Origin of the sequence: Aliidongia sp. (assembly GCF_035943795.1) — a bacterium.
In the GTDB taxonomy this organism is placed as follows: domain Bacteria; phylum Pseudomonadota; class Alphaproteobacteria; order ATCC43930; family CGMCC-115725; genus Aliidongia.
Window position 1 is genome coordinate 1 of record NZ_DASZBY010000066.1, and the last position, 55,995, is coordinate 55,995.

Annotated in this window: 54 protein-coding genes (1 of these 54 only partly in view); 30 read left to right on the forward strand and 24 right to left on the reverse strand. The window is 67.5% G+C overall.

Annotation, left to right across the window (positions count from 1 at the left end; all coding sequences use genetic code 11):
- A partial coding sequence (locus tag VGV37_RS11035; protein ID WP_326879720.1) for a hypothetical protein occupies positions 1–348 on the forward strand: 348 nt, incomplete at its 5' end.
- 13 nt (positions 349–361) lie between these two features.
- Positions 362–880: a GNAT family N-acetyltransferase gene (locus tag VGV37_RS11040; RefSeq protein WP_326879721.1), complete on the forward strand. Its 519-nt coding sequence runs from the start codon at positions 362–364 to the stop codon at positions 878–880.
- On the opposite strand, the gene VGV37_RS11045 is transcribed toward VGV37_RS11040, so the two are convergent.
- The 4 genes from VGV37_RS11045 to VGV37_RS11060 form a co-directional block, all read right to left on the reverse strand.
- Positions 877–2,421, reverse strand: coding sequence for an acetolactate synthase large subunit (locus tag VGV37_RS11045; protein WP_326879722.1), 1,545 nt, complete (start codon positions 2,419–2,421; stop codon positions 877–879). The two genes, VGV37_RS11040 and VGV37_RS11045, sit on opposite strands and share 4 nt — an antisense overlap.
- 69 nt (positions 2,422–2,490) lie before the next feature.
- On the reverse strand, positions 2,491–3,417 hold the full coding sequence (locus VGV37_RS11050) for a haloalkane dehalogenase (protein ID WP_326879723.1): 927 nt from the start codon (positions 3,415–3,417) through the stop codon (positions 2,491–2,493).
- Positions 3,414–4,007 carry a TetR/AcrR family transcriptional regulator gene (locus VGV37_RS11055; RefSeq protein ID WP_326879724.1) on the reverse strand — a complete coding sequence of 198 codons (594 nt, stop codon included), beginning with the start codon at positions 4,005–4,007 and terminating at the stop codon, positions 3,414–3,416. The genes VGV37_RS11050 and VGV37_RS11055 overlap by 4 nt, the downstream gene beginning before the upstream one ends.
- Positions 4,008–4,080: 73 nt before the next feature.
- Complete coding sequence (locus VGV37_RS11060; protein WP_326879725.1) at positions 4,081–4,371, reverse strand: cupin domain-containing protein; 291 nt, start codon at positions 4,369–4,371, stop codon at positions 4,081–4,083.
- 96 nt (positions 4,372–4,467) lie between these two features.
- On the opposite strand from VGV37_RS11060, the gene dctP reads away from it, so the two are divergent.
- From dctP to VGV37_RS11080, 4 genes are all read left to right on the forward strand, one after another.
- A complete protein-coding gene (gene dctP, locus VGV37_RS11065; RefSeq protein WP_326879726.1) occupies positions 4,468–5,493 on the forward strand; it encodes a TRAP transporter substrate-binding protein DctP in 1,026 nt (341 codons plus the stop codon).
- Positions 5,494–5,521: 28 nt separating this feature from the next.
- Positions 5,522–6,067: a TRAP transporter small permease gene (locus tag VGV37_RS11070; RefSeq protein WP_326879727.1), complete on the forward strand. Its 546-nt coding sequence runs from the start codon at positions 5,522–5,524 to the stop codon at positions 6,065–6,067.
- Positions 6,064–7,410, forward strand: coding sequence for a TRAP transporter large permease (locus VGV37_RS11075; protein ID WP_326879728.1), 1,347 nt, complete (start codon positions 6,064–6,066; stop codon positions 7,408–7,410). The genes VGV37_RS11070 and VGV37_RS11075 overlap by 4 nt, the downstream gene beginning before the upstream one ends.
- Before the next feature lie 125 nt (positions 7,411–7,535).
- Positions 7,536–8,024, forward strand: a complete 489-nt coding sequence (locus VGV37_RS11080; protein ID WP_326879729.1) for a PAS domain-containing protein — start codon at positions 7,536–7,538, stop codon at positions 8,022–8,024.
- A gap of 10 nt (positions 8,025–8,034) precedes the next feature.
- Here VGV37_RS11080 and VGV37_RS11085 read toward each other — a convergent pair whose 3' ends face one another.
- The 4 genes from VGV37_RS11085 to VGV37_RS11100 all read right to left on the reverse strand — a co-directional run bounded on the left by VGV37_RS11085 (position 8,035) and on the right by VGV37_RS11100 (position 11,186).
- Entirely contained in the window at positions 8,035–8,358 is a 324-nt protein-coding gene (locus VGV37_RS11085) for a hypothetical protein (RefSeq protein ID WP_326879730.1), read from the reverse strand.
- A gap of 71 nt (positions 8,359–8,429) precedes the next feature.
- Entirely contained in the window at positions 8,430–8,915 is a 486-nt protein-coding gene (soxR, locus tag VGV37_RS11090; RefSeq protein WP_326879731.1) for a redox-sensitive transcriptional activator SoxR, read from the reverse strand.
- Positions 8,878–9,819: an acetamidase/formamidase family protein gene (locus tag VGV37_RS11095; RefSeq protein WP_326879732.1), complete on the reverse strand. Its 942-nt coding sequence runs from the start codon at positions 9,817–9,819 to the stop codon at positions 8,878–8,880. The genes soxR and VGV37_RS11095 overlap by 38 nt, the downstream gene beginning before the upstream one ends.
- Positions 9,816–11,186, reverse strand: coding sequence for an amidase (locus VGV37_RS11100; RefSeq protein WP_326879733.1), 1,371 nt, complete (start codon positions 11,184–11,186; stop codon positions 9,816–9,818). The genes VGV37_RS11095 and VGV37_RS11100 overlap by 4 nt, the downstream gene beginning before the upstream one ends.
- A gap of 219 nt (positions 11,187–11,405) precedes the next feature.
- On the opposite strand from VGV37_RS11100, the gene VGV37_RS11105 reads away from it, so the two are divergent.
- Together VGV37_RS11105 and VGV37_RS11110 are read left to right on the forward strand one after the other, a co-directional pair.
- Complete coding sequence (locus VGV37_RS11105; RefSeq protein ID WP_326879734.1) at positions 11,406–11,603, forward strand: hypothetical protein; 198 nt, start codon at positions 11,406–11,408, stop codon at positions 11,601–11,603.
- Between the two features lie 23 nt (positions 11,604–11,626).
- A complete protein-coding gene (locus tag VGV37_RS11110) occupies positions 11,627–12,136 on the forward strand; it encodes an AAA family ATPase (RefSeq protein WP_326879735.1) in 510 nt (169 codons plus the stop codon).
- Positions 12,137–12,186: 50 nt separating this feature from the next.
- Here VGV37_RS11110 and VGV37_RS11115 read toward each other — a convergent pair whose 3' ends face one another.
- Positions 12,187–13,920, reverse strand: a complete 1,734-nt coding sequence (locus VGV37_RS11115) for an NADPH-dependent assimilatory sulfite reductase hemoprotein subunit (RefSeq protein WP_326879736.1) — start codon at positions 13,918–13,920, stop codon at positions 12,187–12,189.
- A 170-nt stretch (positions 13,921–14,090) separates the two neighbouring features.
- Between VGV37_RS11115 and VGV37_RS11120 the strand changes: the two genes are divergently transcribed.
- From VGV37_RS11120 to VGV37_RS11130, 3 genes are all read left to right on the forward strand, one after another.
- Positions 14,091–15,095, forward strand: coding sequence for an ABC transporter substrate-binding protein (locus tag VGV37_RS11120; RefSeq protein ID WP_326879737.1), 1,005 nt, complete (start codon positions 14,091–14,093; stop codon positions 15,093–15,095).
- 90 nt (positions 15,096–15,185) lie between these two features.
- Entirely contained in the window at positions 15,186–16,172 is a 987-nt protein-coding gene (locus tag VGV37_RS11125; RefSeq protein ID WP_326879738.1) for an aldo/keto reductase, read from the forward strand.
- Between the two features lie 58 nt (positions 16,173–16,230).
- On the forward strand, positions 16,231–16,815 hold the full coding sequence (locus tag VGV37_RS11130; protein WP_326879739.1) for a TetR/AcrR family transcriptional regulator: 585 nt from the start codon (positions 16,231–16,233) through the stop codon (positions 16,813–16,815).
- A gap of 3 nt (positions 16,816–16,818) precedes the next feature.
- On the opposite strand, the gene VGV37_RS11135 is transcribed toward VGV37_RS11130, so the two are convergent.
- From VGV37_RS11135 to pcaF, 5 genes are all read right to left on the reverse strand, one after another.
- Positions 16,819–17,904, reverse strand: coding sequence for a YeiH family protein (locus VGV37_RS11135; protein WP_326879740.1), 1,086 nt, complete (start codon positions 17,902–17,904; stop codon positions 16,819–16,821).
- A gap of 8 nt (positions 17,905–17,912) precedes the next feature.
- The gene (locus tag VGV37_RS11140; protein WP_326879741.1) at positions 17,913–18,035 is read right to left on the reverse strand and encodes a hypothetical protein; all 123 of its coding nucleotides are present in this window, start codon (positions 18,033–18,035) and stop codon (positions 17,913–17,915) included.
- Between the two features lie 96 nt (positions 18,036–18,131).
- Complete coding sequence (locus tag VGV37_RS11145; RefSeq protein ID WP_326879845.1) at positions 18,132–18,638, reverse strand: RrF2 family transcriptional regulator; 507 nt, start codon at positions 18,636–18,638, stop codon at positions 18,132–18,134.
- A gap of 67 nt (positions 18,639–18,705) precedes the next feature.
- Positions 18,706–21,540, reverse strand: a complete 2,835-nt coding sequence (locus VGV37_RS11150; protein ID WP_326879742.1) for a PAS domain S-box protein — start codon at positions 21,538–21,540, stop codon at positions 18,706–18,708.
- A 148-nt stretch (positions 21,541–21,688) separates the two neighbouring features.
- Entirely contained in the window at positions 21,689–22,891 is a 1,203-nt protein-coding gene (gene pcaF / locus VGV37_RS11155) for a 3-oxoadipyl-CoA thiolase (protein ID WP_326879743.1), read from the reverse strand.
- 171 nt (positions 22,892–23,062) lie between these two features.
- Here pcaF and VGV37_RS11160 point away from each other — a divergent pair, with 171 nt between their 5' ends.
- The 3 genes from VGV37_RS11160 (at position 23,063) to VGV37_RS11170 (ending at position 24,629) form a co-directional block, all read left to right on the forward strand.
- Positions 23,063–23,755 carry a YafY family protein gene (locus VGV37_RS11160; RefSeq protein ID WP_326879744.1) on the forward strand — a complete coding sequence of 231 codons (693 nt, stop codon included), beginning with the start codon at positions 23,063–23,065 and terminating at the stop codon, positions 23,753–23,755.
- A 65-nt stretch (positions 23,756–23,820) separates the two neighbouring features.
- Positions 23,821–24,207 (forward strand): VOC family protein, encoded by a 387-nt coding sequence (locus VGV37_RS11165; RefSeq protein WP_326879745.1) that lies wholly within the window; start codon positions 23,821–23,823, stop codon positions 24,205–24,207.
- The gene (locus VGV37_RS11170) at positions 24,204–24,629 is read left to right on the forward strand and encodes an EVE domain-containing protein (RefSeq protein ID WP_326879746.1); all 426 of its coding nucleotides are present in this window, start codon (positions 24,204–24,206) and stop codon (positions 24,627–24,629) included. The genes VGV37_RS11165 and VGV37_RS11170 overlap by 4 nt, the downstream gene beginning before the upstream one ends.
- A gap of 6 nt (positions 24,630–24,635) precedes the next feature.
- Here VGV37_RS11170 and VGV37_RS11175 read toward each other — a convergent pair whose 3' ends face one another.
- The gene (locus tag VGV37_RS11175) at positions 24,636–25,571 is read right to left on the reverse strand and encodes a LysR family transcriptional regulator (protein WP_326879747.1); all 936 of its coding nucleotides are present in this window, start codon (positions 25,569–25,571) and stop codon (positions 24,636–24,638) included.
- Between the two features lie 200 nt (positions 25,572–25,771).
- Here VGV37_RS11175 and VGV37_RS11180 point away from each other — a divergent pair, with 200 nt between their 5' ends.
- Together VGV37_RS11180 and VGV37_RS11185 are read left to right on the forward strand one after the other, a co-directional pair.
- Positions 25,772–26,938: an efflux RND transporter periplasmic adaptor subunit gene (locus VGV37_RS11180; protein WP_326879748.1), complete on the forward strand. Its 1,167-nt coding sequence runs from the start codon at positions 25,772–25,774 to the stop codon at positions 26,936–26,938.
- Positions 26,935–30,066 carry a multidrug efflux RND transporter permease subunit gene (locus VGV37_RS11185; protein ID WP_326879749.1) on the forward strand — a complete coding sequence of 1,044 codons (3,132 nt, stop codon included), beginning with the start codon at positions 26,935–26,937 and terminating at the stop codon, positions 30,064–30,066. Before VGV37_RS11180 ends, VGV37_RS11185 begins: the two co-directional genes overlap by 4 nt.
- A 9-nt stretch (positions 30,067–30,075) precedes the next feature.
- On the opposite strand, the gene VGV37_RS11190 is transcribed toward VGV37_RS11185, so the two are convergent.
- Positions 30,076–31,068 carry a lysylphosphatidylglycerol synthase domain-containing protein gene (locus VGV37_RS11190; RefSeq protein ID WP_326879750.1) on the reverse strand — a complete coding sequence of 331 codons (993 nt, stop codon included), beginning with the start codon at positions 31,066–31,068 and terminating at the stop codon, positions 30,076–30,078.
- 172 nt (positions 31,069–31,240) lie between these two features.
- Between VGV37_RS11190 and VGV37_RS11195 the strand changes: the two genes are divergently transcribed.
- From VGV37_RS11195 to VGV37_RS11225, 7 genes are all read left to right on the forward strand, one after another.
- The gene (locus VGV37_RS11195) at positions 31,241–32,482 is read left to right on the forward strand and encodes an MFS transporter (RefSeq protein ID WP_326879751.1); all 1,242 of its coding nucleotides are present in this window, start codon (positions 31,241–31,243) and stop codon (positions 32,480–32,482) included.
- A 65-nt stretch (positions 32,483–32,547) separates the two neighbouring features.
- Positions 32,548–33,444 carry a LysR family transcriptional regulator gene (locus tag VGV37_RS11200; RefSeq protein ID WP_326879752.1) on the forward strand — a complete coding sequence of 299 codons (897 nt, stop codon included), beginning with the start codon at positions 32,548–32,550 and terminating at the stop codon, positions 33,442–33,444.
- An 87-nt stretch (positions 33,445–33,531) separates the two neighbouring features.
- The gene (locus VGV37_RS11205) at positions 33,532–34,614 is read left to right on the forward strand and encodes a nitronate monooxygenase (protein ID WP_326879753.1); all 1,083 of its coding nucleotides are present in this window, start codon (positions 33,532–33,534) and stop codon (positions 34,612–34,614) included.
- A 114-nt stretch (positions 34,615–34,728) separates the two neighbouring features.
- Positions 34,729–35,994: an aconitase X catalytic domain-containing protein gene (locus VGV37_RS11210; protein ID WP_326879754.1), complete on the forward strand. Its 1,266-nt coding sequence runs from the start codon at positions 34,729–34,731 to the stop codon at positions 35,992–35,994.
- Entirely contained in the window at positions 35,991–36,395 is a 405-nt protein-coding gene (locus tag VGV37_RS11215) for an aconitase X swivel domain-containing protein (RefSeq protein WP_326879755.1), read from the forward strand. The genes VGV37_RS11210 and VGV37_RS11215 overlap by 4 nt, the downstream gene beginning before the upstream one ends.
- Positions 36,392–37,297: an aldose 1-epimerase family protein gene (locus VGV37_RS11220; protein ID WP_326879756.1), complete on the forward strand. Its 906-nt coding sequence runs from the start codon at positions 36,392–36,394 to the stop codon at positions 37,295–37,297. Before VGV37_RS11215 ends, VGV37_RS11220 begins: the two co-directional genes overlap by 4 nt.
- Positions 37,294–39,228, forward strand: coding sequence for a S9 family peptidase (locus VGV37_RS11225; protein WP_326879757.1), 1,935 nt, complete (start codon positions 37,294–37,296; stop codon positions 39,226–39,228). The genes VGV37_RS11220 and VGV37_RS11225 overlap by 4 nt, the downstream gene beginning before the upstream one ends.
- A gap of 11 nt (positions 39,229–39,239) precedes the next feature.
- On the opposite strand, the gene VGV37_RS11230 is transcribed toward VGV37_RS11225, so the two are convergent.
- From VGV37_RS11230 to VGV37_RS11245, 4 genes are all read right to left on the reverse strand, one after another.
- Positions 39,240–40,028 carry a glucose 1-dehydrogenase gene (locus tag VGV37_RS11230; RefSeq protein WP_326879759.1) on the reverse strand — a complete coding sequence of 263 codons (789 nt, stop codon included), beginning with the start codon at positions 40,026–40,028 and terminating at the stop codon, positions 39,240–39,242.
- A 176-nt stretch (positions 40,029–40,204) separates the two neighbouring features.
- A complete protein-coding gene (locus VGV37_RS11235; RefSeq protein WP_326879760.1) occupies positions 40,205–40,795 on the reverse strand; it encodes an invasion associated locus B family protein in 591 nt (196 codons plus the stop codon).
- Positions 40,796–40,940: 145 nt separating this feature from the next.
- Positions 40,941–42,806, reverse strand: a complete 1,866-nt coding sequence (locus VGV37_RS11240) for a glycoside hydrolase family 28 protein (RefSeq protein WP_326879761.1) — start codon at positions 42,804–42,806, stop codon at positions 40,941–40,943.
- A 95-nt stretch (positions 42,807–42,901) separates the two neighbouring features.
- Positions 42,902–43,813, reverse strand: coding sequence for a LysR family transcriptional regulator (locus VGV37_RS11245; RefSeq protein ID WP_326879762.1), 912 nt, complete (start codon positions 43,811–43,813; stop codon positions 42,902–42,904).
- 111 nt (positions 43,814–43,924) lie between these two features.
- Between VGV37_RS11245 and VGV37_RS11250 the strand changes: the two genes are divergently transcribed.
- Entirely contained in the window at positions 43,925–45,325 is a 1,401-nt protein-coding gene (locus VGV37_RS11250) for an MFS transporter (protein ID WP_326879763.1), read from the forward strand.
- 15 nt (positions 45,326–45,340) lie between these two features.
- Here VGV37_RS11250 and VGV37_RS11255 read toward each other — a convergent pair whose 3' ends face one another.
- Positions 45,341–46,144 (reverse strand): GntR family transcriptional regulator, encoded by an 804-nt coding sequence (locus VGV37_RS11255; protein WP_326879764.1) that lies wholly within the window; start codon positions 46,142–46,144, stop codon positions 45,341–45,343.
- A gap of 8 nt (positions 46,145–46,152) precedes the next feature.
- A complete protein-coding gene (locus tag VGV37_RS11260) occupies positions 46,153–46,935 on the reverse strand; it encodes a substrate-binding domain-containing protein (RefSeq protein WP_326879765.1) in 783 nt (260 codons plus the stop codon).
- Positions 46,936–47,121: 186 nt separating this feature from the next.
- Between VGV37_RS11260 and VGV37_RS11265 the strand changes: the two genes are divergently transcribed.
- A complete protein-coding gene (locus VGV37_RS11265; RefSeq protein ID WP_326879766.1) occupies positions 47,122–48,426 on the forward strand; it encodes an aminotransferase class I/II-fold pyridoxal phosphate-dependent enzyme in 1,305 nt (434 codons plus the stop codon).
- A gap of 205 nt (positions 48,427–48,631) precedes the next feature.
- Here VGV37_RS11265 and VGV37_RS11270 read toward each other — a convergent pair whose 3' ends face one another.
- Positions 48,632–49,087 carry a hypothetical protein gene (locus VGV37_RS11270; RefSeq protein ID WP_326879767.1) on the reverse strand — a complete coding sequence of 152 codons (456 nt, stop codon included), beginning with the start codon at positions 49,085–49,087 and terminating at the stop codon, positions 48,632–48,634.
- 16 nt (positions 49,088–49,103) lie between these two features.
- Between VGV37_RS11270 and VGV37_RS11275 the strand changes: the two genes are divergently transcribed.
- Positions 49,104–50,921 carry an autotransporter domain-containing protein gene (locus tag VGV37_RS11275; RefSeq protein WP_326879768.1) on the forward strand — a complete coding sequence of 606 codons (1,818 nt, stop codon included), beginning with the start codon at positions 49,104–49,106 and terminating at the stop codon, positions 50,919–50,921.
- Here the strand turns inward: VGV37_RS11275 and VGV37_RS11280 are convergent.
- A complete protein-coding gene (locus VGV37_RS11280; protein WP_326879769.1) occupies positions 50,918–51,847 on the reverse strand; it encodes an amidohydrolase family protein in 930 nt (309 codons plus the stop codon). The genes VGV37_RS11275 and VGV37_RS11280 overlap by 4 nt on opposite strands.
- A 91-nt stretch (positions 51,848–51,938) precedes the next feature.
- Between VGV37_RS11280 and VGV37_RS11285 the strand changes: the two genes are divergently transcribed.
- The 4 genes in view from VGV37_RS11285 to acnA are tightly spaced (each overlapping or abutting the next) and all read left to right on the forward strand, a layout consistent with a single transcriptional unit that may run on beyond the window.
- Positions 51,939–52,973, forward strand: a complete 1,035-nt coding sequence (locus tag VGV37_RS11285; protein ID WP_326879770.1) for an Ldh family oxidoreductase — start codon at positions 51,939–51,941, stop codon at positions 52,971–52,973.
- Positions 52,970–53,755: an MBL fold metallo-hydrolase gene (locus VGV37_RS11290; protein ID WP_326879771.1), complete on the forward strand. Its 786-nt coding sequence runs from the start codon at positions 52,970–52,972 to the stop codon at positions 53,753–53,755. Before VGV37_RS11285 ends, VGV37_RS11290 begins: the two co-directional genes overlap by 4 nt.
- Complete coding sequence (locus VGV37_RS11295) at positions 53,755–54,444, forward strand: GntR family transcriptional regulator (protein WP_326879772.1); 690 nt, start codon at positions 53,755–53,757, stop codon at positions 54,442–54,444. The genes VGV37_RS11290 and VGV37_RS11295 overlap by 1 nt, the downstream gene beginning before the upstream one ends.
- Positions 54,441–55,995, forward strand: the 5' portion of a protein-coding gene (gene acnA / locus VGV37_RS11300; protein ID WP_326879773.1) for an aconitate hydratase AcnA. It continues 1,055 nt past the right edge of the window; the window shows 1,555 of its 2,610 coding nt (coding positions 1–1,555); its start codon is at positions 54,441–54,443; its stop codon lies beyond the right edge, outside the window. The genes VGV37_RS11295 and acnA overlap by 4 nt, the downstream gene beginning before the upstream one ends.

A 55,995-nucleotide genomic window follows, 5' to 3' on the forward strand; every position in this document is an offset into this window, starting at 1 on the left:
GAGGCGTTGGCGCTCGCCACGAAAAACGATGCCGACATTCTGGTACCGATCGAGCAGGCCGCCCATCCGTTTCCAGGCGGGGAGGTCAGCCTCGTCGCCACCAGCCCCTATGAAGCGAGCCGGCTGCTGGCGCCGGAAAGCTGGGCCACAATTGCCGCGAAGAATGGCGGACAGCTGCTCGTGGCGGCCCCCGGCACCGATGTCATGATCTATATGGATGCACGCCGCCCGAATGCGGTGGACACCATGCGGCGTGCCGTAGGCGTGGTAGCAATGAAGGCAACCCGGCCGCTTTCATCACAGATCTTCAAATGGTCGCCCGCCGGCTGGGCGCTGGTCCAACAATGAAGAACCCCGTCCGATGAACGAGATCGCCCCACCGCTCCGCATCACCCGGCTTGCCCTCGATGCCGCGCCGGAGGCGATCGCGGCGGCGCGCCTGCTGCTCGGCGAATATCGCGACTATGCCCGCGCCACGGCCGGGCCCACTTTCGGCATGGCCAAGCTGGAACAGCAGATCGCCGGGCTGCCGGCGAGCCACGTCGGCCCGGACGAAGGGCTGCTGATCGCCTGGGTCGGCGACGCACCGGCGGGCAGCGTCGTCTATCGGCCGCTGCCGGAGGTCCTGCCGGAGCGGGCGTCGGAGTTGAAGCGGCTGTGGGTGCGCGACGCGTTTCGCGGCCAGCGCATTGCCGAGGCGCTGGTCGCGGCGGTCGCGACCCAGACCCGGTCGCTCGGCGGCACCGCGGTCTATCTCGATACCGAGCCCGAGCGGATGCCGGCCGCCGTTCGGCTCTACCGGCGTCTGGGCTTCGTCGAATGCCCGCTGTACCGGGCATCCGACGACGAGGTCACGGCGTTCCGGCTGTCGCTCGGCTAGAGCACCGCCTCCACCAAATAGGGTCCGGGTGTCGCCAAGCCTTCGGCAAAGGCGCGGTTGAAGGCCGCCATGTCGGTGACCCGCACCCCCGGCACGCCCATGCCGCGGGCGAGCGATACCCAGTCGAGGTCGGGCCGGCCGATGTCGAGCATGTCGAGCGCCTTGCGGCCGACATTCTGCGCGCCGACGTTGGCAAGTTCGCCCAGCAGAATGGCATAGGACCGGTTCGCGAACAGCACGATGGTCACGTCCAGGCTCTCGCGCGCCATGGTCCAGAGCGCCTGCAGCGTATACATGGCGCTGCCGTCGGCCTGCAGGCATACGGTCTTGCGATCGGGGGCGGCAAGCGCGGCACCCGTTCCCATCGGCAGGCCGAGCCCGATCGAGCCGCCCATGTTCTGCAGCCAGGTATGAGGGCGGGCCTGCCGCGTCGGCGGAAAGAACGCGCGGCCGGTCGACACGGCCTCGTCGATCACGATCGCATTCTCGGGCAGCAGCGCCGCGATCGACAGGCTGAGCGCCTCGGGCGTGATCGTTCCCGTCACTGGCGTCGGCAGGGCCAGGCCTGCGACCGGTGCGGCGTGCCGGCCGGCGCCGAGCGCATCGGCCAGGGCTTCGAGCGCGCCGACCAGATCTTCCTCCGGCCGTGCCAGCACATGCATCTGCGCATCGGGCGCGGTCAGCACGCTGGGCTTGTCCGGATAGGCGAAGAAGGCGACCGGCTGCTTCGAGCCGACCAGGATGACATGGCGGAAACCGGCGAGCGCCGCCACCGCCAGATCGACCAGGTAGGGAACCCGGTCGATCGGCACCCGGCCGGCGCCGCGCTCGATCCGGGCGTTGAAGGTCTGCGCCATCAGCCGCGCGCCCGTCGCGGTCGCGATGCGGCCGGCCAGCTCCAGCCCGCGCTCCCGCAAAGCGGGGCCGGTCAGCAGGATCAGGGTCGGCTCGCCCGAGCGCAGGATGCGCGCCGCATGGTCGATGGTGTCGCCGGAGACCACGGCACGGCCCGGCACCGGCGGCACCACGGCCGGCCCGGCGCTCTCGTTCCAGGCGGTATCGGCCGGCAGGATCAGGGTCGCGACCCGGCCGGGCGGCGTGCGCGCCGCCGCGATCGCCGCCGCACCGTCGACCGCGACGCTCAGCGCATCGGGCGAGGTCCGGACCCAGCCGGAAAACGGCTTGGCCGCCGTCTCGATGTCGGAGGTCAGCGGGGCGTCATAGGCCCGGTGATAGCTCGCATGGTCGCCGACGATATTGACCATCGGCGTCGAGGACTTGACCGCGTTGTGCAGGTTCGCAAGGCCGTTGGCGAGGCCGGGCCCCAGGTGCAGCAGCGTCGCCGCCGGTTTGTCGGCCATGCGGGCATAGCCGTCGGCCGCACCGGTCACCACGCCCTCGAACAGGCCCAGCACGCAGCGCATGCCGTCGACCCGGTCGAGGGCGGCGACGAAATGCATTTCCGACGTGCCGGGATTGGCGAAGCACACCTCGACCCCGCCATCGACCAGCGTTCGCACCAGGCTTTCCGCACCGTTCATCCCGCTTCCCCCCATTTCGTCTGCGCGCTTCGGCCTATGCTTTCCCCAGAATGCCGGCAGTGCAAGCGGTCATCTCGATGGGCAGGACATGGAACGAGCGGAGGCCGCGCCGATCTCGCCGAGCCACACCGAGACCGCCTTGCCGATCGCCGCCGGATGATCTTCCTGTAGATAATGGGCACCGGGACCAAGATGGACCAGACGGCAATCGATCAAATCGCGTGCGAAGGCTTCGGCCTGGGCCGGCGAGACCAAGGCGCCGGGATCGCCGCAGAACAGCAGTTTCGGATAGGTCGATGCCCGCAATGCGGCATGGTCGCCGGCGCTGATGGCCCAGACGTCCGCCGGCTCGCCGGCGATCGGCAGTTCGCGGGGAAACTGCAGTACCGGCCGACGGGACTCGGGCGTTGGAAACGGCTCCAGATAGGCGGCCATCTCCCTCTCGGTCAATGGGCGCAGCACCGAGCCGGGCAGCACGCGCTCGATGAAGACGTTGTCTTGGAGGATCAGCTGCTCGCCCTGCCCGGGCGTCCGAAAAGCCTGGAACAGATCCCGCGCCTGGGACCGCTGGTGAAAGTCCTCCCAGCCCGCCATAGGACGGATGAATTCCATGAAAGCGAGGCCGATCATGCGGTCCGGATAGCGGGCGGCACGATGGAAGGCGAGCGCCGTGCCCCAGTCCTGCGCCACGATCGCCAGGTCTCCAAGGCCGAGAACCTCCAGGAAGGCGTCGAGGTAACGGACATGATCGGCGAAGCGATACGCGATGTCCGGCTTGCCCGATCGCCCGAAGCCGATGAGGTCCGGCGCGATGCAGCGCGCCACCGGCGCCACGTGCGGAATGATATCGCGCCAGATGAAGGACGAAGTCGGATTGCCGTGCAGGAACAGGACGGTCGGCCCGGCCGAGCCTGCTTCCAGATAGGACAGGGTCGATTCCAACACGGCGATCTCCCGCCGGATGGCAACGGGGCTGGCGATGGGAACTCCGGTCATGGGCGGTCCTTTGCGAACAGGGCTGCGGCGATGATTTTCTTGAAGCGTTCGAGCGGTTCCGGGCTGCGATCGACCTTCATCCGCATCATGGCGCCCTGCCAGCCGCTGAGCAGGAAGTCGGCCAGGTCGTCGGCGCTGAATGCCGTCGTTATATCGCCGGCCGCCTGTCCCTCGGCGATGCAAGAGGCGAAGGGCACCCGCCATTCGGCGAAGATGTCCGACAGCCGTTGGCGCAGCGGTTCGCTGTGACAGGCGACTTCCAGGCTGAAGTTGCCGATCATGCAGCCGCGCGTCCAATCCTCCAGCGCCAGCTTTCCCGTGATGACGTCCAGATAGCGCCGCAGCCGGTCGGCGGCCGGCAGGCCGTCATCGGCGAGCGCGGCCTCCACCAGGCCGCCGACATAAGCGAAATAGCGGTCGAGGATCTCGCGGGCGAAGCTTTCCTTCGAGACGAAATGATTGGTGAACGAGCCCGGCCGCGCGCCGGCGGCATCGACGATGTCGCGCACGCCGGTGCCGGCATAGCCAGTCTTCCACAACAGTTGGAAGCCGGCATCGAGCAGTTTTTCGCGAAGGGACGGTCTGGCCATACCGATACAATACAAACGTACGCAAACTAGTCAATCAAAACAATACGACTGTCCGTAAACTCGCGCGCCGGCCTCAGCCCGGCCGGTCCTTCAACTCGATCTCGACGAAGGCGAAAGGCTCGTTGCCGGCATTGAGCACGTCGTGCTCGACACCGGCCTTACGGAAATAGGCCTTGCCCGGCGCGAGTTCGGCCAGTGTTTCCCCGGCGGCGGCGATCGCCTTCAGCAGGCCGGCACCGAGCGGGACGACGACATAATCATAGTCGTGGCGATGGGCACCGGTCGCGGCCCCCGCCTCGAACCGCCATTCGGTGACCCGCACCTGGTCATTGTCGACATGGGTGATCGCGGTCGCCTGGGACATGGTCACGCACTCCTCGGTTTTTGCGCTGCAACAGGCCTTCATCTCTGCGTGCGCACGATATAGTGTGGCGGCCAAACTGTCCTGGGGAGGAACATTATGCAGATTGCCCGCCGTACCGTCCTGACCGGCCTGATCGCAGCCCCGGCCATCATCGCCGCCTCGCGGCGCGGCTTCGCCGCCGATGCCAAGACGCTGAAGATCAGCCATCAATTTCCGGGCGGCACGATCGACCAGGGCGATTTCCGCGACCGGATGTGCCGGATGTTCGCCCAGCAGGTCGAGAAGAAGACCAATGGCGCGCTGAAATTCGAGATCTACCCGGGCTCGTCGCTGATGAAGACAAACTCGCAATTTTCGGCCCTGCGCAAGGGCGCGCTCGACATCAGCCTCTACCCGCTCGCTTATGCCGGCGGCGAGGTGCAGGAGGTCAACATCGGCCTGATGCCGTGCCTGGTGACCAGCTACGAGCAGGGCTTGGCCTGGAAGAAGGCACCGATCGGCACCGAGCTGGTCAAACTGCTCGACGACAAGGGCGTCAAGATCCTGACCTGGGTCTGGCAGTCGGGCGGCGTGGCCTCTCGCGCGAACGCGGTCGTGGCGCCGGACGATACCAAGGGCTTGAAGGTACGCGGCGGTAGCCGCGAGATGGACCTGATGCTGAAGCAGGCCGGCGGCATCATCTCATCGGTGCCGTCGAACGAAATCTACGCCGCGATGCAGACCGGCTCACTCGACGCCGCCGTCACGTCGTCGACCAGCTTGATCTCGTTCCGCCTGGAAGAGATCTCGAAGAACCTGACGACCGGCCGCGGCAAGAGCTTCTGGTACATGCTCGAGCCGCTGCTGATGTCCAAGGCGATCTTCGAGGCGTTGCCCAAGGACCAGCAGACCGCGATCACCGAGGTCGGCATCGAGATGGAGCCGTTCGCGCTCAAGGCGGCCAAGGACGACGACGAAGCGATCGCCGCGATCTACAAGAAGGCCAACATCCCGGTCGCCGACATGGACGAGGCGACGGTCGAGAAATGGCGCAAAATCGCCGAAGAGACCGCCTGGAAGGATTTTGCCGCCCGCAACGCCGACTGCGACCGGCTGTTGAAGCTCGCCGCGGCAGTCGCGTGACGCCCAGGGTCCGGACCGCTCGCACCCGATGACCGGCTTCGTCGATCCGGCGACGGCAACTTTGCCGAAGCCCCGTGGCCCCCTGGGCTTCGTCCAGGGGCTGCTCGACCGCATCAACGGCCTGGCGGCACTCGCCGGCGGTATCGCCATGGGAGCCGCCGGCCTGGTGCTGACCTGGGAGGTGGTCGGGCGCTATTTCCTGAAGATCGCATCCGACTGGCAGGACGAGCTGTCGTCGTTCCTGCTGCTGGGTGCCACCTTCATGAGCGCCGGCTGGGTCCAGCGCCGGCGCGGTCATGTCGGCATCGATGCGCTGGCCCATGTCCTGCCGATCTGGGCCGACAACATCCGCCGCCTGATCGCCGATTTCCTGACCTTCGCCTTCTGCAGCTTCTTCTGCTGGAAATGCTGGACCCTGCTGGGCGAGGCGATCACGGACGAGCAGACCAGCGATTCCGCCTGGGGGCCGCCGCTGTGGATTCCCTACGGCCTGATGGCGGTCGGCATGACCATTCTGGTGATCCAGCTGATCCTGCAACTTTTGCTGCGTGATGGAGCGCGAGCCCGCCCGTGAGCCCTCTCGACATCGGACTGCTCTACGGTGCGGCGACGCTCATCGTGCTGTTCAGCGGCATGCCCATCGCCTTCGCGCTGGGGACGGTCGCGACCGTGTTCATGCTGGGCTTCATGCCGACGGCCTCGCTCGACACCGTTGCGCAGAACGTGTTCGAAGAGATGTCCAGCATCACCCTGCTGACCATCCCGCTGTTCATCTTGAAAGGGGCGGCGATCGGCAAGTCCAAGGCCGGCGCCGACCTCTATTCGGCACTGCATGCCTGGCTCGGCCGCGTGCCGGGCGGGCTGGGCGTCGCCGTCGTGATCGCCTGCGGCCTGTTCGCCGCCATGGCCGGATCGAGCCCGGCGACCTGTTCGGCGATCGGCAGTTCGGGCATTCCGGAAATGCGGCGCCGCGGCTATTCGCCGGGGTTCGCCGCGGGTCTGGTCGCGGCCGGCGGCACGCTCGGCATCCTGCTGCCGCCGTCGATCACCCTCATCCTCTATGCTGTCGCGGCCGAGCAATCGCTGGGCAAGCTGTTCCTGGCCGGCATCGGGCCCGGCCTGCTGCTGGTCGGATTGTTCGCGATCTACGCCATGATCCACCACGGCCAGGAAGCGACGCGCGCCCGCAAGGTGCTGGCCGAGGGCGGGCCGCGTTCGCCGATCCTCAGCGAGGAACGCTTCACCTGGCGCGAAAAGCTGCAGGCCCTGCCGCGCGTCATGCCGTTCATCCTGCTGCTGACCGGCGTCATGGTGGCGCTCTACGGCGGCATCGCCACCCCGTCGGAAACGGCCGGCCTGGGCGCCGTCATGGCGATCGCGCTGATCGCCGTAATCTACGGTGCCTGGCACTGGCGGGACCTGACGCCGATCTTCGGTTCGACCCTTGGCGAAAGCACCATGCTGATGATGATCATCGGCATGAGCCTGCTTTATTCCTACGTGATGAGCTACCTGCACATCAGCCAGGGGGCCGCCGAGTGGATCGTGGCGCAGCACCTGTCTCGCTGGGTGCTGCTGGCCGCGATCCTGGTGCTGGTCGTCGTACTGGGCTTCTTCCTGCCGCCGGTCTCGATCATCCTGATGACCGCGCCGATCATCCTACCACCGCTGCGCGCCGCGGGCTTCGACCTGATCTGGTTCGGCGTCGTGATGTCGGTCGTGATGGAAATGGGCCTGATCCATCCCCCGGTCGGTCTGAACATCTTCGTGATCTCCAAGATCGCACCCGACATCCCTTTGAAGGACGTCGTGTTCGGCACCCTGCCCTTCGTGCTGCTGATGATGCTGGCGGTCGTGCTGATGTGCCTGATCCCGGGCATCGCGACGGCGCTGCCGGACTGGATCTACCGAAAGTAAATCGGTCGGGTCCGTTGGGTCGGTCGAGCGTCGGGATGTTCTGCCGCGATTGACAGAACCCTTGCAACCATGGAGGGATCCCCCTAGTTCACGTCCATCAGCGCGGTGGCGGAGTAGGAGCGGCGATGATCACCGAGCACGCCATCGTTCCGGGCAGCACGCGGCGGCTGGCGGTCGAGGAATGTCGGCCGGAGCTTCAGCAGCTTTATTTCCTATGGCAGAAGCTGCGCGGCATCCGCCTGATGCCGGCCCGACGGGATTTCGATCCGGCCCAGGTGCCGCGGCTGCTGCCCGACATCTTCCTGGTCGACGTGCTGGCAAGCAACCCGCCCGAACGGCGGTACCGCGTCCGTCTGCAGGGCACCGCCCAGGTGGATTACTACGGCGCCGACTGGACCGGCTCGTACATCCACCAGATGATCGACCGGGGCTCCGCCGATCGGTTTTGCGCCATCGGCGATCATCTGGTGTCGACGCGAGCGCCCTGGACGTCGACCGGCAAGCTCTATTGGCTGCCGGAAAAGCCGTTCTATCGCTTCGAGACGGTGCTGCTGCCGCTATCTGACGACGGGATCGCGGTCAACATGGTGCTGGGACTGACGCGGCTGTTCTGAGCTGCTGCCGTCAGATTTCGCCGAACCCGTAGAGCATTTCATAGGTCCCCGGCACCGCCGTCTCGATCAGCGGCCGCATGCGCGCCAGATGTTCGGTGAAGCGCGGATCCTGGGCGAACCGGCCGGCATCCCCCGCCGTCTCGAACACGGCGAGCAGCACCAGTTGGCGTCCGTCGGTGGATCGATAGAACCGGCTGCCCTTCAGCCCCTCTACCTGGCCACGAAGCCGCAGATACTGATCCATCTGCAGGGCGACGCATTCTTCGAAGCGATCGGGTTTCGGCGTCAGGATACTGACGTTGACGACGGACTGGGCGGTTTCGGTCGAGGGCATGAGTATGCTCCAAAGTATGGCAGGAGCGTCTCTTCTAGAACCTCAAGCAATCTTTAGGTCAAGCGCTGTTTTCAGTCGGGATCGAGCAGGCGCGGCCCGGTGCCCTCGACCGACAGCGCGTCCTGGGGATTGCGCAGCGGGCACTCGTCGAGCGACAGGCAACCGCAGCCGATGCAGCTGCCGAGCTGGTTGCGCAGACGGGTCAGCCGATCGATGCGCTCGTCGAGGTCGGCCTTCCATCGTTCGGACAGCCGCTGCCAGTCGGCCGTCGTCACCGGCGCATCGACCGGCAGGCTGGCCAGCGCATCCCGGATCGCGGCGAGCGAAATACCGGTGCGCTGCGCCACCTTGATGATCGCGACCCGGCGCAGCACGCCGCGCGGAAAGCGCCGCTGGTTGCCTGCCGTGCGCCGGCCGCGGATCAAGCCCTGCGCCTCGTAGAAATGGATGGTCGAGACGGCGAGGCCGCTGCGCAGCGCCACCTCGCCGACGCCCAGCTCCCGGCGGATCTCCCCCACCCTAGCGGCGCACCAGCAGGCTCTTGGCCAGCATGGCATGGATGCCCTTGTTGCCGTCGACCATCTGGGTCACGCGCAGGTCGCAGGCGACGCTGGTCAGCATGTAGGCATCCTCGCGCGCCAGGCCGGTGGCATTCGCGATCAGGTCGATCATCTCGCGCAGCGCCGTCGTCGCGGCATCGTCGAGGTCTGGGTCGAAACCCATGGTGATCCAATGGGTCGGCGTTTCGGCACGCGGCAGCGGGAGCTTCAGGTCCTTGCGCAGGATGATCTGGAAGCGCCCTTCCAGCGCGGTTTCGAGTGCGGTCAGGCAGACCTCGCCGTCGCCCTGCGCCCCATGGCCGTCGCCGACCGAGAACAGCGCGCCCGGCGCGAACACCGGCAGATAGAGCACGGTGCCCGGCACCAGCTCCTTCAGGTCCATGTTACCGCCATACGCGCGCGGCTCGATCGTGCTGACAGCGCCGAACGCGGCCGGCGGCGCCACGCCCATGACGCCGAAGAACGGCGTCAACGGCAACTCCGTGCCCCAGGGCAGGATCGCTACGCCGCGCTCCCGGTCGAGGCGGGTATGCCAGGTCTTGCCGAACGGAAAATCCGCCGGCAGGGAACCCATGGTCGGGTGGATGCGCGTCCAGGCCCAATCTTGCCGGCATTCGACGGACTCGATGCGGATCTCCAGGACATCGCCGGGCAGGGCGCCCTCGACCGCGACCGGTCCGGTCAATAGATGTCCGCGCATGCGCGGCACCATGGCCTCGATCACCGCCTGGTGATCCGGCAGGACGGTGAATCCCGGGGGCGGCAGCACATCGCGTCCGCCGGAAATGCTCTCGATCGTCACCCGATCGCCCGACCGGATGGTCAGGACCGGCGGCAGGCTCGCATCGAAGAAGCCCCAATGGCAGGTCTCGGGGCTGGAGCCCAGGCGATGGTCGGTCATGAGGCCGCACCGGACGCCAAGGCCGCCTCGACCGCCTGGCCGACCGCGAGCAGCCGCCGATCGCCGCCATGTTCACCGACCAGCGACAGGCCGACCGGCAATTCGCCGGGTGCCTGGACCGGCAGGGTGAGTGCGCAGCGGTCCAGTGCATTGAACAGGGACGTGTTGCGCAGCACCAGGCCATTCCATCGCATATAATCCGCATCGGCGACCAACTCGTCCTGCCGGGGCGGCGGCACCGGGACGGTCGGCGTCAGCACCGCGTCGAACGGTGCCGTCGCCTGGTCGAACGCCGCGATCAGGGCTGCCCGCAGCTCGAGTGCCGCAATGTAATCCGCCGCAGACACCCCGGCCGACGCCTCAAGGCGCGACCGCACGCGCGGATCGTAGCGATGGCCGGCCTGGGCCAGCAAGATCCGGTGCCAGGCGAAAGCCTCCGGCCCGGCCACACCGCCCAGCCGGTTGATGTCCTGGACGCGCGCCAGCACCGCCATCGGCGTCTCGACGATCCGGGCGCCGGCATCGGCCAGTTGCTTCAGCGCCCGGGCGAACGCCGTCGCCACGACCGGGGCCAGGTCGTCGAGCACGTAGCCGGTCGGCACGGCGAAGCGCAGGCCGGCCAGCGGCAGATCCGGCAGAGGCGCCGGATCTTCGCCGGCCAGCACCGCGTCGACCAGCGCGCAGCACGCGACCGAGGCGGCGAGCGGCCCGATCGAATCGAGCGAGGTCGACAGCGGCACCGCTCCGGCGCGCGTGATCCTTCGCTGGGTCGGCTTCAGCCCGACGAGCCCGCAGAACGCCGCCGGAATGCGGACGGAGCCGCCGGTATCGGTGCCGATGGCAACGGCGCACATGCCATCGGCGGCGGAGACGCCGGCGCCGGAGGACGAGCCGCCGGGCACGCGCGCCCGATCGAACGGGTTGCCGGGCGTGCCGTAGTGCGGATTGAGCCCGAGGCCGGAATAGGCGAATTCGACCATGTTGCTCTTGCCGACGATCACGGCGCCGGCGGCGCGCAGGCGCCGGACGATCGGCGCGTCCTCTGCCGCGGGGCGACGATCGCCGAGCGCGGTCGAACCGGCAAGCGTCACCTCGCCGGCGACATCGAACAGATCCTTGATCGAGACCGGCAGGCCCGCGAGCGGCGAGGCGACCTGGCCCTGCGCGCGCAGGGCATCGCTGGCCGCCGCCGCCGCCCGCGCTGCGGCGCCATAGGTCCGGGTGAAGGTCCTGGCTCCCTCACCCGAAGGGTCGGCGATGCGCGCCAGCGCGGTCTCGGTCAATTCGGCACTGGTAGTTCGGCCGGCCGCGAGATCGGCGGCGAGACCGGCAAGAGTCGGCAGGCGGGAGGCGGACGGACGGGACATGGGGATGAGTCCTGAGGCGGAAGCGAGGCGCTGATGTTGGCCCAGGAAACATCGCCGATGCAATTGCCGATCGGCCGGTTCGTCGTTATCCATCCGTTAACGCGAACCTGAAACCCTGCAGCCCGGCAAAGGACCGTCGAGACGGTTCCCGAGCACCATGTTCCGTCCCCGTCCCGGCCCGATGCGCCGGGCTCGGCCGATACTTGAAAGGGATCGCTCATGAGCGTTGTCGGACTGACCCTAGCCAGCGGCGAGCCCGTCTACGTCAACCCGGATCGGGTGAACCGGCTCAGCAAGGCGGCGTTCCTCGCCTCGGACTCGTTCACCGAAGTCTCGTTCGGTCACGGCGATACCGTCGTGGTCAAGGGCGACATGGACTATATCGCCTTCCAGCTGTTCCCCGACCGCGTCCGGTAATTCTTCCGGGACATTCATCGGCCATGCTGATCGTGTTCGGCGGTCTGCCCGGCACGGGCAAGACGACGCTGGCGCGAGCGATCGCGCATGAGCGGCATGCGACTTATCTCAGAATCGATACGATCGAGCAGGTGCTCCGCGGGTCGGGCGTGGCCGATCCCGTCGGCCCGGCCGGCTATCTCGTGGCCTATGCCGTTGCCGAAGCCAATCTCCGCCTGGGTCGGACCGTCGTCGCCGATTCGGTCAACCCGCTTGCGATCACGCGGGACCGATGGCAGGAGATCGCCGAAACGGCGGGCTGCAGGATCGCGGAAATCGAGATCGTCTGCTCTGACCCGAACGAGCATCGGCAACGTGTCGAGGCGCGGACCACCGACGTGCCCGGCTTGGTGCCGCCAACCTGGCAGCAGGTTCTCCAACACGAATATGACGCGTGGAACCGGCCCCACCTGATCCTCGACACCGCCGGCCTAACTCTCGAGGCGAGTCTGACCGAACTGCGGGCCGCAATCGACCGCGGTTGCCCCGTTTAGGTCGCGCGGAAACCACGCCTTCGCGCTGTTAAGCAACCAGGCGATCCCCGCTATTCGGCCGCGTTGGCGGTCGCGCGTTCGGCCGTTGCAGCGATGCGGTCGAGACCCCAGCGGCGACAGAAATCGCCGAAGCCTTCGCCTTCATGGCGCTCGGTCGCGAACAGAGCGATGACCGGCTCCAGAGTCCGGCCGATCTCGGCCATCGGCACGCGCTCGAACACCCGGGCATTGAGCCGGGTCGTGTCGAAATCGCCACCCAGATAGATCGCGTAATGGCCGGGAATGCGCCCGACCAGGCCGATGTCGCCGACCGACGGACGGGCGCAGCCGTTCGGGCAGCCGGTGACGCGCAACGCGATCCGCTCATCGCCGACGCCATGCCGTTTCAGCACGGTCTCGATATCGACCAGGATATCGTCCAGCACCCGCTCGGCCTCGGTGAGCGCCAAGCCGCAGCTGGGCAGCGCCGGACAGGCGAGCGCGAAGCGGCGCAGCAATGTCTCGGCACCCGGCAGGATGACACCCTCTTCCTCCAGGATGGCTTCGAGCCGTTCTTTGTCGGCCAGATCGACATCGGCGAAGATGACGTCCTGGGCGGGCGTGAACACCGGACGCGCGGCGATTTCGCTCAACACCCGGCGCAAGCCGGTCGCGACCCGTACCTTGCCCTTGTCCTCGATCCGGCCGCTCAGGATCGGCAGGCCGTAATACCACTTGCCGTCGCCCTGCGGATGCCAGCCCGAATGATCCTTGATGCGCAGGGCGGGGAAAGCCGGCGGATCCGCGAGCGGTTTGTCCAGATGACGCTCCATCTCGGCCTTGATGCGCGGCAGCCCCAGGGCGTCGACGACGTATTTCAGTCGGGCGTGCTTGCGATCGACCCGGTCGCTATGGTCGCGATGGATGGCGAGTACGGCCTTGACCGCCGGCAACAGGTCGTCGGGCTCGACGAAGGCGACATAGCTGGCGAGGCGCGGATAGGTGTGCGCCTTGTTGTGGGTCATGCCCAGGCCGCCGCCGATCGCGAACACGTAGCCCTGGAGCCGGTCGCCGTCGAACAGCGCGACGATGCCCAGATCGTTGGTCAGCACCTCGATCGAATTATCCTCGGGCGCGGTGATGCCGATCTTGAATTTGCGCGGCAGGTAGGTCGGGCCATAGAGCGGATCGACCTCGGGCTCGGCCTTTGGTGCCGGCCGGATTTCCTCGTCGCCGACCCAGATCTCGTGATAGGCGCGCGTCTGCGGGAACAGCGCGTTCGAAATCATGACCGCGTCGGCGCGGATGCGACGATGCACCGCATCCTCGACCGGTGCAGCCGTTGCCGTCACGTTGCGCGCCACGTCGCCGCACGCACCGAACGTAGTCAGCAGCGCCTGGTTCACGCCGTGGATGGTCGCATACAGGTCGTGCTTGGCCACGCCATGGAACTGCAGGCCCTGGCGCGTGGTGATGCGCAGGCGGCCCTGGCTGTAGGATTGGGCGAGCGCGTCGACCGCCAGATACTGCTGGGCCGTCATCAGGCCGGCCGGCGCCTTGATCCGCGCCATGAACTCGGTCCGCTTCTCGGCACCCGCCTGCTTCAGTTCGGTCGCACTGTCGCGGTCGTACCCCTGATAGATTCCGTGAAACTTCAGCAGCTGATGGTCGGATTCGGCAAACGCCGTGGTCGGCGCGCGCAGTTCCTCGGATATCCCGCCGCGCAGGCGCCGGCTCGCCGCCTTGAAGCCTTCGACCTTGGAAACCTTGTTCCCTAGGGCTTCCGCCCTGTTTTCCGCGACCATCATCGAGCTCCGCCGACCGACCACATATCCAAACTGGGCTACGATAAATAGCCTTATTCAGAAAATGTAAATTACAGAATTTCACCGGATACATATGTTTATTTGTTTGTGGCTTGCAAGCCTCATCCCGTGCGACAGTCGGGTGCGGTCACTGCGGGCGAGGGAACCCCATGCGCTTGGCACCGGCGGCTCTGGCGTTGCTTGCGATGCTCCTCGGGGGCATTGCGGCAGCCGGGGCCGAGACCAACGAGATCCACATCGCGATGCAGCCGGGCGTCGGACAATTGCCGATGAGTGTGCTGCGAGCCCAGGGCCTGATCGAAGCCGCGGTCGAACACCATGGGCTGCCGCGCCCGACGATCGACTGGACCGACCTCGCCGGCGGGGCTGCTCTCAACGAAGCGCTGATCGCCGGCCGGGCCGACCTGATTGCCGCCGGCATCACGCCGATGATCCAGATCTGGGCCCGCAGCCGATCCTCGCTGGGCGTGCGCGGCATCGCGGCGCTGGGCTCGATGCCGCTGTTCCTGGTGACGGCCGATCCGCGCATCCGGACGATCCGCGACTTCGGCGCGCAGGACCGCATCGCCGTACCGGCGGTCGGCGTCAGCATTCACGCGATCGTGCTGGAAATGGCGGCGGAGAAGAGCTTCGGCGACGGCAAATGGGCGCAGCTCAACGATCAGACCGTGAGCATGACCTTCGCCGACGCCGCCATCGCGCTCATGACCCGGTCGCGGACGGTCACCGCCGCTTTCTCGGTCTCGCCGTTCCAGGAACAGCAGTTGGAGGATCCGCACATTCATCGGATCCTGAGCAGCTACGAGGTTCTGGGCGGGCCGCATACCCAGGCGGCGCTCTACGCGACCGCCAGGTTCCATGACGACAACCCGGAAACCTCGTCCGCGATCTTCGAAGCGCTCGACCAGGCCATGCGCTTCATCCGGGACGATCCCAAGGCGGCCGCCGCGGCCTATGTGAAGGTCGAGCAATCGCCGCTCAGCGTCGATTTCGTCGAGCACATCGTGCGCGATCCCGACCATGTCTTCACGATCGTGCCGCAGAACGTGCAGAAGTTCGCCGATTTCCTGTACCGCACCGGCCAGATCAAGGCCCCCCCGAAATTCTGGACGGACCTGTTCTTCGGCGAGGTCGCGGCGAAGTCCGGAAGCTGATCGGCCGCCCCTTCGAATTATCAATTACAAATATTGTAATTTGTCACAGACGCCCTTAAATGTTCCCCGGAGCAATCAAGGGAGCATCCAATGCGACAGCGGCTTCTCGGGACCGGCGGTCCCAGCGTTTCGGCCATCGGCCTCGGCTGCATGGGCATGTCGGGCATCTACGGTGCCGCCGACGATGGCGAGAGTGTCGCCACCATCCGGGCAGCGCTCGACGCCGGCATCAACCTGCTCAACACCGGCGATTTCTACGGCATGGGCCATAACGAATGCCTGGTGCGGGAGGCGATCCGCGGGCGCCGCGACCAGGCCTTCGTCTCGGTCAAGTTCGGGGCACTCCGGTCACCGGACGGCGCCTTTGTGGGCTTCGACAGCCGGCCGGCAGCGGTGAAGAATTTCCTCAGCTACACGTTGCAGCGGCTCGGCACCGACCATGTCGATCTGTATCAGCCGGCGCGTATCGACCCGGCCGTGCCGATCGAAGAGACGGTGGGTGCCATCGCCGATCTGGTCAAGGCGGGCTACGTCCGACACATCGGCCTGTCCGAAGCATCGGCGGCCACGGTCCGGCGCGCCCACAAGATCCGTCCGATCGCTGCGTTGGAAATCGAGTATTCGCTGATCGACCGCGAGATCGAGGCCGAGGTCCTGCCGACCCTGCGCGAATTGGGCATCGGCCTCGTCGCGTATGGTGTGCTGTCACGCGGGTTGCTGGGCGGCGACGTCAAGCCGGGCCAGAGCTTCGCGCCTGGCGATTTCCGCGGTCATTCGCCCCGGTTCACGGCCGAGAACCTGGCGCAGAACCATCGGATCGTCGAGGCGCTGGCCGCCTTCGCCGCCGAACGCGGCACGACCGCGGCCCAGGTGGCGATCGCCTGGGCGCTGTCCCGCGGCCCGGACATCGTGCCGTTGGTCGGCACCAGGCGGCGCGCGCGTCTCGCCGAAGCGATCGCGGCGAGCGAGTTGGTCCTGGGCGAAGCCGACCTCGCAGCCCTCGAGACGCTCATCCAGCCGGGCCAGGTCGCCGGCACGCGCTACGCCACCGCGCAGATGGCGCTCCTCAACGGCTAGGCAAGGCCCTACTCTCTCTGGCGAACGGAAACCCCGCGAGCCAGAGAGACCAGCCGATTTGAGCGATGCGACGCGTGAGCGAATCCTGGAGGCGACCGAAACCCTGCTGCGCCGCCACGGTGCCGACAAGGTCGCCGTAGTCGACGTGGCCCGCGCGCTTGGCATGAGCCACGCCAATGTCTACCGCTTTTTCGACAGCAAGGAGGCACTGCGCAATGCGATCGTCGAGCGCTGGCTGCTCCGGGTCACCGCACCGCTCGATGCCATCGTCGCCGCCGACGGCCCGGCGGGCGAACGCTTGCGTGAATGGTGTCTGGTCCTGATGGCGGAGAAACGCCGCAAGGTGCTGGACGATCCCGACATGTTCGCGGCATTTCAGGGCCTGGTCTCCCACGCCCGCGCGGCGTTGACCGGCCATATGGGCCACCTGACCAGCCAGGTCCACGCGCTGATCTCGGCCGGCTGCCAAAGTGGCGAATTCCGGGTCGCGGACAAGGATGCGGCGACCCACATGGTGCTGGACGCGACCGTGCGCTTCCATCATCCCCGTCTGGTCGCCGAGGCGGCCGGCCTGGATCTCGATCGACGCGCCGACGCCGTCATCCGGATGGTGCTGGCCGGCCTGGCCGGTGGGGTGCTGTAACGGCTACAGCCCGATCCACCTATCAGCACCGACGACCAGCCCGAGCGTAAGCACGGCGATGACCGCGCCGCCGATGGCACCGACCGCGAAGGGGCGCCAGCCCTGCCGGGCCATCTTCCGCAGATCGGTGCTGAGACCGACCCCGGCGAAGCACAGCAGGAAGGCCCAGCGCGACAGGTTGGCGAGGCTCGCGACCTCGGGGCCGGTAAAGACATGCAGGCTGGCCAGCAGCGAGATCGCCAGGAAACCCAGGACGAACTTGGGAAATTTCTGCCAGAGGAAGGCCGTCTTGTTTTCGATCTTTCCGGCGAGGCCTTGGCGCGCCCAATAGACCGCGTAGCCCAGCACGACGAAGCCGATCGTGGCGTTGCGCATGGTCTTGGCCAGCACGGCGAACTTGCCGGCCGTGTCGGAATACAGCGCGCCTGCCGCCGTCGCCTCGGCGGTATTGTCGACGCCCAGGCCGGCCCACAAGCCATAGGCATGGTCGCTGAGGCCCAGCCCGTGGCCGATGGCCGGGAATGCGAACAGCGACACGGCGCCCAGTGCCAGGATCGCCGCCATGGCATAGGACGCGTCCTCGTCCTCGGCTTCGATCGCTCCCTTGGCCGCGATGATCGCCGAGACGCCGCAGATCGAGGACCCGACCGCGAGCAGGGAGACGAGCTTCGGCTTCAGCCCGAACGCCTTGCCGAGCAATGTCATGAAGATCAGCGAGCCGACGATCTCGATCGCGACCAGGCCCAGCGTCACGCCGCCGACCTTGATCAGGTCTCCGACCAGGAAGCGTACGCCCAGCAGCACGATGCCGGCCTTCAGCCAGAATTCGTAGGTCGCGACGCCGGCACGGAACAGGCGCGGCACGCCCGCGGTATTGGCGATGGCGAGGCCGATCAGGATGGCCCAGAGCACATATTCGATGTTCGGCAGCGCCTGGTGATGCGCCTTGCCGTAGGCCGCGATCGACTGCTCGATGAATTTGCCGCCAAGGCCGATCGCCGTCAGCAGCAACAGGCCCGGGACGAGATCGATGACCCGGCGCACCAGCGGCGACGGATCGGGCGCGGCGATCGCAATATTCTCGCTCATGATGCGCCCTACCAGCCGATCGGCGGCAGGAGATCGAACCCGACGAGCAGGGCCAGGACCAGGGCGGTCAAGACCGCCCACCAATCCAGCGAAATCCGGTCGAGCAGGCCGGGCGAGGTGGTGGAGGACATCAGGAAGCTCCGCTGAGATGATTTGTCGCGGAGCAGCCTGATATCAACAAATCCCAGACGTCAATTGTAATTTATAACACAATAGAAATATGTGTTTTATATCACGAAATCGACGATGCCGTCGCACTTGCTGGTCAGGCCCGCCAGACGGCTCAATCGACAGAGTTCGGCCAACGTCACCCGGTCGAATTCGGCCAGCACGAGTTCGTGGACCCGTTCGACCATCGGCAGCACAACTTTGCGCATGGTGGGCGACGGGGATTCAGTGAAAGGCGTCGGTTTGTCCTGGCCCATCATGGCACGCGCGATAGCCCCCACAGTGACGCTGCCGCGCTCGGCGCCCAGCAGATAGCCGCCGTTCGGACCGCGCACGCTCTTCAGCAGGCCGGCGCGGGACAGGCGCTGCAGAATGGCCTCGAGCTTGCGCGTCTCCAGCCCCTGGCGCTGGCCCAGTTCGGCCGCCGGCAGCGGTCCGCTGGCACCATTGAACGACACGTCCAGCATGATGTCGATCGCCAGGAGAAAGCGCCGCGGCAGCCAGGCGGCCAAACCCCGCAACAAGGCTTCGGCATCCTCGTCACCCATCGTCCCGCTTACCGCCATCGTCAAAACACGTCTCCCGGCCCGGTTTGCATCTTTGCAGCCATCTTACATGAGCGGCGCGTGGAAATCAGCTATTGGGGTGTCCGCTCGTGCCCAGTTCCAGCTGGTCGCGAATGACGCTGGCCAACTGGTCGATCGTGCTCTGGGATTTGACGAGCACCGCGACCAGCTCGTCGCGCCGTGTCGCGTCGATTTCCTGGGCCGAGAACAGCACGGTGGGCGGCGAGCGTAGGCCCTTGGTGTTCTTGACGTCGTCGAGCAGCGTGAGGCCGGAACCGTCGACCAGGCCCACGTCGAGGATGATCAGGTCGATGTCGCCGCCGAGGAGCCGGCGGCGCGCCTCGACGAGCGAGGGCGCCGCCACCACGTCGGCCTCGTCGCGCAGCGCATATTCGACCAGCTTGACGATATCGGGGTCATCTTCGACATGGAGCACGCGCGGCTTGCCGGCACGGCGGCGCGACAGGTCCAGCGCATGATGCAGCCGATCGCCATCGACCGGCTTGCCGATCCAGTCGACGACGCCCAGCACGTTGCCGGTCAGGCCGCGGTCGGCGACCTTCTCGTCGAGCCAGGCCGAAATCACGATGACCGGCATGCCGGCGTGACGCGCATCCGCACGGATCCGGCGCAGCATGGCGATCCCGTCGCCATCGGGCAGGCGCAGGTCGAGCGTCATGGCATCGAAGGTGCCGGCATCGAGCAGGTGCATGGTCTCGTCGGCCGTCGCGGCCCGGATCGACTGGTAGCCGGCATCGGACAATTGCGCCCGCAGGATCTGGGCGACGTCGTCGTCGTCCTCGCAGATCAGCACCCGCTTGTCGCCGCCGTCGAGCACGGGCAGATCGGTCAGGCGGGCGCGCTTCTCGGGCAGGTCGACATGGAAGGTCGAGCCGACGCCCCATTCGGACTCGAATCCAATCCGGCCGCCATGCCGCTCGACGATGGATTTCACGATCGACAGGCCGAGCCCGGTTCCGCCCTTCTGGCGACTATCCGTCGCGTCCGCCTGGGCGAATTTCTGGAAGATGCGCGGCTTGAAGGCCTCCGGAATACCGCGCCCCCGGTCGGTGACCGCGAGGTGGAGCATGCCCGACGAACGGCTGGTCGAAATCAGGACCCGCCCGCCCGCGGGCGAAAACTTGACCGCGTTCGAGATCAAGTTGGTCAAAACCTGCAGCAGCCGATGCTCGTCGCCCCAGACCTCGGCATCGAGCATGTCGCCATCGAGTTCGAGGGCGACCTGGAATTTCGCCGCGAAATCCAGGTTCTCGGCGATGGCCCGATCGACCAGCCGCTTGATCGGCACGCCGGAGAACTCGAAAACCAGTTTGCCGGCCTCGATGCGCTCGAGGTCGAGGATGTCGTTGATCAGGCGCACCAGCCGCTCGCAATTCGAGCGCGCGATGGCAACGAGGCCCAGGGCCTTGTCGGGCAGCGTGCCGGCCGTGCCCTTGGCCATGAGCGCGAGCGCGCCCGAGATCGAGGTAAGCGGCGTGCGCAACTCGTGGCTGACGGTCGACACGAACTCGTTCTTGACCCGCTCCAGCGCCCGCTTCTCGCCGATGTCGCGCACGGCCGCGACGAACAGGCGGTGACCGCGCAGCACGGTCTCGGTCAGTGCGATCTCCATCGGAAAGATCGTACCGTCGGCCCGCAGCCCCTCGACCTCGCGCACGACGCCCAGGATCGAGGAGAAGCCGGTTTCCAGATAGCGCTCCAGATACCCGTCATGGGCCGAGGCGAAGGGTTCCGGCATCAGCATGCGCACGTTGCGCCGCATGACAAGGTCGGCCGGATAGCCGAAGATCGTCTCGGCCGCGCGGTTGAAGCTTTCGATCGAGCCCGACGGGTTGATCGTGATGATGCCGTCGAGCACGCTGTCGTTGATCGCTGCCAGCCGCTGGTGGCTCGCCGCCAATTCGGCCTGGGCATGCTCCAGGTCGGTCACGTCGGCGATGGTCTTGATCCGGGCGGCACTTCCGGTCTCGTCGACGATCCCGCTCGCTACGGCCAGTACGGTGCGCACCGTGCCGTCGGGTCGCGTCACGGTCAACCGCCGCGCCTGGCCCGGTGCGGCGAAATCACTGAAGAAAGCCGGTCGCCGGCCGACCAGAGCCGCCTCGTCTTCTCCCAACAGCGCCGAAAAGGCCGCGTTGACCCGGCGCAGCTTACCGTCCGGACCGGTCAGCGCGATACCGACCTGGACCGTATCGAAGATGATCTGCAGCAGCCGTTCGCGGGCATGGATCCCCGCTTCCGCCGCCGCCCGTCGAACCGCTTCGCGCCGCAGCAGCATGAAGGCCGCCGCCATGACCAGCAGCATCACCAGGCCGGCGCCGAGGAAGATCCACAGGCTTTCGATCCGCGCCCGATCCGCCGCCGTCGTGCGTTCGGCCAGCAGGCCCAGTTCGGTGTCCCGCATGGATTGGCTGAGCGCCCGGATCTGCGCCATCACCTGGATGCCCTTGCCGGCCGGGACCGCCGCAGTGACCGGCTTGTCGCCTGCCGCGTGGAAGCGCTTGATGCCCTCGGCAAAACCGGCCTGCCGCTCGGCGATCAGATCGGCCAGACGATGCGCGGCCTGCAACTCGGACGGATTGTCGGCCAGCAAGGCATCGAGTTCCGTCGGCAGCCGGTCGAGCGCCGTGGAGGCGGCTTCGAACGTGATCAGGAACTGATCGTCGGCGGTCAGGTCGTAACCGCGGATGCTGGTCTCGCAATCGGTGATGGCGGCCCGCACCGCGGCGAGCTTGTCGATCACCTGGTAGGTGTGCTTTACCCAGGCCTCGCGCTCGCCGACCGCATTCTGTGCCCTGAGCGCGAGCAGCAGGCTGCCGGCCATGATCGCGATCAGGGCCAGGCCCAACAGGCCGACCGCCGCGCGCTCCAGTGTGCGCATGATCCCTCGGATAAAACGACCCGTCGTCCGTCGCCGATCGTGGCACCAGCCGGGCCGTCACGCAAACGGTGCGCGCGCCGTCCCGCAGAAAACGACCTAGTGGCTCAAAACGATCCGCCGTCACCACCATAGCGTGATTATGGCAAAATCAAACCCGTTCGATCACCATGGCAATGCCCTGGCCGACGCCGATGCACATGGTGCAGAGCGCGCGCCGCGCCCCGCGCTGCTCCAGTTCGACCGTCGCAGTCAGCGCCAGGCGCGCGCCGCTCATGCCCAGGGGATGACCCAGCGCGATGGCGCCGCCGTTCGGATTGACGAAATCGGCATCGTCGGGCAGGCCCAGATCGCGGGTGACCGCAAGCGCCTGGGCAGCGAACGCCTCGTTCAGCTCGATCACGTCGATGTCGCTCAGCGACAGGCCGAGCCGGGCCAGCACCTTGCGGGTTGCCGGTGCCGGGCCGAAGCCCATGATGCGCGGCGGCACGCCCGCGACCGCGGTCGACAGGATGCGCGCGCGGGGCGTCAGTCCCCAGCGCCTGGCCGCGGCCTCCGACGCGATGATGAGCGCCGCGGCGCCGTCGTTGACGCCCGACGCGTTTCCGGCGGTCACCGAGCCGCCGACGCGGAAGGGCGTCTTCAGCTTGGCCAGTTGCTCCAGGGTCGTGTCCGGGCGCGGGTGCTCGTCGGCATTGAACTCGACGGTTTCACGGCCGCGCTTGACCGTGACCGGCACGATCTCGCGGGCGAGGCGGCCGGACGCCTGGGCCCGGCCGGCCCGCTGCTGGCTGCGCCAGGCGAACGCGTCCTGGTCGACGCGCGCGACGTTGAAATCGGCAGCGACGTTCTCGGCCGTCTCGGGCATCGAGTCCGTGCCATAGGCCTCGCGCATCTTGGCATTGACGAAGCGCCAGCCGATCGTGGTGTCGTAGATCTGCGCATCGCGCGAAAAGGCGCTGTCGGCCTTGCCCATGACGAAGGGCGCGCGGCTCATGCTCTCGATGCCCCCCGCGATGAACAGCTCCCCATCGCCGGCCCGGATCGCGCGCGCCGCCGCGGCGATCGCTTCGAGCCCCGAGCCGCACAGCCGGTTGACCGTGGCGCCGGGCACCTTGTCGGGCAGGCCGGCCAACAGCAGCGCCATGCGCGCCACGTCGCGATTGTCCTCGCCAGCCTGGTTGGCGCAGCCCAGCACCACGTCGTCGACCGTGGCCCAGTCGACCTCGGGATTGCGTGCGACCAGGGCGGCGAGCGGGACGGCCGCCAGATCGTCGGCCCGCACGCCGGAAAGCGCGCCGGCATAGCGGCCGATCGGGGTCCGGGCGAAATCGCAGATGAAGGCGTCGGGCATGGCGGGGTCCTCTCGTCTCTACAAGCGCGGTTCGGTCAATTGTTTAGCAGCATAACGAAGGTTCTGGATGGAGCCTAGCGCCCGGGACGGGATCCGCGGGTTGAGATCTTCGCAATCCCGGCAACTGCTGCCAGAATATGGCACCATGATGCACTGAACAGGAACGGCGCCTTGTCGCGATCGGAACGGTTGCTCGATCTTCTGCAGGTGCTGCGCCGCCACCGCCTGCCGGTCAGCGGCCTGGTGCTGGCCCGCGAGCAGGGCGTCAGCATCCGGACGCTCTACCGCGACATCGCCACGCTGCAGGCCCAGGGGGCGGATATCCAGGGCGAGCCCGGTGTCGGCTATGTGCTGCAGCCCGGCTTCATGCTGCCACCGCTGATGTTTTCCGAGGATGAGATCGAGGCGCTGGTCCTGGGCTCGCGCTGGGTCGCCGAGCGGGCGGACGACCCGCTGGGTGCGGCGGCACGCAATGCGCTGGCAAAGATCGCCGCCGTGCTGCCGCCCGACCTGCGCGACGCGCTCGACACCTCTGCCCTCCTAGTCGGGCCGGGCGCGCCGATCGTCGCCCACACCATCGACCTGGCCGTGATCCGCAAGGCGATCCGATCCGAGCGCAAGCTGACCATCGCCTACCAGGACAAGGGCGGCGACGCCTCCCGGCGGACCATCTGGCCGTTCGCGCTCGGCTTCTTCGACCGCGTGCGGGTGATCGTCGCCTGGTGCGAGTTGCGCCAGGGCTTCCGGCATTTCCGCACCGACCGCATCTCCGACCTGGTCGCGAGCGACGTCCGCTATCCGCGCCGGCGCCAGGCGCTGCTGAAGGAATGGCGCGAGGCGGAAGGAATATCATCCCGCGGATGACGACTACTGCCATAAACTGGCAGCATGTCGTCGTATCGTTCTCCCACACCACACAGGAGCCGACCATGCCCTCCCAGAATTACGTGCTTTTCTACGTCGAAAGCCCCGCCGCCAGCGCCACCTTCTACCGCGACCTGCTGGCGCGCGAACCGGTCGAGACCTCGCCGACCTTCGCCCTGTTCGCCCTCGACTCCGGCCTCATGTTCGGCCTGTGGTCGCGGCACACGGTCGAGCCGGCGGCGGGTGCGGCGGGGGGTGGCGCCGAATTGGCCTTCACGGTTGAAACCTACGCGATCGTCGATGCGACCCATGCCGACTGGCAGGCCCGCGGCCTGTCGATCCTGCAGGCGCCGACCACGCTGGATTTCGGACGCACCTTCGTCGCCACCGACCCTGACGGCCATCGCCTGCGCGTGTTCGCGCCGATGCCGGAAGCGGAGGGCGCGCAATGACCGGCCATTGGGTGGCGGTAGCTTCCGCCGAGCATGTCCGTCGAGGCCGCGCCGAAGGCTTCATGCAGGTCTGCCACGGCAAGGCGACGCCCTTGAAGCGGATCAAGCCGGGCGACCGCGTCGTGTATTACTCGCCGACCGTCACGTTCGGCGGCAAGGACCGGTTGCAGGCGTTCACCGCCCTCGGCACGGTCCGCGACGGCGAGCCCTATTGCTTCGACATGGGTCAGGGATTTCGACCCTATCGCCGGAACGTGGCCTGGGCCCAGGCGGCGGAAACGCCGATCCAACCCTTGCTGGAGACCCTGCAATTCACCGCCGGCAAGCCGAATTGGGGCTATCAGTTCCGCTTCGGGCTGTTCGCGATCAGCCCGGAGGATTGGCGCGGGATCGAGAGGGCGATGGGCGCGACATCGCACTGAGACCGTTCAAGCCGCCTCGGCGCCATCGCCGAGCGGTTTCGCGGCTTCGGCGACGAGGTCGCGAAACCAGCGCTCCGCCGGATCGGCTTCGGTCTTGACGTGCCAGACCATCGACACCTCGACCGTCTGCACGAAAGGCAGGTCGATCCGGACCAGATCGCGGGCCAGGTCGACCAGCGCCTCGGCGGCGATGCCGGGCAAGGTCGCGATCATTTCGGTCGAGCGCAGCACCGGCGGCAGGGCCAGGTAGGTGCCGACCGTCGCCGCCACCCGGCGCTTCAGGCCGCGCGCGGCCAGATGCGGGTCGATCGAGCGGATCGCCTTGCCGGTCGGCGACATCACCACGTGGGGCCACGCGACATAGCGTTCGGCGGTCAGGGGCGCGCCCAGGACCGGATGGCGCTGATGAACGAGCGCGCTCAAGCGTTCGCGATAGATCAGGCGTCGGCCGAAGCGTGGAGCCTGGTCGCGGAAATGCCCGACGGCGAGGGTCACGACCCCACCGTCCAGCTGTTCCGCCGTCGCCGCGAAATCGAGCGGCATCAGCCGCAGATCGGCGTTGGGCGCCCGTTCGACCATGAGCCGGGTCAGCCGTTCGATCAGCGCGACCTCGGCATACTCGGCGATCGTGGCCAGAAAGCTGCGGCGGGTGGTCGCGGGATCGAAGTCGTGCTGCAGGTCCAGCGCACGCCGAATGCGCTCCAGCGCCCCTTCCACGAGCATGCCGATCTCGTGCGCCTTCGGCGTCGGCTCCATGCCGTGGGGCAGCCGGATAAACAGGTCATCGCCGAACAGATGGCGCAATCGCGTCAATGAGTGGCTGAGCGCCGGTTGAGAGACGCCGATCGAGATCGCGGCCCGCGTGACCGAGCGCTCGCGCAGCAGCGCCTCGAACGCCTTCAGCAGGTTGAGATCGACGGAAGCGATATTCAGCCCATTCATGTCCGCAATATAATTAATCGATTTGGCGTATGCCAGCTCCGTTCATAGCTTGCACTGCAGCATGCCGTTCCCCGCTCCATTTCGTATGAGATAATGCTATTTTAATACGCGTGTGGCTGTTCTGGGGACCGAAGAGGCCGGCGCTTTCTGATCGAAACAGAATATTGATGCCGGACGGGCTTGCCGGCAGGAGTTACGAGATGCGCAAGACTTGGGTTCCAGGACTGGTCGCGATCATCCTGATCGCCGCAGGCGTTGCCTGGTTCGTCGAGCGCACACCGGCTTCGGCGGAAGGCCCGCCCGCCGCCCCGCCGGCCGTCCCCGTCGTGTCCGGGACGGTCAAGGCCGAGGACGTCCAGATCCTGCGGACCGGCATCGGCAGCGTCTCCGCCTTCAACACGGTCACCATCAAGGTACGGGTCGACGGCCAGCTCGACAAAGTCGCCTTCACCGAGGGGCAGGAGGTGAAGGCCGGCGACGTGCTGGCGCAGATCGACCCGCGCCCCTATCGCGCCGTCCTCGACCAGGCGACGGCGACCAAGGCGCGGGACGAGGCGCTGCTGGCCAATGCCAAGCGCGACTTGGCCCGCGACCAGGGACTGATCGGCAACCATTTCGTCAGCCAGCAGGTGCTCGACACCCAGCGCACCCTGGTGGACCAGGATACGGCGCTGGTCGCATCCGACCAGGCCACCATCGACGCCGCCAAGGTCAATCTCGCCTATACCACCATCACGTCGCCGCTCGACGGCCTGACCGGCATCCGGCTGGTCGACCAGGGCAACATCGTCCATGCGACCGATACGACCGGCCTGGTCGTCATCACCCAGACCCATCCGATCTCGGTCATCTTCACCCTGCCGGAAAACCTGCTCGACGCGATCAACCAGGCGCGGGCGAACGGCACGGTGCTGAAGGTCTATGCCTATTCGTCGGACGACACGATCCAGCTGGGCGAAGGCATCCTGGCGCTGGTCGACAACCAGATCGACCAGACCACCGGCACCATCAAGCTGAAAGCGACGTTCCAGAACCAGAAAAACGCGCTGTGGCCGGGTGAGTTCGTGACCACGCACCTGCTGCTCGCGACGCGCAAGGGCGGGTTGACGGTGCCGACGCAGACGATCCAGCGCGGCCCGGCCGGAACTTTCGTCTGGGTCATCAAGCCGGATAGTTCGGTCGAGATGCGGCCGGTCACGGTCGGCCAGATCAACGGCGAGACGGCGCTGATCGACAAGGGACTGGCAGCCGGCGAGAACGTGATCGTCGACGGCCAGTACAAGGTCAAGGTCGGCAGCAAGGTCACTGCCACCCCGCAAGGCAGCCAGACGGCCGACGCCACGCCGGCCGGGGGCCCGGCCAAGTGAGCATCTCCACCCCCTTCATCAAGCGCCCGATCGCAACCTCGCTGCTGATGGCGGGCATGTTCCTGGTCGGCGCGGTCGCCTATCCGCTGCTGCCGGTGGCCCCTCTGCCGCAGGTCGATTTCCCGACCATCCAGGTCAACGCCTCCCTGCCGGGCGCTAGCCCCGACACCATGGCGTCTTCGGTCGCGACACCGCTCGAAACGCAGTTGGCCCAGATCGCGGGTGTGGCGCAGCTGACCTCGACCAGCGTGCTGGGCTCGACCAGCGTGACCGTGCAGTTCGACCTCAACCGCAACATCGACGCCGCGGCGACCGACGTGCTGGGCGCGATCAACGCGGCCAGCGGTCAGCTGCCGAAGAACCTGCCGAACGCGCCGACCTATCGCAAGGTCAACCCGGCGGACGCGCCGGTCCTGCTGCTGGCGGTCTATAGCCCCAGCATGCCGCTGACCCAGGTCGACGACGCGGCCGAGACGCTGTTGGCCCAGCAGATGTCGCAGATTTCCGGCGTATCCCAGGTCAGCGTGTTCGGCCAGCAGAAGCCGGCCGTGCGCGTGCAGATCGATCCGGCCAAGATCGCGAGCATGGGGCTAAGCCTCGAAGACATCCGCGCGACGCTCGGCACCGTGACGGTCGATCAGCCCAAGGGCAGCTTCGACGGTCCGAACCAGAGCTTCACGATCTACAACAACGACCAGCTGACCGCCGCCAAGGATTATCAGGACGTCATCCTGACCTATCGCAACGGCGCGCCGGTCCGCATCCGCGACGTCGGCCAGGCAGTGGACGGCCCGGAAAACATGCGCCTCGCCTCGTGGCAGACCGGGGCGCGCGGCATCACGCTGGGCGTCTTCCGACAGCCAGGCGCCAACGTCATCGACGTGGTCAATTCCGTCATGAGCGCCTTGCCGCGCCTGCGGGCGGCGATGCCGCCGGCGATCGACGTCAGCGTCATCTCGGACCGGACCCAGACGATCCGCGCCTCGGTTTCCGACGTGCAGTTCACCCTCAGCCTGACCGTCCTGCTGGTGGTCATGGTCATCTTCGCCTTCCTGAGAAATTTCTGGGCGACGGTCATTCCCAGCATCACGGTGCCGGTCTCGCTCGTCGGCACCTGTGCCGTCATGTACGTGGTGGGATACAGCCTCGACAACCTGTCGTTGATGGCGCTGACCATCTCCGTGGGCTTCGTGGTCGACGACGCGATCGTCATGATCGAGAACATCGTCCGCCACATCGAGGATGGCATGAAGCCGATGGAGGCGGCGCTGAAGGGCGCTGGCGAGATCGGCTTCACCATCGTGTCGATCAGCCTTTCGCTGATCGCCGTGTTCATCCCGCTCCTGCTGATGGGCGGCATCATCGGCCGCCTGTTCCATGAATTCGCCGTCACCGTCACGGTCACCATCATGGTTTCGGCCATCGTGTCGCTGACGCTGACGCCGATGATGTGCTCGCGTTTCCTCAAGGACGAGGCGCATACCAAGCACGGCCGCATCTATGTCATGATGGAGCGCTTCTTCGACGGCATGCGCGACGGCTATGCCTATGGATTGCGCTGGGTGCTGCGCCACCAGTTCTTCACGCTCATGGTGCTGTTCGCGACCGTCGGCCTCACCGTGTTCCTGTTCATGACCATCCCCAAAGGCTTCTTCCCGCAGCAGGATACCGGCTTCATCCAGGGTATCTCGGAGGCCTCCCAGGACATCTCGTTCAAGGGCATGATGGCGAAGCAGCAGGAGCTGATGAAGATCGTCGGCGAGGATCCCGATGTCTACAGCTACAATTCCTCGGTCGGCTCGACCGGCGGCTCGCGCACCGGCAACAACGGCAATTTCTACATCACCCTGAAGCAGAAGCCGGAACGCACCGCGTCCGCGGGCGAGATCATAACGCGCCTCAGGCCGAAGCTTGCCCAGGTCCAGGGCGTCGCCCTATTCCTGCAGGCGGCCCAGGACATCAACGTCGGCGGCCGATCGACCAAGACCCAATACCAGTACACGTTGCAGGATTCGAACCTGGACGAGTTGAACCATTGGGCACCGCTGCTGCTGCAGAAGCTCGGCACCCTGTCGATGGTTCGCGACGTCGCGACCGACCAGCAGACCAACGCGCCGACCGTGAGCATGACGATCGACCGGACGACGGCCGCACGGTTCGGCATCCAGCCGCAGGTGATCGACGACACGCTCTATGACGCGTTCGGCCAGCGCCAGGTGGCACAGTTCTTCACCCAGCTGAACCAGTATCACGTGATCCTCGAGGTGCCGCCGGCGCTGCAGGGCGACCCGTCGTCACTCGACAAGATCTATGTGAAGTCGCCGGTGACCGACAGCCAGGTGCCGCTCTCGACCTTCGTCAAGCTCGATACGACCAAGACCAACTACCTGTCGATCGCCCATCAAGGCCAGTTCCCGGCGGTGACGCTCAGCTTCAACCTGGCCCAGGGCGCGTCCCTCGGCGAAGCGGTCAGCGCCATCCAGGAGGCCGAGGCGCAGATGAAGCTGCCGGCCACGATCATGGGCACCTTCCAGGGCAACGCCCAGGCGTTCCAATCCTCGCTGTCGACCACGCCCTACCTGATCGCGGCGGCACTGGTCGTCGTCTACATCATCCTGGGCGTGCTCTACGAGAGCTACATCCATCCGATCACCATCCTGTCGACCCTGCCGTCGGCCGGCGTCGGCGCGATCCTGATCCTGATGATGTTCCATTTCGACCTGAGCGTGATCGCGCTGATCGGCATCATCCTCTTGATCGGCATCGTGAAGAAGAACGCGATCATGATGATCGACTTCGCGCTCGAGGCGGAGCGCAACCGAGGCCTCAAGCCCGAGGAATCGATCTACGAAGCCTGCCTGATGCGCTTCCGGCCGATCATGATGACGACCATGGCGGCCATGCTGGGCGGCGTGCCGCTGATGTTCGGCAGCGGCACCGGCGCCGAGATCCGCCAGCCGCTGGGCTTCTCGATCGTCGGCGGCCTGATCCTGTCGCAGATGCTGACGCTCTACACGACGCCGGTCGTCTATCTCTATATGGACCGGCTCAACAACTGGCTGGGCCGGTCGAGCCGGGAAAAGCGGCCCTCGCGCATTCAGCGTGCGCTGGCCGGATCGAGCGACTGACCGACGGGTTCAAGCGCCCCCGCGCCGCAGCAGCGGGGGCAGCTTGACCTTACGGATCTCGATCATCTGCCAGGCCGCGAGGCCCGGGAGGCCGATTGCGAGGTCGGGCAACCGCTTGACCAGCGACAGCGACAGTGAGGTCGCCGGCGACAGGCCGAACAAGCCGCCGAGCAGGACGAACCCGCCCTCCTGAATGCCGAGCGCGCCGGGCACCGCGAAGGCGGCGGACCGGACCGCCTGGCCCAAGCTCTCCAGCACCAGCGCCTCGGCAAAGCCGATAGGCACGCCCATGCGGCCGAGCGCCAGCCAGATCTCCAGGATGCCGGTGCACCAGCCCAGCAGATGCACGAGGCCGGCGCCGGCGATCCGGCCGTGGGCGCCATAGATCGACCGCAGGCCCGACTGCAAGTCGAGCGGCCGGGCCGGCACCAGGGCCGGCAGGAAACGCTGGATGAGGCCCATGCCCCGGTCGACCAGCGCGAACAGCCCCAGCCGCTGGGCCAGGAAGAAGCCGCCCAAGGCCGGCACCGCGACGATCAGGCCGCCGCCGATCTCGCGCACGACCGGCGTATCGCCGAACGCGAGCCACAGCGCCGCCAGCCCCGAGACCGCGAACAATCCCTGGGTCGCGGTCTGCAGCAGCAGGTCGACCAGGATCGAGGCCGCCGCGAGGCCGGCCGGCACGCCGTACTGGGCCAGCAGCCGGCCACCGACGATGTCGCCGCCGACCTGGACGGCGGGCAGCAGGGAATTGATCGCCTCGCGGATGACGCGGAGGCCGACGTAGAGCCCGGCCGGGCGATCGACCTGGTGACCGAGCATCAGGCCCCAGGCCGCACCGGCAAGCGTCAGGGCCACGAGCCGGATCAGCACGATAGCGACCAAGCCCCAGCCGATCGTCGCAACCCCGCGGATGATGTCGGCGAAGCCGTTCGTCACCAGGATGGCCACGAACGCGACGATGCCGATCACCAGGGCGAGCAAGACGGCCGAGCGGATCACGCCTCACCTCATGCGATGGGTCGGGAATCGTCACGATGACGCAGTGCACACAGTTATTTCGATGATAGGCGGCCGGCCAGGGAAAAATCCCCGCACCCAAGAGAAAATTACCGACCGTCGGGAGCCCCGCGGCCTCGGGCGCGTTCTTGGTCGTGACTGGAGGGAGCGCGGGATGGCCAATGAACAGACCACTCCGACCGATCGCCGCTTCCATCCCAGGTCGCTCGACGCGCTGAATTTCCTGCTGGCCGACGTCCGCGGCGCGCTCGGACCGTTCCTCAACGTCTTCCTGGTGACGGAGCGGCACTGGAGCCAATCGTCCGTCGGGCTGGTGACCGCGATCAGCGGTCTGCTCGGACTCGTCGCGCAGACGCCGGTCGGCGCCCTGATCGATTCCACCCGGGCCAAACGCGCCTTGATCGTCGCGGCACTGGCCCTGCTCGCCGTCGGTGCCATCGCGATCTATGCTTGGCCGAGCTTCTGGCCGGTCATGATCGCAAACACCGGCATCGCGCTGGTCGGCGACGTGTTCGGCCCAGCGGTATCCGCCTTGACCCTGGGCCTGTTCGCGCGCGGCCAACTGGCCCGGCGCCTTGGCCGCAATTCGGCGTTCGACCATGCCGGCAACGTCGCGATAGCCGCCTTCGCGGGCCTGGTTGGCTGGCTGCTGTCGCAGCGCGCGGTGTTCCTGCTGGTGCCGGTCTGTGCGCTCGCCGGCAGCCTGGCGACCCTGTCGATCCCGGCCAGCGCGATCGACCATGACCGGGCGCGGGGCGGGGATGACGGCGGACACACGCATTCGTCGGGCCTGGGCGTCCTGCTCACCTGCCGGCCGCTGCTGGTCTATGCGTTCTGCGCGATGCTGTTCCATTTCGCGAACGCGCCGCTGCTGCCGCTGGTCGGGCAGAAGCTGGCAGCCGCCCATAAGGATCTGGCGACGGCGATGATGTCGGCCTGCATCATCGCGGCGCAGCTGATCATGCTGCCGATCGCGCTCGCGGTCGGACGCTTTGCCGATCGGATCGGGCGTAAACCGATCCTGCTGGCAGGCTTCGCCATTCTGCCGGTGCGCGCGGTGCTCTATACTCTCTCCGACGCACCGGGGTGGCTCATCGGGGTGCAACTGCTCGACGGCATCGGCGCCGGCATCTTCGGCGCGATCACGCCGCTGGTGATCGCCGACCTCATGCGCGGCACGGGACGGTACAACGTGGCGCAGGGCGCCGTCGCCACGATCCAGGGCGCCGGCGCTTCGATCAGCGGGCTGGCCGCAGGCGTCGTCGTTGATCATTTCGGCTATGCCACGGCGTGTCTGGGCGCCGGCGCGGCTGCGGCCGTCGCCCTGCTGGCGCTGATCGTCGCGATGCCCGAGACCGCTTCGCGCGGCGACGACGTTCCTGGCCCGCGCCATTGACGAGTTGATCGGACGCCCGATCGGGCTCCATGCTGCGGGCGTGGCGGACGCGGGAGGACGGCGACATGGACACGGCGGATCTGAGGGTATTCGAGGCGGTTGCCCGGCTGGGCGGCATGGGGCGGGCCGCCGAGGAGTTGCATACGGTGCAGTCCAACGTAACCGCCCGGATCCGCCACCTGGAGGAACAATTGGGAACGCCCCTGTTCCATCGGCATGCCCGGGGTGTCGCCCCGACACCGGCCGGGCTCCGCCTGCTCCCCTATGCCCAGCAGATGGCGTTGCTGGTGACCGAGGCCCGTCGGGCGACCTTGGACGACGGCACGCCGCGCGGTCCGCTCGTCGTGGGCGCGCTCGAAACCACGACCGCGCTCCGCCTCGCCGACGCTTTGTCCGGCTTCGTCGCCGCCCATCCCGCGGTCGATCTGACGATCCGGACCGGGACGACCTGCGAGTTGCTGGACCAGGTACTGGGCCAGCGGGTCGAAGGTGCCTTCGTTTGCGGGCCGATCATGCATCCTGAACTGGATTGCGAGCCGTGCTTCACCGAAGAGCTGTGCGTCTTCACGGCGTCCACGATCCGCTCGCTCGACGAACTGACCGCTCGTGCCGACCTGCGCATCGTCGTGCTCAAGCGCGGCTGTTCCTATCGCCAGCGGCTGGAAGAGCTGCTCGCTCGGCGTGGCATCCCGGCGCCGCGTGTCCTGGAATTCGGCACGCCGGAGGCCGTACTGGCCTGCGTCGCCGCCGGGATGGGCGTGACGTTGCTGCCGCGCGGCATGGCGGGCACCGGTCCGCATCGTCGCGACATCGCGCTCCATGCGCTGGAGCCGCGCGACGCGTTGGTCGAGACGGTCTTCGTGCGCCGGCGCGACAGCCATGGTTCAAGCGCGCTTGCGGCCTTCCTGGCCGCCACGCGGCCGGCGCAGATCGGCGACCGACAGCCGGTCGCCGCCGAGTAGGGTCCGCCGCCTTCCATCGCTCCGGCAGATGGGAACGATCGGAATCCTTCGCTTGTCGACAGCAGCCGACGCGCCTTTAATCGGGCCATGTCCGATCTGCATACTCCCCTGGCCCGCGCCGAAGCGTTCTGCCGGCGTTTCGGCCTCCGCATCCCGATCCTGCTCGGGCCCATGGCCGGCGCCTGTCCGCCGTCGCTCTCCGCCGCCGTCGCCAATGCCGGCGGCCTCGGCGCCTGCGGCGCGCTGTTGCTGAAACCTGCCGCCATCCTCGACTGGGCCGCGGAATTCCGCGCGGCCAGCACGGGGGCGTTCCAGCTCAATCTCTGGATTCCAGATCCGCCGCCCCGTCGCGATGCCGCGGGGGAGGCTGCTGTGCGCAGCTTTCTCGAACATTGGGGACCGGAGGTGCCGGCCAGCGCAGGCGATGCGACACCGCCGGATTTCGCGGCCCAGTGCGATGCGTTCATCGAGGTGGCGCCGCCGATCGTCTCGTCCGTGATGGGGCTCTACCCGCCCGAGTTCGTGCGCCGATTGAAGCAGAGTGGCATTTCCTGGTGGGCGAACGTCTCGACCGTGGCCGAGGCGCGCGCCGCCGAGGCCGCCGGCGCCGATGTCGTCGTGGCCCAGGGCATGGAAGCCGGAGGGCATCGCGGTTGCTTCGACGCGGCGCAGGCCGAAGCGGGCATGGTCGGACTGTTCGCCCTGGTCCCGGCCGTGGCCGACGCGGTCAAGATCCCGGTCGTGGCGACCGGCGGCATCGGCGATGCGCGCGGCGTAGCCGCCGCCCTGATGCTGGGCGCCAGTGCGGCACAGATCGGCACCGGTTTCCTGCGCTGTCCCGAGGCCAAGCTCAATCCGGCCTGGGCCGACGGGCTGGCGCGCACGCCGCCCGAAGGCACCATTGTCAGCCGCGCTTTCAGCGGCCGGACCGGGCGCAGCATCGCTACCGCCTATGCCCGCGCCGCGACTGCCCCGGGGGCTCCGACCCCTGCGCCCTATCCGGTGCAGCGCGCGCTCACCCAGGCCATGCGGGATGCGGGCGGCAAGGCCGGCGACCTGGACCGCATGCAGGCCTGGGCCGGGCAATCGGCCATGATGGCCCGGGCGGAGCCCGCCGGCGCGGTCGCGCGTTCCTTGTGGGAAAGCGCCAAGGCCGCCCTCGGCGGCTGACCCCGGACGAGGATACCGCGGCCGTTCGCCCGGCTTGACGCCGCAGCGCAACGACGATCATCGTTCGGGAGTCCAGCCACCGGAAGGGTCGTCCGTCGCCGATGAAGCCTGCGCATGTCTCTTGAACTCTCGCCCGACGATCTGGCGATGCTGGCCGGGCGGGACGGGCCGGCGGCGGCCATGGCGCTTCGGATCGTCGCGGACACGGCGCGCATGCTGGGTGCCGACCGGCTGATCGACATCGCATCCTCCCACATCGACGGATGCCTCTATCACGGCGACAGCGGCACCCTGTTCGCCGAGCGCCTGCGGTCCGACGGCGGACGGGTGCGGGTTCCGACCACGTTGAATGTCGGCGCGCTCGACCTGGTCCATCCCGGCCGCGAACGTCTGGGCCCTGAACAGGCCGGCATGGCGCGGCGCCTGATGGCGGCCTACGCCGGCCTCGGCTGCCGCGAGAGCTGGACCTGCGCACCCTATCAGGCCGGTCATCGTCCGGCGCTGGGCCAGGATGTCGCCTGGGGCGAATCCAACGCGGTCGTGTTCTGCAATTCCGTGCTCGGCGCGCGCACCAACCGCTATGGCGATTTCCTCGACATCTGCGCCGCCATCACCGGCCGCGCGCCACGCGCCGGGCTGCATCTGCCGGAGAACCGGCAGGCCACCGTGCTGATCGACGCGTCGGGCCTGAACCCGGCCCTCGTGGCCGAGGACGCGTTCTATCCCGTGCTGGGCGCCTGGCTGGGCGCCACGGTCGGCGATGCGGTCGCCGCGATCGACGGCCTGCCCCGCCCGCTGGCCGAGGATCGCCTGAAGGCGCTGGGCGCCGCCGCCGCCTCGACCGGTGCGGTCGGGCTGTTCCATGTGGTCGGCGTGACGCCGGAAGCGCCGGACCGGGCGACCGTGTTCGGCGGGGTGGCGCCGCGCGAAACCATCCGGCTCGAGGCACCGATGCTGGAGGCTGCCCGCCGTCGTCTCTCGACCGGGCTGGTGCCGGCCGACGGCCGGATCGACGCTGTCGCCATCGGCAGTCCGCACCTGTCCGAAGCCGAGGTCGACGCCCTGGTCACCGGCCTGGCCGGCCGCCGTATCGCCATTCCGTTCTACGCCTGTACCGGTCGCCATGTGCTGGACCGGATCGCCGGCGACGGCCGGCGCGCGGCGCTCGATGCCGCCGGCGTCACGCTGATCGCGGACACCTGCATCGTGGTCACGCCGATCCTCAGCGCCGCATCGGGCCTGCTCATGACCAATTCCGGGAAATTCGCCCATTACACCCCATCGACCACCGGGTGGGACGTGCTTTACGGCAGCCTGACCGACTGCATCGAAAGCGCGGTCACGGGCCGGGTCGCCCGCGACGAGGCGATCTGGCGATGAAGGCCGAGAGCATTCTGCCCGGTCAGGCCGAAGGCGCGGTGATCCGGCTCGACGGTCCATTGAGTTTCTGGGGCGGCGTCGATCCCTTCACCGGTGCGCTGACCGACCCGCGGTCGCCCCATCACGGCGTGAAGATCGGCGGCGCGGTCCTGATGGTGCCGGAGACGCGCGGGTCGAGTTCGTCGAGTGCGGTGATGCTGGAACTGCTGTCGGCGGGCCTGGCGCCGGCGGCGATCGTCATGGGCCGGCTCGACGCGATCCTGGGGCTGGGCATCCTGGTCGCGCGCGAGATGGGCTGGCCGACGATCCCGCTGCTGGTCCTGCCGGCGGCGGTCCAAGCGGGATTCTCCGACGGCGAACGGGTCGCCATCGCAGCGGATGGGACGATCGAACGGATATGAGCGACATGGTCACGATCGAACAGGGCCGGTTGACCGCCCGGTTCCGCGCACAGGGCGCCGAGCTGACCTCGCTCGTCCACGACGGCGCGGAGCGGATCTGGCAGGCTGATCCTGCGATCTGGGGCTGGCATGCGCCGAACCTGTTCCCGATCGTCGGCGGCCTGGCCGGCGACCGGCTGCTGCACCAGGGCAAGTCCTATACACTGCCGTCCCACGGTTTCCTGCGCCATACGGTCTGCGAGCTGGTCCGGCGCACCCCCACGACCTGCGCCTGGCAATTGACCGACAGCGCCGAGACGCGCGCCGCCTATCCGTTCCGCTTCGTGCTCGAGATCGACTACGCGCTGGAGGCGGAGGCGCTGGTCGGCCGTTTCACCCTCGTCAATCCCGGCGACGAGCCGCTGATCGCCAGCCTGGGCATCCATCCGGCGTTCCAATGGCCGCTCGCCCCCGGCCTGAAGCGTGAGGATCATTGCCTGCTGTTCGAGCAGGACGAGCCGGCCCCGATCCGCCGGGTCGTGGGCAAGCTGATCGCACCCGAACCGGAACCGACGCCGATCCAGGGCCGGGTGCTGGCGCTGCACGACGGCCTGTTCGCGAACGACGCGATCATCATGGACCATCCGGCATCCCGCGCCGTCACGTTCGGCGCGCCGGGCGGACCGGCGATCGCGATGGATTGGGAAGGCCTGCCGCACCTCGGCATCTGGAGCAAGCCGGGCGCGCCGTTCCTGTGCATCGAACCCTGGCAGGGCTATGCGAGCCCGGCAGGCTTCGACGGTGAATTCGCCCGCAAGCCCGGTACCGTCAGCCTGGCGCCGGGCGAACGGCGGCAGTGGCGCTATCGCATCCGCCCGCTCGACCGGTTTGCGGAAAGATCGAGAGCGCGAGAGGGACAATGACTGACAAAAGCACCGCCCCCTACGGCGCGTGGGGATCGCCGGTCACCACGGACCTCGTCGCGGGCCAGACCATCGGCTTGGGCGCCCTGCAGACCGACCGGGGCGCGCTCTATTGGCTCGAAGCGCGACCGAACGAGAACGGCCGCTCGGTGCTGGTCCGGCGCGATACCGATGGCCGGATCCGCGACCTGACACCGGCGCCGCTCAATGTCGCGAGCCGGGTGCATGAATATGGTGGGGGCGCCTATCACGTCGCCGACGGACGGATCATATTCAGCGATAAGGGCAACGGTGCCGTCTGGCTGATCGACGGCGACGCGCCGGCCCGACGGATCGCAGCGGTCGACGGCTGCCGCTATGCCGATTTCGCCTTCGATCCGACGCGCGGGCGCGTGCTGGCCGTGCGCGAGGACCATCGCGGCGACGGCGAGCCCAAGGCGGCGATCGTGGCGCTCGACATCACCGGTCGCCTGCCACCCCACGAGAATCCAGGCCAGGTGCTGGTCGACGGCCACGATTTCCTGGCGGCCCCTCGCTTGTCGCCCGACGGCCAGACGCTGGTCTGGCTCAGCTGGGACCATCCGGACATGCCGTGGGACGGCACGCGCCTGTGGCTGGCGCCGATCGACCGGACGATGACGGCCGAGAGCGTGCAGCTGGTCGCCGGCGCCAGCCCGGAGGCGATCGTCCAGCCGGCCTGGTCGCCGGACGGCGTGCTGCATTTTGCGTCCGACCGCAATGGCTGGTGGAACCTTTATGCGGTGCGTGACGGGTCGATCCGGCCGGTCGCGCCGGTCGAGGGCGAGATCGGTGGCCCGCACTGGGTGTTCGGCGAGCGGTTCTTCGCCTTCCTGGGCGACGGCCGGATCGTCGCGGCCCTGATCGAGCGGGGCATCCGCCGCGCCATCGTGATCGAGGATGGGCGGATCAGCCCGCTGGACATCGGCCCGGTGCAGGGTTGCCCGATGCCGGCGGGGGACGGTCTCGCCTATATCGCGACACCGACGACGGCCCCGCCGGCGGTGACCCGCCTCGCGCATTGGGGCAGCGTTCCGGAGAGCGTCAGGGCGGCCGGTCCCGCCACCCTGACCGCCGCCGACGTCTCGATCGGCGAACCCTTCACCTTTCCGACGCGCGACGGCAGCCGGGGTCACGCATTCTGGTACGCGCCGACCAATGCCCGGTTCGAGGGACCAGCCGGCGAGAAGCCGCCGCTGATCGTGATCTGCCATGGCGGACCGACCGCCATGAACACGAACGGCTTTTCGCCCGCGGTCCAATGGTGGACCAGCCGCGGCATCGCCGTGGTCGACGTCAATTATGGCGGCTCCACCGGCTTCGGCCGCGACTATCGCCACCGTCTCGACGGGCGCTGGGGCGTGGTCGATGTCGAGGATTGCGCGGCTGCGGCCGCCTACCTGGGGCGGGAGGGACTGGTCGACGCGGCGCGCATCGCGATCCGCGGCGGCAGCGCCGGCGGCTTCACCGTGCTGGCGGCACTCACCCGCACCAAGCTGTTCAAGGCCGGCGCCAGCCACTATGGCGTGGCGGATCTCACGCTGCTCGCGTCCGATACCCACAAGTTCGAGGCGCGCTACCTCGACCGGCTGGTCGGTCCCCTGCCCCAGGCCGAAGCCACCTATCGCGATCGCTCGCCGATCCATCATCTGGATCAACTATCCTGCCCGGTGATCTTCTTCCAGGGTCTGGAAGACAAGGTCGTACCGCCGAACCAGGCCGAGGTCATGGTGCGCGCGATGGCATCCAAGGGTTTGGCCGTCGCCCACTATGCGTTCGAGGGCGAAGGCCACGGCTTCCGCCAAGGCACGACGATCCGCCGCGTCCTGGACCTGGAGCTGGGCTTCTACGGGCGCATCTTCGGCTTCGCGCCGCCCGACCTTTCCGAGCGGGTGCAGATCCAGAATCTATAGGTGCGGGCGCCTTACGACGACCAGTTATGGGCGAAATCGCCGTAGAGGTTGAGCCCGCCGTCGACGAAGAAGGTCTGGCCGGTGACATAGGACGCCTCGTCGGAAGCGAGGAACGCGAACAGGTTCGCAACCTCCTCCGGGGTTCCGGAGCGGCCCATCGGGATGTGCTTCTCGACATCGTGGCGCTTGGCCGGATCGTCTTTCCAGGCCGAATTGATCGGCGTGATGATGGCGCCGGGCGCCACTTCGTTCACGCGGATGCCGCGGCCGGCATATTCGAGTGCCAGGGTGCGGGTAACGTTGCCCATGGCGCCCTTGCTGGCGGAATAGCCCAGGAAGCCTGGCTTCGGGATCAGTTCGTGCACCGAGGTGGTGTTGATGATCGACCCCTTGGTCCCGCTCGCCAGGAAATGCCGGAGTGCGGCACGCGAGCACAGGAAAGTACCGCGCAGGTTGACGCCCAGCACGCGTTCGAACTGGTCGAGCGTCATGGCATCGGACGGGGCCTCGATCTGGATGCCGGCGTTGTTGATCAGCACGTCGAGCCCGCCGAACCGGGCGATCACGTCGGCCATCATGCGCTCGACCGCCGCCTCGTCCGCGATGTCGGCCGGAAAGCCTGCATGGGCGCCCGCCTCGACCGGGGCCAGCAGGGCGAGCGTTTCCGCAAGCGGGGCGCCGTCCTTCACGTCATTGACCGCGACCCGGGCCCCCTCGGTGGCGAAGCGCTGTGCGATGGCGCGGCCGATGCCCTGGGCACCGCCCGTGACCAAGATTCTCTTCCCGTGCAAGCCGGTCATCAGCGTTCCCCATTCTCGATCGTTCCATCGAAAACAGCCGGCGCATCGAGGGGTTCCGACTGAACCCGGGAAAGGGCTGCGCCGTTTCGGCGCGGTCTATCGGCTTTCGGGAGCCGGCGACCGGTCCTTCGCCGTCCGCAATTCGCTCCGGTCACGGTCGAGACCGCGACCTTGGCTCAGGACTTCAATTGAGCCAGCACGTCGCCGAACCCGGCGAGCTCGATCGGCAGGGCGACCTGCTGGCCACCGATCAACTGATAGCTGAGCTTGATCTGCTTGCTCTTGACCAGGCTTTCGCGGCCGCCGTCGTCGATGTTCATGACGATGCGGCAACCCTCGGCGATGCAGGTCTCAATCGGCAGGACGAACGGTTTGCCGTCGTCGATCTGGAAGGTGACGCCGTTCGGCAGGTTGAGCCCGAGCGGCAAGGTGAGCGCCATGCGTAGCTTGCCGTCATCCGCCCCATAGCCGACGGTGACCGTGAGCGCGCGCGCGCGGTTGTTGGTCTGCTTGTCCGTGACCACGACGGTCTGGACCATCACGCAGGTCAGCTTGTTGTCGGCAGCGGTCTGGCACGTCCGGCCCCAGACCGGCGGCTTGCCATCCTTCGCGGGCTCGGCGACAGGTGCCGCGGCTTTCGGCGTCGTGGCCGCGGCCGCCTTAGGCGCGTCTTTGGCGGATGCCGCCAGATGGGTACCGAAACCGATGCCGCCGACCAGGATCGCAAGTCCGGCCGCCACTGTGACGCGTGTTTTGAACGAACCCATCTCACCACTTTCGATCGAAGGGCCACCCGCGAGGGCGTGCCCGAATGCCGTTGCGGGCGACTTTATCGCCCCGGGACTCATCCGGCCATAGGCATCGATCGGCAAGGAGAAAGCCCGGACGCGGACCCCGCGTCCGGGCGTCGGATCAGGCGGACAGCACCGTGTTGTAGACCGTGCCCGCGATCGTCACCTTATCCAGGGTCAGGCCCTGGACATTGTAGAGATAGATCGGCTTTGCCGTGTTCACGGGCGTGCCGAAGTTGCAGTTGGTGATGGTCACGTCCGCGACCGGAACCACGGTCGGCGGCGGCGTGGTGAGGCCGTTGTAGTCGGCCGCGACCGGGCCTTGGACGATGACCGCCTGGTAGCAGCTGGCCGTGCCGCCGGGGGGCGCCGTCACCGTCAGGTTGGTGATGGTGATGTTCTTCACCGTCGGCGGCCGGATGCGGACATTGTCCGAGCCCGGCGAATAGTCGCAGTCGAACGTAATCACGCCGCCCTGGTTGGTCGACACCGTGTTCGTCGGCACGGGGCTGCCCGGCAGCGGCTTGTAGAAGCTGGGCGTCAGGTTGATGCCGTTCGGCAGGGTCACGTTGCGGACGTGGAAATTCTCGACCGTGCCGCCCCGGTTTAGGTTGGTCTTGACCCGGATCGCGATGTTGAGCGGGTTGGTCGCGTAATTCTGGTTCTCCATGCTCAGGTTCTCGGCGAAGACGTTCTTCACGCCTGCCGACATCTCGCTGCCCAGCGTGATGCCGCCATGGCCGCTGTTCATGGTGCAATTGCGGATGACGTGATTCTGCGCCGGCCCATATTCGATGTCGTTGTCCTTGCCCGACTTGATCGCGATGCAATCGTCGCCGGTGTTGAAGGTGACCTTGTCGACCAGCACATGGTCGCAGGCCTCCGGATCGAACCCGTCGTTGTTCGGACCGGTGCTGTTCGCATAGACCTTGCGGATCAGGACGTCGGTGCAGGCGATCGGATGATGCTGCCAGAACGGCGTGTTGGTGACCTGATAGCCCTCCATCACCACGTTGCGGCAGTTGAAGAACTCGATCATGCAGGGCGGCAGCTGGTGGCCGATGCCGAAGATGCGGGCAGCCGGCGGGATGTTGGCCTCCGACAGGGCCGGCAGGTAGGAGCTGTCCTTGGTATAGGCATTGCCGGTACCGCCGCTCGCTGCGCCGAATTCGATCAGGTTGATCTCGGCGGTGGAAAGCGCCGGGTTGAGCGTGCCGAGCGGCAGGTTGAGCGCGTTGGCCGTGCCTTCCGACGGTTGGCCCGCGACGAAGCCCGCGGTACCGACGGTGCCCTTCCAGGTCCACCAGCAATTGGTCGGGTTATAGAGGGTGCCGGCCTGACCGTTCAGGATGCTGGTCCAGTCCTCGCCCGTCAGCGCGATGTTCTCCTGGCCATAGGCATAGACCATGGCCGAGAAATTATAGCAGTCGTTGGCCTGCCAGCGCGATTTCACCAGCTTGCCGTTGGCGCCGAAATCATAGGAGCCGTATTTGGCATAGTCGGCCGGATTCGGGCTGAACCAGATCTGCGCGCCGCTCGCCAGATGGAAATTCACGTTGCTGAGCAGGGTGACCGGCCCGGCACAATACCAGTTGCCGGCCGGCACGACGACGCGACCGCCGCCGTCACGATGGCAGGCCGCGATCGCCGCGGCGAAGGCGGCATGGCAGTCGAACGAGCCGGTCGCCGGGGCCAGACCCGGGCCGGAGACGGTCGCCGATTGATAGAGCAGCGGAACGGTCACGAGCTGACACGGCCGCGCGCCATAGGCCGTCACGTAGAAATGGCGGAATTCGCGGCCGCGGAAGCCGGGGAAATCCCTCAGGCCTTCGATCCGATCGCAGATGGCGCGCGCTTGGCGCCAGGGTGCGTCGGCATCGCGCCCGGCGGCCGCCCAGGCCGGCGCCTTCAGCCCCAGCGCCGCCGCCCCGGCCGCCGTGCCGGCCAGCAAGGCGCGGCGGGACATCATCGATCGATCGTCCGTCATCGTCAGCTACTCCCGGATTTTATGGTTTCTGGAAAGGTGCGCGCCTGCCGATTTCGCGCGACACTACCATATCAGTTTTACGGGAGCGAGCCGCTTCAGGCGCGCTGCGGGCCGAAGCGGTCGATCGTGAAATCGATGAAGCTGCGCAGCTTCGGCGACATGTGGCGGTCGCGCAGATAGAGCAGGTTCAAGGGGCGGCTGGGTGCCGAATAGCCCGGCAGCAGGGCCACGAGACGGCCGGCCCCGACATCTTCCGCCAGCATGATCTCGGGCAGCATGACGACGCCCATGCCGGTCAATGCCGCCCGGCGCAGCCCCTGGGCGCTGTCGACCTGCATGCGGCCCGACACCGGTACGCTGACCTCGCCGTCGGGCCCGGTCATCCGCCATTCCGCTTGGGCCGAGCGCCACTCGGACCGGGAGGAATAGGTGTAGGTCAGGCAATCGTGCTGGCGCAGATCTTCCGGCCTATCCGGCGCCCCGCACCGCGCCAGATAGGCGGGTGCTGCGCAGACCATCAGCTTGTAGGGGGCGAGCGGCCGCGCGATGAGGCTGGAGCCCGGCAGCGAACCGATGCGGATCGCCGCCTCGAAGCCGTCCTCGGCCAGATCTACCACGGTGTCGGTGATGACCACGTCGAGATCGACGGCAGGATGGAGAGCCGCATAGTCGGTCAGCGCCGGCATCAGCCGCTCCGTGCCGAAGGTGGCCGATGCCGTAATGCGCAAACGCCCCTTCGGCACGGTCTGGATCTCCGCCGCCAGCGCCTCGGCATCGCCGACCAGACCCAGGATTTCGACGCACCGGTCGTAATAGACCCGGCCGAACTCGGTCAGGTTCTGCCGCCGGGTCGTCCGGTTGAGCAATCGGGCTCTCAGATGACCCTCCAGTGCCTGCACATGGTTACCGACCATGGTCGGCGTCAGGTCGCGCTCCGCCGCCGCCGCGGTCAGGCTGCCCAGATCGACGACCCGGACGAAAATATCCATGGCCTTGAGGAGGTCCATTACCAAATTTTCCTTCGAAGTGAATCGATATTCAAACGGTTTATCAAATATCTTCGGATAATACATAAGGGACGTCCCCGAACCGGGGAAGGGCTATCGGAGGACCGGCGCATGCCGTTTTCGCGTCCCGGCGGGAAGTGCTCGCCCACTCTCACTCTTGCGGCCACCAGCCTGGGGTTCGTCCTGGTCATTCTCGACGTGACGGTCGTGAACGTCGCGCTGGACCGGATCAAATCGGCGCTCGGTACCGACGTCACCGGCCTTCAATGGGTATTGAACGCCTACACCCTGGTGTTTGCCAGCCTGCTGCTGACCGCCGGCGCGCTGGGCGACCGGTTCGGCGCCAAGCGCATGTTCGTTGTGGGATTTGCACTGTTCACCGCCGCGTCGGTTGCATGCGGCTGTGCTGGAACCATCGATGCGCTGGTGACGGCTCGGGTCGTGCAGGGCGTGGGCGCCGCCTTGTGCGTGCCCTCTTCGCTGGCACTGCTGAATGCCGGCTTCCCGGATCCGGCCGCGCGGGTGAAGGCGGTCAGTCTCTGGGCCGGCGCCGGCGGCCTCGCGATCGCGGCCGGGCCGGTCGTGGGCGGCAGCCTGGTCGACTGGCTGGGCTGGTCGAGCATCTTCTTCCTGAACCTGCCGCTGGGCCTGCTTGGGATCTGGCTGACGATCGCCTATGCGCCCGACGCGCCCCGTGCCCCCGGGCGCGGCCTGGATCTGCCCGGCCAGGCGCTGGCCATCGTCGCCCTCGGCGCGCTGACCGTGGGCTTCGTCGAAAGCGGGCCGTTGGGCTGGGTCCATCCCATCGTGCTCGCCGGCTTCGTCACCTCGGCGGTGGCGGCCGGCCTGTTCCTGGCGGTCGAGGCGCGCGTGGCCGAACCCATGCTGCCGCTGTCGCTGTTCCGGAACCCCGCGATCGGCGCGGCCTGCGCGGTCGGGTTGCTGACCAACTTTTCGTTCTACGGGCTGATGTTCGTCTTCAGCCTGTTCTTCCAGATCTCGAAAGGCTATTCGCCGCTGATGGCCGGCCTGGCGTTCCTGCCGATGACCGCCCTGATCACGGTCGCGAATCTGGCGGCCGGGATCCTGACCGCCCGCTTCGGGCCCCGGCTGCCGATGGTGGCGGGACAGGCACTGGCCGCCGTCGGCTACATGGTGCTGGCCCGGACCGATGCCGCGACCGGTTACGGCACCATCGTCGCCCCGCTGCTGGCCGTCGGCGTCGGTTCTGCGCTGACCGTGCCGTCGATGACCGCCGTGGTCCTGGCCGGGGTCGCCAGGGAGCGGGCGGGCATCGCCTCCGGTGCGCTCAATGCCGCCCGCCAGATGGGTGGGGTGATCGGCGTCGGCGTGTTCGGGTCGCTGATGGTGGGTGCCGGCGACCGGCTAAGCGGCGGCATGCCCATCGCCCTCATCCTGGCCGGCCTCGCGCAACTGCTGGGCTGCGGCGTGAGCGCGGTCGGCATCCGGCGCCCGTCCCGACCGGTCGTGGTGCGCCCGGTCATGGATTGAGCCCGGGCAGTCGGATCAGGACAGGGCGCCGAACCGGTAGCCGTTGCGAACCGGCGCGCGGCGGCGGCCAGGCGGCTTGGCCGCGGCGAGGGCGAGGCCCGCCGGATGGGCGCCGTCGCCGCCGGGCAGGAAGAAGCCGGGCACCCGCGCGCGCAGCTCGTCGAGTATCTTCAGGACCTCGCGCAGGTGGCGCCGCATCGCCGCCCCCGCCGCGCGCGTGTCGCGCGCTGCCAGCGCCGCCAGGATGACCTCGTGCTGGGCGATGGCGACCGCCGGCCGGCCCGGATCCGGCAGCGACAGGCGGCGGACCCGGTCGATCTGCATCTTGGCCTGGTCGATCGCCGTCCAGACGCTGGGATGGCCGGACAGGCGCGCCAGCGTTCGGTGGAACTCCTCGTCCAGGCCATGGAAGCTGGACAGGTCGCCATCGGCGACCGCGCGCTTCTGGGCGGCGATCAGGGCCGCGAGATGGCCCAGATCCTCGTCCGTCACCCGGCGCGCCAGATCCGCCACGACGCCGCATTCGAGCAGCTCGCGGATATATTGGGCGTCGATCACCCCGGCATGGGAGATCGGCGCCACGAACGAGCCGGCCTGGGGCAGGATGACGACCAACCCTTCGTCGGCGAGCTTGCTCAGCGCCTCGCGCACCGGCGTCCGGCTGACGCCCAGCAGATCGGCCAAGTCCTTTTCCGACAGGCCGTGCCCGGGCGCCAGGCGGGCGCCGACGATCGCCTGGCGCAGCACGCCATAGACCTGCAGCTTGATCGATCGCCGCCGATCGATCGCCCAGCCGTCATGCCAGGTTGGGTCCACCATCTCGGGAGTTATGGGGCCGCCGTGATCGGATCGAGCCCGAAGCTCTTGACCGTCGGCGCTGCTTTCGCCGAGGTCAGGAAGGCGATGAACGCCTTGGCAGCAGCCGGCTCCTTCGATGCGGTCGAGATGCCGGCGGCGTAAAGCGTGACCTTCTGGATCCCCGGCGGCAGGGGCCCTACCACCTCGATGCCGGGCACCGGCATCAGTTCGCTCAATTGCTGAAAGCCAAGCTCCGCCTCGCCCCTGGCCACGATCTCGCCGACCGGCGTCGCGGGGATCATGCGACTCTTGCCGGCGATCTGGTCGGCGATGCCCAGTTGCTTGAAGCCCTCGGTCGAGAGATAGACGCCGCTGGCGCTGTCGGAATAGGCGATCGACTTGGCAGCGAGCAGAGTGCGCTTCAGGGCGTCCGCGGTCGAGATGTCCGGCTTGGGCGTGCCGGCCTTCACCGCCATGCCGATGTAGGATTTGGCGATATCGACCCGGCTGGCCGGCACCACCTTGCCTTGCTTCACCAGATCGTCGAGCGCGGACGCGACCATGATCAGTACGTCGACCGGTTCGCCGCGTGCCAGCCGCACCGGGATCGCGTCATGGGTCGTGCCCATCGACGGCCCCCACGCGATCTCCAGGTGGTCGTGGCTCGCCTGCTCGAATTCCGGCGCCAGCGCCTTGTAAGGTGCGGCGAAGCCGCCGGAATTCATCACCTTGATCTCGGCAGCCCCGGCCGTTTCCGCCATGAGCAGGCCGGCAAACCCCAGCGCCAGCACGCGCAACCCGATCGACCGCATGACATTCTCCCTGATCGCGGGTCGAACCGAACCGCGTTCCTCATCAGGCCAGGAGCTTAACCCGGCTTTCCTGGTCGGATGCAAGGCCGGCACGGCAAAATTGTCTCCGAGACATTCTAGCGCTTGCCCCGAACCGGGGCTGTGGAGTGACTCTATGGCTCCTTGCCGCCTGTATCGGAGAGCGACGTGCCTGCCCTTCTCGACCTGCCGCCCGAAACGCTCGCCGTCTGGGAGCGTCGTACCCGCGACCTGTATGACAGCTTCCGATCGCGCGAGCTGAAACTCGACATGACGCGCGGCAAGCCGTCGCCGGAACAGCTCGCGCTGTCGAACGGTATGCTGACCCTGCCGGGGAACGGCGACTATCAGACCGAGGCTGGCGAAGACGCCCGCAACTATGGCGGCATCCAAGGGCTGCCGGAGACGCGCCGCCTGTTCGCGCCGATGCTGGACGCGCCGCCCGACCAGATCGTCGTCGCCGAGAATTCCAGCCTCGCGGTGATGCATGACTGCCTCGTCTGGGCGCTGCTGAAAGGTGTGCCGGGCGGAACGGAACCCTGGTCACGGGCCGCCTCTCCCGCCTTCATCTGCCCGGTGCCGGGCTACGACCGGCATTTCGCGCTGTGCGAAGAGTTCGGGTTCCGCCTGCTGCCGGTCGCCATGAACGAGGATGGGCCGGACATGGACGCCGTCGAGGCTTTGGCGGCGGATCCTTCGGTCAAGGGCATGTGGTGCGTGCCGAAATATTCCAACCCGACCGGGGCGGTCTATTCGGCGGCAACCGTCCGGCGGCTCGCCACCATGAAGACCGGCGCGCCGGATTTCCGGCTGTTCTGGGATAATGCCTATGCAGTCCATCACCTGACCGGGATACAGCCGGAACTGGCCGATGTCCTGACGTTGGCCCGCGAGGCGGGCCATGCGGATCGGCCGTTCATCTTCGCTTCGACCTCGAAGGTAACTCTGGCCGGCGCAGGCCTCGCGTTCTTCGGCGGCTCCCCGGCAAACGTCGCCTGGTATCTGGCGCGGGCCAACCGGCGGACCATCGGGCCGGACAAGCTGAACCAGTTGCGGCACGTGCGCTTTCTGCGCGATTTCTCCGGGCTGGAGCGGCACATGGCAGCGCAACGGCACTTGCTGGCCCCGAAGTTCGCGGCCGTCACCGAGGCGCTCGATCGGCATCTGTCCGATCTCGGCACCGTGCGCTGGACCACGCCGGCCGGCGGCTATTTCATCAGCGTCGACGCCATGGACGGTACGGCGCGGCGCACGGTCGAGCTGGCCCGGGAGCTGGGCATCGCGCTGACGCCGGCTGGGGCGACCTGGCCTGGCGGTGTCGATCCGAACGATCGCGTTTTGCGCCTTGCCCCGACTTTTCCCAATGTTGAGACCGTGAAGATTGCCGCCGAGGGTATCGCGCTGTGCATTCGGCTGGCGGCGATCGAAAGGGCGCTCGCTGTGTCAAACATGGGGCACAGCCCCAGGATGTGACAAAAAGAGGATCAAAATTGCGCGACACCGGTTAACAGGTTGAATGGTCCGAAACCGGAGGCTCCCATGTCTTGGCTAGCGATTGGGTTGACTTGGATCGCCGCATCCGTCGCAGTCCCGATGCTGTATAGCTGGCGCTATAACTACGTGAAGAATTATCGGCAACGCGCCATCCGCGCGCGCGCTCGTCTGCACAGGTTCCATTTCACTCAAGACTTCCCGCCGATGTATCGCTGACCGTCGAGCGGTCTGGCCGGAAACTGGTCAGCGCCGTCGAGGGGCGTCCGGCTCCACCGCCGAATGGATCGCCTGGGCCGGCAAGATGAAAAGACCTTGGCGCCAGTACCGGGTCGCGCCGTATGTCGAACGCCGTGAAACCGGACGTGGTGCCCGAACGGGCTCTGCCGCAAAATCCCTCCGCCACCCGAACCAGAACTCGTTCCCCCGCCCGGCGGGCAATTTTTGCGACTTTAAATGGCTCCTCGCGAGCTTCCTGGTAGAAAATTGTGGCCAGCGCGCAACAGATCGCAAAGCCTTCGTCCATAGCGTCAATCTCGCATTGTTGAACAATTTTACCGGGTGATAGAAGCAGCCCAGCCGAGTTTTTCAGGATGGGGTTCGGGATGCGCTTTTTTACTTCCGCAGCGATCGCGGCCCTCATGCTTTCGGGACCGGCGATGGCCGAGGAACAATTCACCGGCATTCATGTCTTCGGTGACAGCCTGTCCGACAACGGCAACATTCCGAAGCTCTACGGCGTCACCGCCCGTCCCTCGCCACCCTACTACCCCGGCCGCTTCTCGAACGGCCCAGCCTATGCGGAATATCTGCCGTCGCTGCTGAACGTTCCCGAGGCGCGTTTTACCGACGACGCCCTAGGCGGCGCGCTGTCCGGTACGACCAACCTCGGCAATTTCCCGGAGGCGGGAACCGAGAACGAGGTTGAGCGCTATCTGGCGACCGGCAGCCGGGCCAACAGCCGCGACCTGTTCGTGCTCTGGACCGGCGCCAACGATTATCTGGGCCTGTCGGGTGCGGCCAACCCGTCCATTCCGCTGCCGGTGGTGCAGGCGGTGCTGACCCAGGTCGCCGCCACCGCGGTCGGCAACATCAGCCTGGAGGTCACCCAACTCGCCAGCACCGGCGTCAAGAATTTCCTGGTGCCGAACCTGCCGAACCTGGGCGTCACCCCAACGCTCAACGGCACGCCGGCCAGCGCCGACATCGGGTTGTTCGCGACCACGGCGCACAACGCGGACCTGACCCAGTCGATGGCGCAGCTGTCGCGGCAGTTACACGTCAACATCGTCGTCGCCGACGTCGACGCTCTGGTATCCGACGTCATCGCCCATCCGGCGAAGTACGGCCTGACCAACGTGACCCAGGAATGCGTGCTGAACGCCGCCTGCATCGCCCAGAAACAGCCATACCTGTTCTGGGACGAGGAGCATCCGACCGAGCAGTTTCACCAGATTTTTGCGCGTTTCTTCACGGCCTCGCTGCAAGGCCCGACCGTGGTCGGCGCCCAGGGCGAAATGGCGATCGTCGCAGCCAATACGCTGTACGACCATATTACCAGCCGGACGCAGGCATTGCGCAACGGCGCTTCCGGCCTGTCCATGTCGACCGGTGGCGGCGATGGCGCGGCGCCCAACCCGGACAAGCCGCTGAGCGGCTTCGTCACCGGCAGCTACGGTTGGGGCTCGCGCGACGATCGCTACGACGCTGTCGGGTTCAGCTACGACCAGACCGACGTGACCGGCGGCCTCGACTACAAGCTGACGCCGCACCTGGCGCTGGGCGGCCTGTTCGGCTACGGCACGATCACCGGCGACCTGCACGAAAGCCTGGGCCAGGCCCGGCAGCAATCCTATCAGGGCGCGCTCTACGCGACCTATTTCACCGACGACTTCCATTTCGGTGCGGCCGTCAGCTACATCGGCAACGACTGGGACAAGCTGGCGCGCAACACCTTCGTTGCCAATCAGACCGCGCAGGCCACCACCGACGGCCGGACGCTCGGTTACGAAATCGACGGCGGCTACACGCTTCATGCCGGCAATTTCCGGTTCGGCCCGGTCGTGGAACTGCGCTATGCCTACGTCCATATCGGCGCCTATACCGAGCATGGCGCCGTGGGTCTCAACCAGACCATCGATAGCCAGGGGATCAATTCCCTGGTCGGCGAGATCGGCCTGGAAGCGGCGGTCGACACCAGCATCGCCGGCGTAGCACTCACCCCCCACCTTCGCCTGACCTACAACGACCAGTTCGCCGACGGCGACCGCACCATCACGTCGCGGCTCGTAACCCAGTCCGCCATCACGATCGCGACTCAGATCGACGCCGCCAAGCACACCTGGCTGCGTCTGAACGGCGGCGTCGACTTCCCGATCAACGATACCTTCACCGCCCTCGTCGATTTCGACAGCTCACTCGCCCGCGGTGACGGCTCCGACCAGCGGGCCGGAGCGAAGTTGAAGATCGCTTTCTAGGCGGCCGGGTTCTCTCCCGGAAACCCGTAGAGCCGCGCGGGAGTGCGCACCAGGATCCGCCGCAGCAGGTCCCGGTCGCCGTCGACCCATTCATGCAGGCGATCGAGTGCCCGGCCGTCGTCCTCCGGCTGGAATGGCTCGATCGCCGTCGTCGCCCGCGACGGGTCGCGTCTGGTCGAGGTATGAGGCCAATCCGTGCCCCACAGCAGATGGTCCGGTCCGGCCGCGATCAGCGCCCGGGCGATGGTGCCGGCATCGGCATAATCCGGCCGGCTCGAGATGCGGCACGGTGCCGATAGCTTGACCAGGACCCGGCCGCTCGCGACCAGCGACAGCAAGGCGGCGAAGCCTGGCTGATCCACGCCGCCGGCCGCCGAAGCCCGGCCGAAATGGTCGATGACCAGCGGCACCGGCAAATCCAGGATCGCATCGTGCAGAGCGGCGATCACCGACAGGCTCGCATAGGTCTGGACGTGCCAGCCGAGCGGCGCCACCCGCGCCGCGACCTGGCGCAAGCCGTCGAGCGCCAGCGACGGATCGTGCTGACCCTCGCTCTCCAGATTGACCCGCGCGCCCCGCACGCCGGCCTCATGCATCGCCGACAGATCCGCCAGGGACGCGTCGGCATCGATGACGGCGATGCCGCGCGCGCGCGACCCGAGTTCCCGCAGCGCCGCGAGCAGGCGGCGATTGTCGGTGCCATAGGGGCTCGGCTGCACCAGCACGACGCGTTCGAGGCCGAGCAGCCCATGCAGGGTCAGCAGGTCGGAGACCGAGGCGTTGTCCGGCGTGTAGCCGCGATGCGGCGCGTAGGGAAATTGCGCCGCGGGCCCGAACACGTGGACATGGGTGTCGCAGGCCCCGGCCGGCATTGCGAAACCCAACGCGCCATGCCGCACGCCCAGCACTGCTTTGCCTTCGGTCATCCATCGACCCTCCCGGTGACGCACTTCGCTTTATTGTACAACTGAAAACTTTTGTATACAAATGCATGCGGCTAGGGAGGAGGATCGACGCATGACCGATCGCCAGACGATCGCCTACGACACGCTCTTCGGCACCGTCAGCGGCATCTTCACCAAGCGCGGCCTATCCGGTGCCCATGCGGCCCGTGTGGCGGAATGCCTGATCGAAGCCGACATGCGCGGCGTTCCGACCCACGGCATCAGCCGTATTCCGATCTACGCGAAGCGCCTTCGCCTGGGGTTGGTCAACGCCCAGCCGGCATTCACGTTCGAGACACCGACGCCCGTGATCGCGCGCCTGGACGGCGACAACGCCATGGGCTTCGTCGTCGGGACCCACGCCATGAACGCCGCGATCGAGCGGGCGCAAATCTATGGCATCGGCCTGGTCGCGGCCTGCCACAGCAATCATTTCGGCATGGCGACGGCCTATCTGCTGCAGGCGGTCGAGGCCGGGATGGCGGCGATGGTGCTGACCAACGCGTCGCCCACCATGCCGATCTGGGGCGGCAAGGTGCCGTTCCTCGGCACGAGTCCGCTCGGCCTTGCGGTGCCCGGCGGGGCTGAGCCGCCGCTGCTGCTGGACATGGCGACCTCGGTCGCGGCCCGCGGCAAGATCCGGCGGGCGATCCAGCGGGGCGAGACCATTCCGGAAGGCTGGGCGCTCGACGAGCACGGCCGGCCGACGACCGACGCGGAGGCGGCCTATCGCGGCGTCGTCCTGCCGCTGGGCGGTCCCAAGGGCTCCGGCCTGTCGCTGATGATGGAGGCGCTGGCCGGCGTCATGGCGGGTGCGGCCTTTGGCGGCCAGGTGCGCGACCAGTATGCCGATTTCACCGCGCCGCAGAACGTCGGCCATTGCTTCCTGGCGTTCCGCCCCGACCTGTTCCTGCCGCCGGGACAATATCAGGCCGACATGGACGAACTGGTCCGGCGCGCGAAGGCGAACCCGCTGGCCGAGGGCTTCGACGAGATCCTGATGCCGGGCGAACGGGAATCCCGGCGGGTCGCCGAGCAGCGGCTGCATGGCGTCGCCATCGCCCAGGCGGATCTCGACATGCTCGCGGCCGAGGAGACGATGGAATGAGCGACGCCCTGCAGAAATTTACCGATCCGGCGTTCGACCTGACCATCCTGGTCCAGGGTTTCCCCGGCCGTTCGCTGTGCCACGGCGGCCTTGGCTGGAGCACCATCGCGCTGCTGCGCATGGGCGACCGGATCGCGGTCATCGATACCGGCGCCTTCAGCGCGCGCAAGTCGATCTATGCCGGGCTCGCCCGCGCCGGCCTGGCACCGGCCGACGTCACCGATGTGCTGCTGACCCACGCCCATTACGACCATTCGATCAACTGGGTGCTGTTCCCCAAGGCGCGCATCCATATCGGCAAGGTCGAGATGGACTGGGCCCTGCCGCTGTGGGGCGACCCGGTGCTGCCGGAACTCTATGTCCAGGCCCTGGCCGACAGCCCGCGCCTGGCGCTGATCGCCGACGGCGACACGGTGCTGCCCGGCATCCAGGCCGTGCGAGCGCCCGGCCATACGCCGGGCTGCCTGGTGTTCCGCCTGGACGGCGAGCACCGACGCGTGCTGTTCAGCGGCGACGCCGCCAAGAACCGGGCCGAACTGGTCTCGCGCGCCGCCGACATGACCATGGACGAAGCGGCCTCGCAAAGCTCGATCGAGATGATCTGGCGGATGTGGCGAGAGCGGCCGGACACGCTGCTGATCCCCGGCCATGACCTGCCGATGCTGCTGGAAGACGGCGTGCCGACCTATGTCGGCGAGCGCCGCGCCGGCGTCACGGCCTGGTTCGGCGACGACCTCGACACGACCACCCTGTTCGACTTTTCACGGGCGCCGCATCTGTGATGTCAGCCAATCCCGACCTGATCACGGTCTCCGAACAGACCTCCGACGGCGCGGGCTCGCTGGCCCAGATCGCCTATGACCGCATCTTCGACGCGATCCAGACCGGGCGGCTGCCGCCCGGCACGCGCGTCAAGGAAGCGGAACTGACGGCCTGGCTCGAAATGAGCCGCACGCCGGTACGCGACGCGCTAGTCCGGCTGGGCGGCGAAGGGCTGCTGCGCCACGAGGCCTATCGCGGCATCGTCATCGCCTCGCTGGATCGGCAGATGGTGGGCGAGCTGTTCCTGGCGCGCGAGGCGATGGAGGGCACTGCGGCCGCCCTCGCCGCCCGCTACGCCGCCGATGCCGAAATCGCGGCCCTGCAATCGCTGCTGGAGCTGGAGCGCAGCGTGGCGGGCGATCCCGTCGCCGGCGCCCGCTATAACCGCAAGTTCCATGCGGAAATCTATGTTTGCGCCCATAACCGCTATCTGCTGACGCCGCTGCGCGCGCTGTGGTCGCAAATGGCGCTGGTCACCCGGCAGACCCGCCGGTCCCAGGGCCGGAGCGACGAGGCGCGGCGCGAGCACGAGGCGATCGTGGCCGCGATCGTCGCCCGCGATCCCGTGGCCGCCGAGGCGGCCGCGCGCCAGCACATCAAGGCGGCGCAGCAGGCGCTGCTGACCGACTGGATCGAGGGGCGGCCGTGACCGTGGCGGATTTCGCCGACACGCTGACGGTCGGCGGCAAGCCCTGGCGCCTCGTCAGCCTGGCCAAGGTCGCGGCGGCGATGCCTGGCTTCACCCACCTGCCCGTCTCGCTGAAGCTGCTGGCGGAGAATGTCGCGCGTCATGAGCCGGCCCTGCTGCCCGCGTTCGGACGCTGGCTCGCCGGGGCCACCGACAGCGATCTGGAGATCCCGTTCCGACCGGCGCGGGTGCTGATGCACGACACGACCTGCCTGCCGGCCCTGGCCGACCTGGGCGCGATGCGCGACGCCATGCAGGCGCAGGGCGGCGATCCGGCCCTGGTCAATCCGCTGATCCCGGTAACCCTGGTCATCGACCATTCGGTCGCGGTCGACCGGTTCGGCACGGCCGACGCCGCCGCCCACAACCTCGCCCGCGATTTCGAGCGCAATGGCGAGCGCTATGCCTTCGTGCGCTGGGGCCAGGAAAACCTGCGCAATTTCCAGGTCGTGTCGCCCGGCAACGGCATCTGCCACCAGATCAACCTGGAAACATTGGCGAGTGTGGTGCGGAGCGAAACCGACCACGAGGGCGCGCCGTCGCTGGTGCCCGACACCCTGGTCGGCACCGACAGCCATACGCCGATGATCAATGCGCTGGGCGTCTTGGGCTGGGGCGTCGGCGGCATCGAGGGCCAGGCGGCGGCGCTGGGCGAGCCGCTGGGCCTGCAACTGCCGCAGGTGGTCGGCATCCGCACCACCGGACGTCTGCGGCCGGGCATCACTGCGACCGACCTGGTGCTGTCGGTCACCGAACTGCTGCGCCGGGTCGGCGTGGTCGACAGGTTCGTCGAATTCTTCGGCGACGGGCTCGATCACCTGAGCCTCGCCGACCGGGCGACCGTCGCGAACATGGCGCCGGAATATGGCGCCACCATCGCCTATTTTCCGGTCGACGCCGTGACGATCCGGTTCCTGCGCACGACCGGCCGGTCGGCGGAGCAGGTCGAGATCGTCGAGGCCTATGCCAAGGCGCAGGGCCTGTGGCGCGATCCCGCCGCCGACATCGCGTTTTCCAGCATCGTCGACCTCGATCTCGACATGATCGAGACCAGCCTCGCCGGCCCGCGCCGGCCGGACCAGCGCGTGGCCCTTGCCGCCGTGCCGGCGAGTTTCGCAGACGTGCTGGCTGAGCAGGGTCGCCTGCCGCCGCAATCCCCGGAGACCGCCGTCGCCGACGGCGCCGTGCTGATCGCGGCCATCACCAGCTGCACGAACACGTCCAATCCGCGGCTGATGATCCAGGCCGGCCTGCTGGCGCGGCGCGCCCGGCAGCTGGGCCTGCGCATACCGGCCTGGGTGCGGACCTCACTGTCGCCCGGATCCCGCGCGGTCGCGGACTATCTGGCCGATGCCGGTTTGCAGGCCGATTTCGACGCGTTGGGTTTCCAGATCGCCGGCTTCGGCTGCATGACCTGCATCGGCAATTCCGGTGAGTTGGACCCCGCCATCCGTGGGATGGTCCGGGACGGGCTGGTCGGCACCGCTGTCGTGTCCGGCAATCGCAATTTCG

Bases quoted from the DNA above. Each gene is read 5' to 3' on its own strand.
- VGV37_RS11120 (WP_326879737.1), top strand. From the start codon at position 14,091: ATGCGCTTGGCACCGGCGGCTCTGGCGTTGCTTGCGATGCTCCTCGGG.
- VGV37_RS11225 (WP_326879757.1), top strand. From the start codon at position 37,294: ATGACTGACAAAAGCACCGCCCCCTACGGCGCGTGGGGATCGCCGGTC.
- VGV37_RS11110 (WP_326879735.1), top strand. From the start codon at position 11,627: ATGCTGATCGTGTTCGGCGGTCTGCCCGGCACGGGCAAGACGACGCTG.
- VGV37_RS11200 (WP_326879752.1), top strand. From the start codon at position 32,548: ATGGACACGGCGGATCTGAGGGTATTCGAGGCGGTTGCCCGGCTGGGC.
- pcaF (WP_326879743.1), bottom strand. From the start codon at position 22,891: ATGCCCGACGCCTTCATCTGCGATTTCGCCCGGACCCCGATCGGCCGC.
- VGV37_RS11240 (WP_326879761.1), bottom strand. From the start codon at position 42,806: ATGACGGACGATCGATCGATGATGTCCCGCCGCGCCTTGCTGGCCGGC.
- VGV37_RS11205 (WP_326879753.1), top strand. From the start codon at position 33,532: ATGTCCGATCTGCATACTCCCCTGGCCCGCGCCGAAGCGTTCTGCCGG.
- VGV37_RS11165 (WP_326879745.1), top strand. From the start codon at position 23,821: ATGCCCTCCCAGAATTACGTGCTTTTCTACGTCGAAAGCCCCGCCGCC.
- VGV37_RS11100 (WP_326879733.1), bottom strand. From the start codon at position 11,186: ATGTCCCGTCCGTCCGCCTCCCGCCTGCCGACTCTTGCCGGTCTCGCC.
- soxR (WP_326879731.1), bottom strand. From the start codon at position 8,915: ATGCCATGCTGGCCAAGAGCCTGCTGGTGCGCCGCTAGGGTGGGGGAG.
- VGV37_RS11195 (WP_326879751.1), top strand. From the start codon at position 31,241: ATGGCCAATGAACAGACCACTCCGACCGATCGCCGCTTCCATCCCAGG.
- VGV37_RS11045 (WP_326879722.1), bottom strand. From the start codon at position 2,421: ATGAACGGTGCGGAAAGCCTGGTGCGAACGCTGGTCGATGGCGGGGTC.
- VGV37_RS11270 (WP_326879767.1), bottom strand. From the start codon at position 49,087: ATGAGGGCCGCGATCGCTGCGGAAGTAAAAAAGCGCATCCCGAACCCC.
- VGV37_RS11145 (WP_326879845.1), bottom strand. From the start codon at position 18,638: ATGGCGGTAAGCGGGACGATGGGTGACGAGGATGCCGAAGCCTTGTTG.
- VGV37_RS11275 (WP_326879768.1), top strand. From the start codon at position 49,104: ATGGCCGAGGAACAATTCACCGGCATTCATGTCTTCGGTGACAGCCTG.
- VGV37_RS11235 (WP_326879760.1), bottom strand. From the start codon at position 40,795: ATGGGTTCGTTCAAAACACGCGTCACAGTGGCGGCCGGACTTGCGATC.
- VGV37_RS11150 (WP_326879742.1), bottom strand. From the start codon at position 21,540: ATGCGCACACTGGAGCGCGCGGCGGTCGGCCTGTTGGGCCTGGCCCTG.
- VGV37_RS11210 (WP_326879754.1), top strand. From the start codon at position 34,729: ATGTCTCTTGAACTCTCGCCCGACGATCTGGCGATGCTGGCCGGGCGG.
- VGV37_RS11085 (WP_326879730.1), bottom strand. From the start codon at position 8,358: ATGCCCTCGACCGAAACCGCCCAGTCCGTCGTCAACGTCAGTATCCTG.
- VGV37_RS11055 (WP_326879724.1), bottom strand. From the start codon at position 4,007: ATGGCCAGACCGTCCCTTCGCGAAAAACTGCTCGATGCCGGCTTCCAA.
- VGV37_RS11040 (WP_326879721.1), top strand. From the start codon at position 362: ATGAACGAGATCGCCCCACCGCTCCGCATCACCCGGCTTGCCCTCGAT.
- VGV37_RS11285 (WP_326879770.1), top strand. From the start codon at position 51,939: ATGACCGATCGCCAGACGATCGCCTACGACACGCTCTTCGGCACCGTC.
- VGV37_RS11245 (WP_326879762.1), bottom strand. From the start codon at position 43,813: ATGGACCTCCTCAAGGCCATGGATATTTTCGTCCGGGTCGTCGATCTG.
- VGV37_RS11175 (WP_326879747.1), bottom strand. From the start codon at position 25,571: ATGAATGGGCTGAATATCGCTTCCGTCGATCTCAACCTGCTGAAGGCG.
- VGV37_RS11215 (WP_326879755.1), top strand. From the start codon at position 35,991: ATGAAGGCCGAGAGCATTCTGCCCGGTCAGGCCGAAGGCGCGGTGATC.
- VGV37_RS11170 (WP_326879746.1), top strand. From the start codon at position 24,204: ATGACCGGCCATTGGGTGGCGGTAGCTTCCGCCGAGCATGTCCGTCGA.
- VGV37_RS11230 (WP_326879759.1), bottom strand. From the start codon at position 40,028: ATGACCGGCTTGCACGGGAAGAGAATCTTGGTCACGGGCGGTGCCCAG.
- VGV37_RS11255 (WP_326879764.1), bottom strand. From the start codon at position 46,144: ATGGTGGACCCAACCTGGCATGACGGCTGGGCGATCGATCGGCGGCGA.
- VGV37_RS11115 (WP_326879736.1), bottom strand. From the start codon at position 13,920: ATGGTCGCGGAAAACAGGGCGGAAGCCCTAGGGAACAAGGTTTCCAAG.
- dctP (WP_326879726.1), top strand. From the start codon at position 4,468: ATGCAGATTGCCCGCCGTACCGTCCTGACCGGCCTGATCGCAGCCCCG.
- VGV37_RS11060 (WP_326879725.1), bottom strand. From the start codon at position 4,371: ATGTCCCAGGCGACCGCGATCACCCATGTCGACAATGACCAGGTGCGG.
- VGV37_RS11125 (WP_326879738.1), top strand. From the start codon at position 15,186: ATGCGACAGCGGCTTCTCGGGACCGGCGGTCCCAGCGTTTCGGCCATC.
- VGV37_RS11095 (WP_326879732.1), bottom strand. From the start codon at position 9,819: ATGACCGACCATCGCCTGGGCTCCAGCCCCGAGACCTGCCATTGGGGC.
- VGV37_RS11280 (WP_326879769.1), bottom strand. From the start codon at position 51,847: ATGACCGAAGGCAAAGCAGTGCTGGGCGTGCGGCATGGCGCGTTGGGT.
- VGV37_RS11250 (WP_326879763.1), top strand. From the start codon at position 43,925: ATGCCGTTTTCGCGTCCCGGCGGGAAGTGCTCGCCCACTCTCACTCTT.
- VGV37_RS11070 (WP_326879727.1), top strand. From the start codon at position 5,522: ATGACCGGCTTCGTCGATCCGGCGACGGCAACTTTGCCGAAGCCCCGT.
- VGV37_RS11140 (WP_326879741.1), bottom strand. From the start codon at position 18,035: ATGTCCTCCACCACCTCGCCCGGCCTGCTCGACCGGATTTCGCTGGAT.
- VGV37_RS11220 (WP_326879756.1), top strand. From the start codon at position 36,392: ATGAGCGACATGGTCACGATCGAACAGGGCCGGTTGACCGCCCGGTTC.
- VGV37_RS11135 (WP_326879740.1), bottom strand. From the start codon at position 17,904: ATGAGCGAGAATATTGCGATCGCCGCGCCCGATCCGTCGCCGCTGGTG.
- VGV37_RS11290 (WP_326879771.1), top strand. From the start codon at position 52,970: ATGAGCGACGCCCTGCAGAAATTTACCGATCCGGCGTTCGACCTGACC.
- VGV37_RS11295 (WP_326879772.1), top strand. From the start codon at position 53,755: ATGTCAGCCAATCCCGACCTGATCACGGTCTCCGAACAGACCTCCGAC.
- VGV37_RS11050 (WP_326879723.1), bottom strand. From the start codon at position 3,417: ATGACCGGAGTTCCCATCGCCAGCCCCGTTGCCATCCGGCGGGAGATC.
- VGV37_RS11105 (WP_326879734.1), top strand. From the start codon at position 11,406: ATGAGCGTTGTCGGACTGACCCTAGCCAGCGGCGAGCCCGTCTACGTC.
- VGV37_RS11180 (WP_326879748.1), top strand. From the start codon at position 25,772: ATGCGCAAGACTTGGGTTCCAGGACTGGTCGCGATCATCCTGATCGCC.
- VGV37_RS11080 (WP_326879729.1), top strand. From the start codon at position 7,536: ATGATCACCGAGCACGCCATCGTTCCGGGCAGCACGCGGCGGCTGGCG.
- VGV37_RS11260 (WP_326879765.1), bottom strand. From the start codon at position 46,935: ATGCGGTCGATCGGGTTGCGCGTGCTGGCGCTGGGGTTTGCCGGCCTG.